Here is a 57671-nt window from a genome sequence, read left to right on the forward strand (position 1 = left end):
GCATTGCTGTTCCATCTGATCAGCCATCTCTATGAAAAAACCTCGCTCATCATTACGACCAATTTGTCATTCGGCGAGTGGGTACAGGTCTTTGGTGATGCAAAAATGACTACCGCTTTGCTTGACCGTGTTACGCACCATTGCGATATCTTGGAAACCGGGAACGATTCTTACCGATTTAAGCACAGCAAAAATCGTTCTGAACAAGCCGATAAAATGGAAAAATTTGGACGCTGACAGGTGGTAAATATTGAACGCTGTTTGACAGTAAAACCCTACAACATCCGCACGACCGTCATTTCGCCGGGGGCGGTTGCCACGGAACTTCCCAATTCGGTAACCGATCCAGTGGTCGCCGAGCGCATTCACAAGTTGTATAAAGAGGTTGCCATCCCTGCTGACTCATTTGCCCGTGTTGTCGCATTCGCGCTTAGTCAACCTGAGGACGTAGACATCAACGAAATTTTATTCAGACCAACATTGCAAGCTTATTAAGCTGACTCTAGCGCTAACTCAAGGAATCTCAAAATGGACATCAAGCGTTGTGGTAGTCAAGCGTCAATCAAGGGACCTGCCGAATTTTTTACTGGTAATGTCAGGATTGATCCTCTCTTTAACTTACCCGAGCCAGCTCGCATGTTGGGTGCCAGTGTTAGCTTCGAACCCGGCGCCAGAACCGCATGGCATACGCATCCTCTGGGTCAAGTCTTGCTCGTCACTGCTGGCTGCGGCTGGACACAATGCTGGGGCGGGCCGATCAAAGTAATACGACAAGGCGACGTCATCTGGTGTCCGCCTGGCCACAAACATTGGCATGGTGCGACTAAGGATAACGCTATGACGCACACCGCAATTGTCGAGCAACTCGACGGTAAGGGCGTCGATTGGTTAGAACAAGTCAGCGATGAACAATATCTGGCTGGTGTAGGCGTGGAAGCGGAATCTGCTTGAGCCAGATTCAAAGTAGTCAACTTAAATAATTTATTGAAAAATGGACATTAGAGAAATGGACATCAAAATGACTGACGTTATTGTCGTGATCGGATCGGGATCAATTGGTCAGGCTATTGCCCGGCGGGTAAGCACAGGAAAGCATATATTGCTAGATGATCTGCGTGAAGAGAACGCTAATGCCGCTGCAAAGACCCTCAGCGAAGCTGGATTTGAGGTCAGTACTGCCGTGGTGGACGTGACTTCTCGCGCGTCAGTCCATGCTCTGGTCGAGACCGCGATATCCCTGGGCTCAGTCACGGGTTTGATCCATGCTGCAGGTGTCTCGCCAACGCAGGCATCACCCGCCACCATACTCAACGTTGACTTATATGGCACCGCACTTGTGCTAGAAGAATTTGGCAACGTGATGGCTCGTGGCGGCGCTGGCGTAGTGATTGCTTCGCAGTCAGGACACCGTCTTCCTGCGCTAACTCCAGAGCAAAACAAGGCATTGGCCACTACACCGACGGAAGAGCTATTGGCGCTGCCCATGCTACAAGCAGACCAAGTGGCCGACTCTCTGCATGCCTACCAAATTTCTAAGCGAGGCAACGCGCTACGCGTCATGGCCGAGGCGGTACGGTGGGGCAAACGCGGCGCACGGATCAATACCATTAGTCCCGGCATCATCATCACGCCTCTCGCCAAGGATGAACTATCCGGCCCGCGTGGCGACGGATACCGGCGCATGATAGGACTATCCCCAGCTGGTCGCGCCGGAACTCCCGATGAAGTTGGCAACGTCGGTGCTTTGCTGATGGGGTCCGATGGCGCATTTATCACTGGCAGTGATTTTCTGATGGATGGCGGGGTCACTGCTTCTTATTGGTATGGCGAACTGGCGCCGACTTGATCAGGTTGGCGTTTAGCGACGTACGATCGCGCGTGAGCTATCGGCCACACTCAAATCGTAAATGCTATATTTCTGCTAAATGTCGCGCCAAGAGAACACGATTAAATTGCATACTCCTACATAGTATATATTTATGTCCATATGATTTATGGTCATCAAGCCATATTTATAAAAAATTGGGGGGAGTATATTGAAATATCCAAGGAAAATAACGAATGCTACAAAGTTTTCCTTTAAGCATAAGGTGTTCCCCTTTTTTTCTACGTCGTTGTGTTGAATGCTTTATGTGGCATTAACACTGCACAAGTCCAGCCTCAAGCATTATTAAGAATTAGCTGGCGCAAGCTCCAGCCGCTTGGTATGCCTTGATGTGCGGCGGATTTTGTAGCGGCTGTGTCGTTCCGGGTAGTATTCATGGCGATCTTGTCAGCCTCTTGCTGAGTACCTGTATGAGACGCCATGATGGACTTTAACAAGCGATGCAATTGCATGGTGTCTGGCAGCATGGTGCCAAAAAAATGCACTGTGTCTTGATGTTGTATCAAGATGGTAGGGAAGTTTTCAATATCGATTTCGTCCACTAAGTGCGCCTGATCTTCTATGTCTATCCAGGCGAAACAGACATCGGGATGCTGTTCGGCTAATTGATCGAATGCGATCCGATAAGCTGTGCAGGTGTCGCACCAGGCTGCGCATAAGCAGGCTACTAGCCATTGTTTGCTTGTTAATTGGCTTTTGATGAGTGCCAAGTCTTCAGTGTTCGTTGCTAAGTTCATGCCTGACATTTTAACCGAACTGATGTTATTCCGGCTTGGCGCGCTTGATTCATGCGGATTCAAAGATCAGAGTTTGGGATTGCCTTCGCGCCCTGTAAAATACGGGCATGACAACACTTCTTGCTATTGAAACTTCGACAGAACTTGCTTCTGCTGCTTTACTGATAGGCGATACCCTGATCAGTCGTGAACTGACGGGGGTACAGACCCATTCCCAAGGTATTTTGCCTGCCATACAATCCTTATTGCTGGAGGCAGGTTTGTCGCTAAAACAATGTGATGCGATTGCTTTTGGTTGTGGTCCCGGGGCTTTTACCGGTGTGCGAACTGCATGTGGGATCGTGCAAGGCTTGGCTTTTGGCACCAACTTGCCGATATTGCCCGTCGTGAGTTTGCAGGCGATGGCAGAATCTGCGCGCCAGCAACATGTCTTATCAAATGATGTCGTTGATTATATTGCGGTACTTGATGCACGCATGGGCGAAGTGTATTGGGCGCAATATCGCTATCTAAACAGCGTATGGCAGGTGATGGTAGCGCCGACTTTATCAAAAGCGGAGGAGGTCAGGGCTGTCGTTGATAGCGACTTATCAGATAGTAGCTCGCTGGTATTTGCGCTTGGGCAAGGCGTTGTGCTGCCTGAAAATGTCAGCATGGCTGAATCGTTTTCGGCACATCTACACATAGCTTGCATGCCGCATGCAAGGCAAATAGCACAACTCGCTTTACCTGATTACCTTGCGGGACGCGGTCTGGATGCATCGCAAGCGCAGCCGCTGTACTTGCGTAACAAAATCGCACTGACTACCGCAGAGCGCATGCAATTGAAAGCGGCGAGCTAATGCAAGGCAACTTGATTTTTAGCCGGCTTGGTTTTGAGGATATCGATGATGTCTTAGCGATAGAAAATCAGGTCTACTCACATCCCTGGTCGCGCGGCAATTTTTTAGATTCTTTGTATAGCGCTTATCATTTGACCGGTTTGCGTGATCCGTCGCAAAAACTGATCGGCTATTTTTTATTAATGCCTGTCGTCGATGAGATGCATTTGCTAAATCTTGCCGTAAGTGCCGAGCATCAGGGTTTGGGTTATGCTCGTTTGATGTTGGACAATATGGTAGCAATGGCACGGGAGAAGCAGTGTCTGGCGATTTTGCTAGAAGTGCGAATCAGTAATCAGCGCGCGATTGAGGTGTATCAGCGGTATGGCTTTAAAGAAATCGGGCGTCGAAAAGCCTACTATCCCGCCCACGACAATCTGCGTGAAGATGCGATTGTGATGCGAATAGAGTTGTAAATCTCGTTATTTTAAATTGTAGTGAATTATGATACTGGTGATGAGTATAGTTAAGTTTTCCAGAGAATTATTGGACAATAAGGCATTTTTAGTAAAAATAATGGGGAGTATATTTAATATTGGGGCAGGATTTCGCAATATCCCAAACGCCGCTGCTATTTTTTATCATAAATTTGACTTGTTTCAACTTTATTCAATCTTATCTAATTAGCTATCAACTAAGCCGTCAACTGAGCCATCATGAACACCCCAGAACATAACAATCCAAAGCAACACGATGCAATGCTGGCAGAGCTGGGTATCGGACCTGTCTGGAAATTGCGTGAAACTAACGTCGATGCTGATGCCCGTTCTGGCGTTGACGCTGCGCAGGCAGGTGCCATCATATCGCCGGAAATCATTACCCGCGCTGGTCGCGAGTCTGATCTATCGTCTGAGCAATCACATGCGCAATTTCATGAGCAATCCCCAGATCAAGCACACCAGCCATTAACAGCAATCCCAGTCAACCCATCAACGCCCACTGCCGAACTAGATTGGGGCGCATTAGAAGCCAGAGTTTCTAACTGCCGTGCCTGTCATTTGTGCGAAGGTCGCGCCAAGACGGTGTTCGGTGTCGGTGATCAACATGCGAAGTGGTTGTTTGTTGGTGAAGGGCCAGGCTATAACGAGAATTTACAAGGGCTACCTTTTGTCGGACCCGCCGGGCAGCTACTAGACAACATCCTGCGCGCTTTGGGTATGCAACGTGGCGCCAATACTTATATCGCCAATATCGTCAAGTGTCGTCCGACCGATGCCCAGGGCAAGGACCGAGCGCCCGCACCCGAAGAAGTCGCTGCCTGCTTGCCGTATTTAAAGCGCCAAATCGCATTGATACAGCCAGAAATTATCATTGCGCTGGGTAAGACGGCAGCGATTTCATTGCTGGATTTAAATCCTGAAACTCCCGTCGGAAAGTTGCGCGGCTCGATTCATCATTATCAGGATTTACCTTTGGTCGTGACTTACCATCCAGCGTATTTACTACGTAAGCCAACTGAGAAAAGTAAAACCTGGGAAGACCTTTGTCTGGCGCTACAGGCAATCGCACAGACCACTGCGGTGGCATCGTCGACTATGTTGGCATCGACCTGAAGCTATCAATTTTTGGAACTGAGTTTTTTTGAAACTGAGCTTGGATGCAAACCTACCAGAAACAGTTTCATCAACAATGGCAGCATCTGCAAGACCCGCATGTGCGCGCGCTGGTATGGATGCTGACCTCGCCCAACTTGCTGGCGAGCGATACCGCTGAATACGCAACACCAGATTCAACCGATCCAACAGGTTCAATCAGCGCATCCCGCTGGCATGGACAGATTGCCCGCATTGCGCTGCCTGATCGACAACAATTATTAAGCTGGATTAATCAGCTTGATCAATATCCCCAGGTTTTGCATGACGCTTTGGCGGTACACAAGCATCGCAGGCTAGGACATTATGCTGAAAACTTACTGGCATTTTTTCTGAATCATCAAAGTTTGTCTGGGCTACAAAATTTACTCTTTGCCCAAAATCTGCAAGTACAAGGTGCTAAGCAAGTGACATTGGGTGAGTTTGATTTTTTATTAAATGACGCCCAGGGATTCGTTCATTGGGAGCTGGCCACCAAGATGTATTTGTTCGTCGGTGATCTGGATCAGACCCATAGCAAGTTTGCACTAGACGACTATATTGGCCCCAATCAGCTTGATACCTTTGCCAAAAAAGCGGACAAACTTTTTAATCAACAATTGCTGTTATCTCACCACGCTGCTGCGCAAGCTTTATTGCAGCGAGCCGTGATTAGCACGCAGGCATTGATGAAGGGCTGGTTATTCTATCGTCAACCGATTGCCTCTGCTAATGCGCCGCCAGAGATCGCGCCTGAGCACTGCCGTGGTTATTGGTGGACGCTACAAGATATGGCGGCTATGGCGATAGAGCATGGCGTGATTTTGGAGCGTATGTCATGGCTGGCACCAGCGCAAACCAAGCCGGAGCAGGTGCTGAATCAGGCAATGTTGATGGATGAAATACAGCGCCGCTTTCAATTGCAAAACACGCCGGTGATGTTGGCAATCATGCGTGAAAACGGCGATCTGATGCAGGAAACGTATCGCGGCATGGTGGTACCGGAGCAGTGGTTAGATCTTGCGCAGGAAAGATATAAGTGATCACATTTAAGTGATTAGCGTTACTTGTGCTTGACAATATCTATCTTGAAAAATGGGATTTTTTAAGGCGTTGGCTGACAAGGGTGCTTATGCTCACCAATCAAAGCAACTGAATCAAATTCCAGTTGGTTCAACTGATGTTTGCGCATCACTAAATACATCGTGCTGGCCATAAACAGACCAAACAGGATGATCACAAAATAAATACTGACGTTGAGAGAAATCAGCAGGGCATACAGTCCTAGCATAGTCAGTACGGAGAGGTTCTCATTAAAGTTTTGTACCGCGATGGAATGTCCTGCGCTCATCAACACATGTCCGCGATGCTGCAATAAAGCATTCATCGGAACCACAAAGTAACCGGCCAGTGCGCCAATTACGATGAGCAATGGATAAGCCACCCACACATTGGTGACTAAGGTCATGCTCATTACCGTCAATCCCATCGCAATACCTAATGGCATTACCGTCAATGATTTTTTTAACGGAACAAATCGCGCTGCTGCTACTGCGCCTAATGCAATCCCGACTGCGACTACGCCTTGTAATGCTGCGGCTTTGTCTAATGGCATTTTCAACGCACTTTGCGCCCATTTCAAAACGATAAATTGCAGAGTCGCACCGGCACCCCAAAATAAAGTCGTGATGGCTAAAGAAATTTGGCCCAATTTATCTTTCCATAAATTGACGAAGCAATTAGCAAAATCTTCTACCAATTTTGCCGGATTACGTTCTTGATGTACGTAACAGACCCCAGTATCAGGTATCCGTAAATTGAATAAAGCGGCCAGAGCATAGCAGGCGGTAATCACACAAATCGCCGCTTGCGTCGCTGTAGAAATATTGAAATCGATGAAGGGGAAATCTAAGTTCAGTAACATCGCAGCATTGTGCGGATTGACTAGCGCACCACCTAATACCGTGCCAAGGATGATAGAGGATACGGTTAAGCCTTCAATCCATCCATTGGCGGCAACTAATTTCTCTGGGGGTAATAATTCGGTCAAGATGCCGTATTTAGCTGGGGAGTAGGCCGCGGCGCCAAACCCGACCACCGCATAAGCCAGTAGAGGATGGACTCGGCAATACATTAAGCCGCAACCAAATACTTTGATCAGGTTGGTAAAGAACATGACTTTGCCTTTGGGGAGCGAATCTGCAAAAGCGCCGACAAAAGGTGCCAACAGCACATACGACAAGACAAAGAAGAGTTTGAGGAAGGGAGGCATCCATTCGGGTGACTCCATGGACACCAACAAAGCGATGGCTGCAATTAATAAAGCGTTATCTGCGAGCGACGAAAAAAACTGCGCCGCCATGATCGTATAAAAACCGCGTTTCATTCTTTTTATATGCCTGTTACGTAATGTCACCGACTCGCTTTATACCATGAAAAACCAAGAATATTTGTGATTTACATGGGGCAAGTTTTACAATACTGGTTAAACTATCAGTAGTTTTGCCAATATACCAAACTAGCTTTGGTAAGATTTAGTTTGCGATTGATTGGCAATTTATTAGCAAGCAGATTTATTGTTGCGACGCACCAAATTTAGATTGTATTGACGCTGTAGTTAGAGCTTATTTTTTAAAGCGTATTTTTTAAAGTTTATTTTTGAAGCTTATTGTTAAAGTCGACATCCACGTTTTTTGATGAATTTATTTGTTTAGACCATGGCCAAACCAAAAACCAATTACACCTGTACCGAATGCGGTGGCATCGTCAATAAATGGGCAGGGCAATGCCCTTCCTGCCAGCAATGGAATACCTTGGTAGAGACCATTATCGAAACTAGCGTCAATCGCTATTCTGCCAAACCACAAAGTCTGGCGCAGACTGCGCCTGTACTGAATCTGTCTGAAATCGATGCAGAAGAAATTCCGCGTTTTGGTACCGGTATTGATGAATTTGACAGGGTGCTGGGCGGTGGTCTGGTTGCCGGCGGAGTAGTGCTGATCGGTGGCGATCCGGGGATTGGTAAGTCGACCTTGCTGCTACAAGCACTCGCCAATTTATCTAAGGTCAAAAAAGTGCTGTACGTCAGCGGTGAGGAATCCGGCTCCCAGATCGCCTTGCGTGCCAAGCGTCTGGCGGTTGATGCCCGTGATTTAAAGTTACAGGCAGAGATTCAGCTAGAAAAAATCCTCAACACGCTGGCAGACCACAAACCGCAGGTGGTGGTGATTGACTCCATTCAAACCATGTATTCGGATGCTTTAAGCTCCGCACCCGGATCGGTAGCGCAAGTCAGAGAGTGCGCAGCGCAACTGACGCGGATTGCCAAGACCATGGATATCACGATGATTCTGGTCGGCCATGTCACCAAAGAGGGCGCACTGGCGGGACCGCGCGTGCTGGAGCATATTGTGGACACCGTGCTGTATTTTGAAGGCGATACCCATTCCAGTTTCCGTCTGGTGCGCGCGATCAAAAACCGCTTCGGTGCGGTCAATGAGCTGGGCGTTTTTGCCATGACTGAACGTGGCTTGAAAGGTGTTTCCAACCCGTCCGCTCTGTTTTTGTCGCAGCACGACACGCAGGTTGCGGGTTCTTGCGTGATGGTGACGCAAGAAGGTACCCGTCCTTTGCTCGTTGAGATACAGGCCTTGGTCGACAGTTCTCACGCGCCCAATGCCAAACGTTTGTCAGTCGGCCTGGAGCAAAACCGGTTGGCAATGTTGCTGGCCGTCTTGCATCGTCACGCAGGTGTTGCAGTGTTTGATCAGGATGTGTTTATCAATGCGGTTGGCGGCGTCAAAATTACCGAACCCGCCGCCGATCTGGCGGTGTTGCTGGCAGTCAATTCCTCGATGCGCAACAAGCCATTGCCTCGAGGTTTAGTCGTGTTTGGTGAAGTCGGCTTAGCGGGTGAAATTCGTCCGGCACCGCGCGGACAAGAGCGTCTACGAGAGGCTGCCAAGCTCGGATTCTCGATTGCGATGATCCCCAAATCCAATGCGCCCAAGCAGCCGATTGAAGGTTTGACCTTAATACCCGTCGACAGGATAGAAGAGGCATTGAATAAAATACGGGATGTCGATAGTTATGTAAAAGATTAGGGTAAAAGATCATGGAATATCGATCATTCTCATAACGAGTACGCCATGCTTGGCATGTCTGTGAGAATATCGATTTCCATATACTCCCCCAATTTTTTATGAAATATGCCTTATTGTCTAAGGATTACATGGACAATTTAAATATACTTGTTGGGAGTATATTTTATGGTGCTGTCTTTATATCGCCTTAAGACTTCGCTTGCAAACACAACTTCGCCGCTGCAACACCGCTACGTACCGCGGCCTCCAGCGTCGCCGGATAATCGCCCTTGGTGTAATCGCCAGCGATAAAACAGTTGCTCAGACCAAGATTATTATCCGGTCTGTCTAATGCGGGTGTGCAAGAAAACGTGGCGCGTTTTTCTGAAATAATTTGATGCCATAGTGGGTTTGCCAGCTGCGGCAGTTGGAATACCTGTGCCAGTTGTTGAGCAATAGCCGTCGCTAAGGCCGAATTGCCCAGGGCAATCGCCTGTTCAGACGCGCTGACAACCACCGCTAATAAACCGGCTTGCGAGGGATGTAACTGGCCTCGATCAAAAACAAACTGTCCCCAGTGCTGGCGCTCTGGTTGATCCCGCAGCGCGAAAAAAGTCCGTGAAAGTTGCAGCTTGGTGTCGTATTGAAGATAACAAGTGGTGATAGCCTCATAGCCAAAACCGGAAAGCTGGCGGGTAGTTTCTTCCCTCAGATTGCCCCCCAAAAGACGCGTCGCTTGCTCAGGATTTGTCGCTACGATTAGTGCATCAAACTCTTGCTGATGGCTGGTATCCGCACTTGTAAAATCTAATTGCCAGCCGTGCTGTGCGGTGGGCGTGATGTGCTTCACGGTGGTACCTAAGTGCACATTGCCACCCGCCGCTTCAATCCATTGTCTGGCTTGTTCAGGGAAGAGGGCGGACAAGTCTAGTTTGGGCAGCAGCATGTCGGATGCCGCTCGTTTTGCTCCCAGACTATCGCGTAAAACATTTAAAAATACTTGTGCCGAGGCACGTTCTGGTGGGGTATTTAAGGCAGCAATACACAAGGGATTCCACATTAGCTGACATAGCCGGTCAGTCTGATCAAAGCGCTCCAGCAGCTCGGTCACGCTGCAATCTTGATTCAGTTGCCATCCCATCCAGCGCGCTGTCGTTGAGAATCTGGCCAGCGCGAGTTTGTCTTGCTTATCCAGTCCTTTAGCACGCAACAGCGCCAGAAGCAAATGCAAAGGCGCAGGCAGTTTGGGCGCGATAAATTGCATGCCATCGATGTGGTTTGGATAAACCATCTGCAAGGGCAAGCGCAAAAGCGCCGCGTCCAGATCAATCCCGACTTTGCGCATGATCGCCAGGCTGGCGCTGTAAGCACCTAGCAAAATATGCTGGCCGTTATCCAGCGCATGTCCATGCAAATCCACCCGCCGCGCCCGACCACCCAAGGTGCGTGCCGCTTCAAACAAGCTCACTGTCGCGCCTCGGCTGGCAAGCTCAGTGGCTGCTGCGCAGCCTGCCCAGCCAGCACCGATTACGGCAATGTGTCGAGCAATTCGTGGATTTTGTTTGCGGTTGATCTGATCGAACTTAGCCACGGATGTAAGTTTTCCAGGCTAGCCAGAGTTTGCGGATGGGTGTCAGCGAGACGCGCTGTGTCAACACTTTAAAGTGATCGTCTTTAATTTCTACCAGCAAGGCGCGATAAATGGCGGCCATAATCAGACCGGTGCGCTGCGCTTTACGATCTTCCGCAGGCAGCAGTGCAAAGGCGTCGTCATAGAGTTGCTGCGCCCGATCGTACTGGAACTGCATGAGCGCTTCAAATTCTGGGCTGTGGCGCGCATTCAGAATGTCGGCGGCGGTGACTTTGTGTTGCTGTAACTCATTGACTGGCAAATAAATCCGGCCTTTACGTGCATCTTCACCGACATCGCGAATGATGTTGGTCATCTGGAAAGCCAGCCCTAATTTTTCAGCAAATTGTTTGGTTTGCGGATTTTTGATGCCAAAAATACTGGCGGACAAAATACCGACGACGCCAGCCACATGCCAGCAATATTTTTGCAGACCGATAAAATCGAGATAGCGTGTCTGGTTTAAGTCCATCTCCATGCCATCAATGATCGCCAGCAAATGTGCTCCATCCAAAGCATAGGTTGCCATGTGCGGCAATAAGGCTTTGGTGACGGGATGGGTGGGGTGATTATTCACCATGGCTTGGATTTCACCACGCCACCAGCTGAGTTTGCTGCGGGCAATGCCATCGTCTGTGCTCTCATCAACGACATCATCGACCTCGCGACAAAACGCGTATAGCGCCGTGATGGCTAAGCGTCTTTCATTCGGTAGAAATAAAAAACTGTAATAAAAACTGGAGCCGCTTTGAGCAGCTTTTTGTTGGCAATATTCGTCTGGTGACATGCTAAGTGAGTGAAATTATCTGTAGAGAACTAGTAGTCCGCTGTTAGCTGCGTGCAATGCAGCAATAAGTCCGTATGTTATCCGAAGTGACAGAGACTACAAATAGACAAGGCAGAATTAGAAGGTGGGGCGTTACTTTAATCTGTTTTGCGATGCGCTTTTAGTAAAGTAATCGGATGTTTTGACCTAGAAATACATGTAATGCTTTGTAATCTGATACGTTTTTTGTATCCGGCGCACGCTTTTTTCGTCAAGCTCATATACCATTACGCAATTACTCAAATTAAGCAGTGTATATATTGCAATAGTATTGGGTTTGATTGATTTTGACCAAATGGAATAGCGAATGAAAATGATGAAAAAAACGAGCCTGGTTCTTTTAGCGAGCAGCTTGCTGCTGGTCTTGGTAGCGTGCGGCGGCTTTGTCTACACGACGGTCGGCGGCACAGTTACTGGTCTTGGCAATAGCACCACCTCTGGCGGCACCTTGGTGTTGAGGAATGAAGGTAATTTTGTTCAGCAATTGACATTAGATGGTCCTTTCTCCTTTAAAGTCGCAAGTAATGCTAGCTATACCATCAGTGTTGCGACACAGCCCGCCCAAGTTAATTGTGCGGTAGCCAATGGTACAGGCACCATGACCAGCGATGCCGCAGTAACTAATATTGCGGTGACATGCGTACCTAAGGTGCCTGTGATTGCAACTGTTTCGGGATTAACTGCGGGCTCATTACTCTTGTATAACAATGCGAACGTTAATCTTGATGCCTTGACCTTCACTACCAATATTGCAGGAACTTTTTCTTATTACATTCCAAATGGTTCCGCTTATGCGGTGACTATTGGTTTGCAACCGGCAGCACAGACTTGTACTGTACAAAATGGTAGTGGCACAGCGAGTACTACTAATCCGCAACTAGCTGCCAATGTGCTCGTTAACTGTGTGCCAAGTGTTCCGGTTTCTGTGATTATTACTGGTTTAGGTAGTGGCAAATCAGTGGTGCTGGCCAATGGTGCGGATAGTTTGACTGAAGGTGCAAATGGCACCTTTACTTTCGCTAATTCAGTCTTAGATGGTCAGCCATATGCTGTAACAGTGACGACACAACCGGTTGGACAAACTTGTACCGTGGTTGGTGGTTCGGGTACGGCACGACTAAGTAATCCGACTGGCGCAAGCAATATCCAGGTTAATTGTATATAAGCTCTGATTTAAGCTTGTATAGAATTTAGTAGATGGTTTCTATATAAGTTCCGTTTCTATATAAGTTCTATAACTGAGTTCTATAAATAAGTTTTCCAAAGAAGCCCAGCAAAAGTAAAAAGCCGATCTTTGTAAAGATATCGGCTTTTTACTTTATGAAGCAGGTTAGCTTTTATACGCTTTCGAGTGCGCCATCCTGATTGAAGAAAAACATATCCTCATGTTTAAATCCCCAGCGCCCACCTTTAAGCCTGACAAAAGGCTCGAAGGTAAAAAATGGCACATCTCCCAAACACAAAGTATTACTGGTCTGGATATATTGTCGTTCATCCCGATTAGTGGCAACGCTGTGGCCTACATTGCCGCGGTAATCTAAGTTCACAAAACCACTCTCGCGTATGCGCACGTTGGCCCATTCAAACAACTGTTCAAACGTGGTATCCGGTTTTACGAAGCGTGGCATTTGCTGGTGTAGCTGGTGCAAAAAATGTAAGCCATTTTTAAATTCGAGCTGCTTAGGTTTTTCGCTGAGTTTGCCATCTTCGATGACAAATGAGCGAGCGTAATCTCCCCAGCAATTATCTTTGATCGGACTGAGGTCTATCGTAATCAGGTTGGACATGCCAACCGCTTCCTCACTGGCGCTGTAGTTGTTGCCAGCAATAGATACGCAACTTCTGGACCCCAATAACACCAGGGCAGGGCATTGGTAATACCAGGTTTCCGGGTAACCAGATTCAGATAACAGGGCGTGTGCTTTTGCCGCAAGACTCTGCTCGGTATCTTCTGGCGTAATTAAGGACCCCAAACGCGCCAAAGCGAACTTAGCCGCATGTTGCGCTTTACGGTGCTCTGCAATTTGCAGTTCGGTTGGCATGAGCTAGCTCTTAATGATGTTGAGTTGCGGGTTGATGTACCTAGTGACGTGCCAGATGGTGTATTGGCCGGATAGTGTGATGCGTCAGCAGATTAAAAACAGAATCTGATTTGCCCTACTTATTTTTTACCGCTGCCTGTCACCGCGTGTACCCCAGCCGCCGTTACATCAACCGCAGTACCCACCACCGCACTACCTACTTTGACCGTTGTAGATACCGCCGCGTCTGCAATTGCGATTACGGTGCATCCACTGGCACTCAGACTGCCAAGCAACATGCTGAGGCAACATAATAAGCGGGAGGAAAAAAGAGGAAAAGAATTTCGCATCATTATGCCCGAAAAGAAAATTGCATCGTATTGATCATTGGTGTACGACATGGTATCCGCATAGTAAGGTGCTGTACGCGGCAAAGCTATAATAATTTTGCAACAGCCTGTAATTTATTTGTACTACTCACGCGTACAGAGTTTGTGTTTTTACCCCGACGCTTACATCCAGATTGCGCGCCAGGCAATCACCAACCAATCACTTTTTCCTATGGATGGACGGTGCCTAAAAACATCGCCATGAACAGCGTCAATTTTTTCCAAGATACGTAATCCACCTTGTACAACAAGACGTAATTCCCAACCTATCCTACCTTTTAAACGTTTACATAGTGGGCTTCCGCTTAACAGCATCGTACGTGCTCTGTCGGTTTGAAATCGCATCATTTGCTGCCAATTTTCATTCACTTGCTTATTTGCTATTTGTTGTTCAGTAATACCAAATTGCGTCAGGTCGTCTAAGGGGAGATAGATTCTTTGTTTATGCCAATCGACAGCGACATCTTGCCAAAAATTGATCAGTTGCAGCGCAGAGCAAATTACTGCGGAGTCTTTTAGATTGTCCGGTGTTGTCGCCTTATAGAGATGCAACATGAGCGTTCCGACAGGATTGGCAGAGCGTCTGCAATAATCTAATAATTCAGTAAAGCTTTGATAGCGGGTAATCACCACATCTTGTTTAAATGCGGACAGCAAGTCCCGAAAGGCTTGTAAAGGCAGGCGATATTGCGCAATATAATAATTAAGCTTTTGAAACAAGCCAATGTCACTTATTTCATTTAATTCTATTTTGGTCAATTCCGTTTCATATTGGTTAAGCGCAAACAAACGTTGTTCTGCGGTTGCATCACCTTCATCTGCAATGTCGTCCGCCGTTCTGGCAAAAGCATAAATAGATTCAACTGCTGGACGTAAGTGTTCGGGCAGCAAAATTGAGGCTACAGGGAAGTTTTCGTAATGATCTATTGACATAGCATTGGTTGAAATTGCAATAAAAAATAAATGACTCTAAAGTCATTGGCAAAAAAATGTTGCGCAACTATAATTACTAACCGTTTAGTCAGTAACTGATTGAGTCACTTGAAATGATATTCAAATGGTCTACCCAAAGTATTTTGTCTATCCGTTAGCAGTCAGTAAGTGTTTTGTCATTCATTCCGTTAGAACGTTTAAAAAAAGCTGGGATAAGATTTGAGCAAGACGTAAATAAGATTTAAGCAAGATTTAAGCAAAACTTAAAAGTAATAAATTTTGATTGCCATCCGGCAAACGCATATTCTTGGTATTTACAGCCAGCATAGTAAAGGAAACCCCACGTGCCAACCGTACAAAAAAACTATTTCAGTGAGTTCACTGATGCAAACAAAGCATCTGGCATACGTTTATCTATTGCAAAACATACTCTTGTACTCGGTGTGAGTACCGTACTGTTGCTAACTGCATGCTCAAAGCCAGCAGAAAAAGTAGAAGATATTCGTCCAGTACGAGTCGTCAAAGCTAGTGCAAATAGCGCTGACTCGGCTACGGAATTTTCTGGCGAGGTGCGCCCACGGATAGAGTCACGCCTTGGTTTTAGAGTGGCAGGTAAAATCGTTCTCCGCAAAGTTGATGTGGGTAACTTGGTAAAACGTGGTCAGGTATTGATGCAGCTTGATCCGCAAGACCTGGCGTTAGCGCAAACGCAGGCAAAAGCTGGATTAATGGCGGCGGAGAGCAATCGTGATTTGGCCAGAGCAGAACTCAAGCGTTATCAAGAATTGCGACAAAAGAATTTTGTCGCTGCTACTGTATTAGAGTCCAAAGAAACTACTTATAAAGCGGCTCAAGCGAGTTATGAGCAGGCGCAGGCATCATATAAAAATCAGGTCAATCAATCTGGTTACACGACCCTAATTTCTGACGTAGATGGCGTGGTTACCGGGATTGACGCGGAGGTAGGGCAGGTCGTTGCAGCAGGTACACCGGTAGTGCGCGTCGCGCAATCCGGTGAGATGGATGTGGTTGTAGGTATTCCTGAGGATAAAGTAAATACGATACGCCAAATTTCTGATATCCGGGTACGTTTGTGGGCGAATCAAGGCGAAGTGTTAGAGGCGAAGCTACGTGAATTATCGCCAATTGCTGATGCGGTGACTCGCACTTATACAGCCAAAGTCGCTCTTCCAGCTAATTCTAAAGATGTCAGATTAGGCATGACTGCTTACGTCACTTTCTCTGCTAAAACGCCTAATGCAATGATACGTCTGCCGATGACGGCATTATTTAATGATAAAAATATGACTTCGGTATGGGTCGTTGAGGGTGGTGCTGTTAAATTAGTTCCAGTCATCATTGCGGGTTCTGCCGGACAAGATATATTGGTTGCCAAGGGTGTTGTAGCAGGACAAATGGTGGTGACAGCTGGTGTGAATTTATTAAAAGTCGGACAAAAAGTATCGATTCTTGGAGGCGAGCTTGCGAGTGCCAGTCCAACTACTGATTCCGTTAAAGCAGCTAGCGATGTAGCAGGAGTGGCTAAATGAGCGATTCCTCCCGAGGTTTTAATTTATCGCGGTGGGCTCTGGAACACATTCCATTAACCCGTTACTTAATTGTGGTGCTGTTATTAGGCGGCATTTTGAGCTATGGACGGCTGGGGCAAGATGAAGATCCTCCATTCACTTTCCGTAATATGGTGGTTAGGGCCGTTTGGCCTGGTGCAACTGCTTTGCAGATGGCGGAGCAAGTAACCGATAAACTTGAGAAGAAACTACAAGAGACGCCGTATATAGACAAAATACGCAGCTACTCCAAGCCTGGTGAGACCCTCATCATTTTGCAATTACGCGAATCGACTCCACCAAAAGAGACCGCACAATCCTGGTATCAAGTCCGTAAAAAAATTGGAGATATCAGCAGCACTTTGCCATCTGGTGTGCTCGGTCCATTTTTTAATGATGAATTTGGTGATACCTACGGATCTATCTTTGCTCTGTCTGGCGATGGATTTACCTATGAGCAGGTCAAAGAATATGCGGACTTTGTACGTCAGCAATTTTTGCGCATACCGACAGTTGCTAAGGTTGAGTTGTTTGGCGTGCAAGATGAGAAAATCAATATTGAATTTTCTCAAAAAAAGTTTTCTCAGTTAGGAGTTTCTTTTGACACGATTGTTAGTCAAATTAATTCCCAAAATACGATTAATGCCACAGGTATTCTAACGACCGCAGCAGATAATTTACAGGTCAGGATTTCTGGTGCGTTAGTGACAGTAAAAGATCTAGAAAATCTGCAATTACGCGCCAATGGAACCACTTTTCGTTTAGGTGATTTTGCGACAGTTAAGCGAGAGTATAAAAATCCTCCGCAGGATAAAATGCGCTTCAACGGTAAAGAAGTAATTGGTCTTGGTATTTCCATGGAGCGAGGCGGGAATATTATTGACCTAGGTAAAAATCTCGAAAAAGCGACAGCCGAGGTTAAGAGCAAATTACCTGTTGGTATTCAGATTGAACGCGTTTCTGATCAACCTAAAATGGTTGCGTCTTCTGTTGGCGAGTTTGTCCATACTTTAATTGAGGCCGTGGTTATTGTCTTGGCGGTGAGTTTTCTCGCTTTGGGTTTGCATACTAAACCATTCCGTTTAGATGTATGGCCTGGCTTAGTCGTCGGCTTGACTATTCCTTTGGTGCTGGCAGTGACGTTTTTGTTTATGCGGATATTTGATATTGACCTGCATAAAATTTCTCTAGGTGCCCTGATTATTGCACTTGGACTGTTAGTCGACGACGCCATTATTGCCGTTGAGATGATGGTGCGCAAAATGGAAGAGGGCTTCTCTCGTTTTGATGCCGCGACTTTTGCTTACACGTCAACCGCGATGCCGATGTTGACGGGGACCTTGATTACAGCGGCAGGATTTTTGCCGATTGGTTTAGCTAAATCTGCCGCGGGGGAATACACATTTTCGATGTTCTCAGTAAACACGTTAGCTTTGATTATCTCTTGGTTGGCGGCGGTGTTATTTACTCCTTACCTTGGTTACTTGCTACTCAAGGTGAAGCCATCCTCTAATGCTGACGGTCATCATGAATTATTTGACACACCATTTTATTCACGTTTCCGTAAGCTGGTTACCTGGTGTGTTGAATGGCGAAAAACTACCATCCTCATTACGCTTGGTGTCTTTGGCTTAGGTATTTTCGGTTTTAAATTTATTGAGCAGCAATTTTTCCCTGATTCTAGTCGCCCTGAACTGATGGTGGAGTTGTGGTTGCCAGAAGGAAGTTCCTTCGGGGCGACCGAGGCACAGGCTAAAAAGTTTGAGCAGTTCATTCAAAAACAAGAAGGTGTTGAGAGCGTGACCAGCTATGTTGGTACTGGCAGTCCACGTTTTTATTTGCCGCTAGATCAAATCTTCCCTCAGACGAATGTGGCGCAAATCGTTGTGTTGCCAAAAGATCTTGAGGCTAGAAACGCGCTACGTTTAAAAATCGTCAATGTGTTTAAAGTTGATTTTCCTGAAGTACGTGGACGCGTTAAGGTGTTGCCTAGTGGTCCACCTGTTCCTTATCCTGTGCAGTTCCGCGTGACAGGTTTAGAAGTCGCCAAGGTTCGTGAGGTGGCAGATCGGGTTAAAGATGTCATGCGTGCCAATCCTAATGCTATTGGCGTCAATGATAATTGGAATGAGTCAGTGAAGGTTGTGCGTATCGATTTGGATCAAGATAAATTGCGTGCCTTAGGTGTTACTTCGCAATCAGTAATGCGGGCGGCGAATACTATTTTGACAGGTTCAACTGTTGGACAATTTAGGGATGGCAATAAGCTCATTGATATCGTGGTTCGGCAACCTGTTGATGAGCGATCAACCATCAATGCGTTAGGCGATGCAAATATTCCTACGGCAAGTGGTAAGTCTGTTCCCTTATCTCAAGTAGCAAGAATTAATCTGGTTTGGGAGCCTGGTGTAGTCTGGCGCGAGGGACGGGAGTGGGCAGTTACGGTTCAGTGTGACGTTGTCGATGGCATACAGGGTCCGACGGTTTCCAGCCAGATTTCGCCTAAGTTAGAGAAAATTCGCTCTGAGTTATTACCTGGCTACAAAATTGAATTGGCTGGTGCAGCGGCAGATAGTGGGAAAGCGCAAGAATCAATATCGGCAAATGTACCTTTAGTGATATTCATTATTTTTACTTTATTGATGTTGCAATTGCATAGCTTCTCACGTTCTTTATTGGTATTTTTGACTGGGCCACTTGGTATTGCCGGCGCAGCGATGGCTTTATTACTATTGCATAGACCGTTCGGCTTTGTTGCGCAGCTAGGAGTGATTGCCTTGTTTGGAATGATTATTCGCAATTCGATTATTTTGATTGATCAGATTGAGCAAGATATTCAAGCAGGCGCTTCCGCTTGGGACGCGATTGTGGAGTCGGCTGTGAGGCGTTTCCGTCCAATTATTTTGACAGCCGCCGCAGCAGTTTTAGCGATGATTCCGTTGTCCCGATCAGTTTTTTGGGGGCCAATGGCAGTCGCGATCATGGGTGGATTGATCATTGCGACAGCTTTAACTTTGCTATTTTTACCTGCTTTATATGCTGCATGGTTTAGGGTGAAAAGACCAGTTTGATAGGCTCTGATTGTGAGTGCGAGTCGGGCTTGCTACTGTTTATATAGTGAGCCTGACTAAATAATTGCAAAGCAAACTCTAAAAAAGAGCCACATCGGATTAAAATCCAGTAGAATATGTGGCTGGAGTTGAAATGCCACATGCAATAGTCTTGGGCGACACTTGAATTTCGGGTCGCCCTTTGCTTTTGTGCCAGTTTTTAATTTTGGCAAGTGTTCTCATCCCGCGAGGATGGCGAAATTGGTAGACGCACCAGGTTTAGGTCCTGACGCCAGTAATGGTGTGGGGGTTCGAGTCCCCCTCCTCGCACCACAGAATTTTTTTTATTTGGACGATTTTCATGGCAACTGCAGTCGATACTTTAGATAAATTGGAACGCCGTCTTACTATTTCTTTTCCGATCGCCGATGTGCAATCTGAAGTGGAAAAGCGTTTGAAATTGCGCGCACGCACAGCGAAAGCCCCTGGCTTCCGCCCTGGAAAAGTGCCGATGAAAATGGTCGCCGCGCAGCACGGTTATCAAGTCGAAAATGAAGTCTTAAATGATAAAGTTGGCCAGGCATTTAATGTCGCTGCTAACGAGAATAAATTGCGCGTCGCTGGATATCCACGCATTGAACCAAAATCTGGTGAAGGCGTAGCCGAAGGTAGTTTAGCCTTCGACGCAACGTTTGAAATATATCCAGATGTTGTAGTTGGTGATTTGTCTTCTGCAGAAGTAGAACAAGTTAAAGCTGAAGTATCCGATGCGGAAATTGATAAAACTATCGATATTTTACGCAAGCAACGCGTTCACTTTCATGCCAAAGGTGAGCAAGGTGCTCATGGAGACGGTGGTGACTTATCGGCAAAAAATGGTGATCGTGCGACTTTAGACTTCGTTGGTAAAATTGATGGTGTAGAGTTTGCTGGCGGCAAAGCTGAAGATTTTGCTTTTGTGCTAGGCGAGGGTCGTATGTTGCCTGAATTTGAAGCTGCTACGTTAGGCTTGAAATCTGGCGAGAGCAAAACATTCCCATTGTCGTTTCCATCAGATTATCACGGTAAAGATGTAGCTGGTAAAACTGCAGAGTTCACTGTCACTCTGAAAAAACTAGAGTGGGCACATCTTCCTGATGTTGACGCTGAATTTGCAAAAAGTCTAGGTGTAGACGATGGTGATTTAGTCAAAATGCGCGCTGATATCAAAGAAAATCTTGAGCGTGAAGTTAAAGGTCGCGTTAAAGCTAAAACTAAAGATAGTGTAATGGATGCTTTAGTTAAAGCCGTAGAATTTGATGTGCCAAAATCCTTGGTAGAGCAAGACGGTCAACGCTTGGCAGAGATGACTCGTCAAGACATGGCTCAGCGCGGTATGAATGTTGCAGATGTTCCATTCCCACCAGAATTGTTTACGGCGCAAGCGGAACGCCGTGTTCGTTTAGGATTGATATTGGCTGAGTTAGTAAAAGCTAATAATTTGCAAGCAACTGCTGAGCAGATTAAAGCGCAAGTCGAAGATTTCGCTCAGAGCTATGAAGATCCTCAGCAGGTCGTTAAATATTATTTTAGTGACCGTAATCGCTTAGCTGAAGTTGAAGCCCTTGTATTAGAAGAAAACGTCGTTAACTATGTCTTAGGTAAGTCAAAAGTCACTGACAAGGTGTTACCTTTTGATGAATTAATGGGTAACAACGCGCAATAACTAAAGGGAAATCCAATGACAGGCATTATTCGTGGTTCAGCATTAGATACCAACATGCTCGGTATGGTGCCTATGGTTATAGAGCAAAGTGGTCGCGGCGAACGTGCTTACGACATTTACTCTCGCTTGTTAAAAGAGCGTGTGATCTTTCTAGTTGGGCCAGTAAATGATCAAGCTGCAAATTTAATCGTAGCTCAGTTATTGTTTTTGGAAAGTGAAAATCCTGATAAGGATATTTCGCTTTACATTAATTCTCCGGGTGGCTCTGTATCAGCTGGTATGGCGATTTATGATACCATGCAATTTATTAAGCCTGATATATCCACTTTGTGTACAGGTTTGGCCGCGTCAATGGGTGCATTTTTATTGGCTGCTGGTGCGAAAGGCAAACGTTTCTCACTGCCAAATTCTCGTATTATGATTCACCAACCTTTGGGTGGTGCTCAAGGTCAAGCCTCTGACATAGAAATACAGGCGCGTGAAATTTTGTACCTGCGTGAACGTTTGAATGGAATCCTAGCTGACAAAACTGGCCAGACAGTTGAGCAAATTGCGAAAGATACTGATCGTGACAACTTTATGTCGGCCGAATCTGCAGCGGAGTATGGTTTAATCGATAAAGTCTTAACGCATCGCGCCTGATATACTAAAAATATTGAGTAATTAGAAGACGTCCGCGCTTATTAAGTGCGGACGTTTTTTATTGTGCTCTATAATTAAATTGCTAGCGGGTTTTATATTGATTTGTTATCTTCGTATTTTCGTGTCCTTCTTCAATGACATATATCGGATTTACGGTTAATATCAAAATTATTCTCGCTTAATTTTTGCTTAATTCCTGTTAAAGATATACGTACTATGCCTGATAAAAAATCCTCCACTGGCGAAAAGCTTTTATATTGTTCTTTTTGTGGCAAAAGCCAACATGAGGTTAAAAAACTAATTGCAGGTCCGTCTGTTTTCATTTGCGATGAATGCATCGATCTGTGTAACGATATTATTCGTGACGAAGTTGGCAACTTGGAATCTATTTCCAGTGCAAAAACTGATCTGCCAACACCTTTAGAAATTACAGCTTTGCTTGATCAATATGTAATTGGTCAAGTAACAGCAAAACGTATTCTTGCTGTAGCTGTTTATAATCATTACAAGCGCTTAAAGCATCTTGGTAAAAAAGATGGTATTGAGCTATCTAAGAGCAATATCCTTTTGGTCGGCCCAACTGGGTCAGGTAAGACCTTACTTGCACAAACTTTAGCACGTATGCTCAATGTGCCGTTTGTAATTGCTGATGCGACAACTTTGACTGAGGCTGGCTATGTAGGCGAAGACGTTGAAAATATTATTCAAAAGCTGCTTCAAAACTGCAACTATGAAGTTGAGCGAGCCCAAAAAGGGATCGTTTATATTGATGAAATCGATAAAATATCTCGTAAGTCAGATAATCCTTCAATTACCCGCGATGTTTCTGGAGAAGGCGTACAGCAAGCATTATTGAAATTGATTGAGGGTACGATGGCATCCGTGCCACCGCAGGGAGGGCGCAAACACCCTAATCAAGATTTCATTCAGATCGATACCACAAATATTATGTTTATTTGTGGCGGTGCATTTGATGGTTTGGCTAAGATTATTTCTGACCGCTCTGAACGCAGCGGCATAGGATTTTCTGCTAGCGTGAAAAGTCAGGCAGAGAAGAGTGCTAGCCAGGTTATGCAAGATGCAGAACCGCAAGATTTGATTCGTTTTGGTTTGATCCCTGAGCTTGTCGGTCGTTTGCCTGTGATTGCAACTCTCAACGAGCTTGATGAGACGGCATTAATTCAAATCTTGGTCGAGCCGAAGAATGCGCTGATCAAGCAATATTCTAAATTGCTTGAAATGGAGGGTGCTGAGCTTGAAATCAGGCCAGCAGCTTTGCAAGCAATTGCAAAAAAAGCAATCGCACGTAAAACAGGTGCACGAGGCTTAAGATCTATTCTTGAGCACGCGTTGCTAGATGTTATGTATGATTTGCCTAGCGAGCAAAATGTTTCTAAAGTGGTTATTGATGAAAATACTATTACCAATGGCGCAAAACCTTTGTTGATTTACGACGAGCAACCGAAGGTGTCAGGTATAAAATCTTAATCCTTTAAAATTGTGGGTGAATGTCATAATTGATCCACGGTATTTGGAATAAGCAGTACAATTAATTACACAATAAAATTGAGCTTCAATCGAAAAGCTACCCGGAGTTTCTCTCTGAGTGGCTTTTTTTATTGTTTTTCGGATGACGGGCTTGAGATTTAGCCTAGTGCGCCAATCTATATACTAGAAATTTTGAATAAGGTGCGCCATGACAACTTCTATAATTACTGAACAAACCGAATTGCCTTTATTGCCACTGCGCGATGTGGTTGTGTTTCCACACATGGTTATTCCTTTATTTGTGGGGCGTCCAAAGTCCATTAAAGCTTTGGAAGCAGCAATGGAGCAGGGCAAGAGCATCATGTTGGCGGCACAAAAAGCTGCAGCAAAAGATGAGCCATCTGCTGACGATATTTACGAAATCGGCTGCATTGCCAATATTTTACAAATGTTGAAATTGCCAGACGGCACTGTTAAGGTGCTGGTCGAGGGTGCGCAGCGTGCACGTATCCACAAGATTACTGAAACAGAGTCTCACTTCACAGCAGAGCTCACTCCTGTTGCGCTGGAAGAGGGTGATGACTCTGAAGTAGAGGCAATGCGCCGTGCAATCGTTCAGCAATTTGATCAATATGTAAAACTGAATAAAAAAATCCCACCTGAAATTTTGGCATCACTTTCCGGAATTGATGATGCGGGTCGGTTAGCCGATACGATTGCTGCACATTTGCCTTTGAAGCTAGAGCAAAAGCAAGTCATTCTGGAAATTTTTAGCGTTGCCAAACGTTTAGAACATTTGCTTGGTCAATTGGAGGGTGAGCTTGACATTCTGCAAGTAGAAAAGCGTATCCGTGGCCGTGTTAAGCGTCAGATGGAAAAATCTCAGCGTGAATACTATTTGAATGAGCAAGTAAAAGCGATTCAAAAAGAACTCGGTGAAGGTGATGAAGGTGCTGACATCGATGAGTTAGAAAAGAAAATTCTAGCCGCAAAGATGCCGAAAGAAGCGCATAACAAAGCGATGAATGAGTTGAAAAAGCTTAAAATGATGTCGCCTATGTCTGCTGAGGCAACTGTTGTTCGCAACTATATAGACACGATCGTTAATTTACCTTGGAAGAAAAAATCCAAGGTAAACAATGATTTAACTAACGCTGAAAAAGTGTTGGAAGATGATCACTTTGGTTTAGATAAGGTCAAAGAGCGTATTCTGGAATATCTTGCCGTACAACAGCGCGTTGATAAACTGAAAGCGCCAATATTGTGTTTGGTCGGCCCCCCAGGTGTGGGTAAGACCTCCCTTGGTCAATCTATAGCACGTGCTACTAATCGTAAGTTTGTACGTATGGCGCTGGGCGGTGTTCGTGACGAGGCGGAGATCCGCGGTCATCGACGCACTTATATTGGCTCTATGCCCGGTAAGATATTGCAAAGCTTATCGAAAGTAGGCGTGCGTAATCCATTATTTTTACTGGATGAAGTAGATAAAATGGGGGCGGATTTCCGTGGCGACCCGTCTTCTGCGTTACTTGAGGTGCTAGATCCTGAACAAAACCATACTTTTTCTGATCATTACATCGAAGTTGATTTCGATTTATCAGATGTTATGTTTGTAGCGACCTCTAATTCATACAACATTCCGCCAGCTTTGTTGGATCGTATGGAGGTTATTCGTTTGTCGGGTTATACCGAAGACGAAAAAGCTAGCATTGCCCAGCGTTACTTACTTCCTAAACAAATTAAAAATAATGGTTTGAAGGATGGTGAAATCAGTGTTGCTGAAAGTGCTATTCGAGACATTATTCGTTATTACACTAGAGAAGCAGGGGTACGTTCCTTAGAGCGTGAGTTATCAAAAATTTGTCGCAAAGTCGTTAAAATGCTCTTACTTAAAAAGAGTGAAAAGAAAGCAACGATTACATCAAAAAATCTTGATAAGTTTTTGGGTGTTCGTCGTTACGATTTTGGTGTGGCGGTCAAAGATAACCAGGTTGGACAAGTCGTTGGTCTTGCGTGGACTGAAGTCGGCGGCGATTTATTGACAATTGAAGCAGTTGCAATGCCTGGTAAAGGTGGCGTGATACGTACCGGTACTTTAGGCGATGTGATGAAGGAGTCGATTGAAGCTGCTCGCACCGTAGTTCGCAGTCGTGCGAAGCGCTTGGGTATTAAGCCAGATGTGTTTGAAAAAAGTGATATTCATATTCACGTTCCAGAGGGGGCAACGCCAAAAGATGGTCCTTCCGCTGGTATTGCTATGACGACAGCTCTGGTATCTGTTTTTACCGGGATACCGGTACGTGCAGATGTAGCGATGACTGGTGAGATTACCTTGCGTGGTGAAGTATTGCCTATCGGTGGTCTAAAAGAGAAATTATTGGCCGCTCATCGAGGCGGAATTAAGACGGTTTTAATTCCTGAAGAGAATGCTAAAGATTTAACTGAGATTCCTGATAACGTCAAAAATAAGCTAGAAATCATTCCAGTGCGTTGGATAGATAAAGTCTTAGAAATTGCTTTAGAACGTCAGCCAGTTGCTTTGACTGATGAAGAAGTTTTAGTAGCTGCTACGGCCACTAAAGTTGAAGGTGGCGTTGATGTTGGTGGTGTTGTAAAGCATTGAGCCTGATCCGAAATTTGGTTTTAATCAGATAGTTTTCTCTGATTAAAAACTAAAGAAATTAAAATGGCCGCTAGTTACCTAGTGGCCATTTTTTATTCATAATTGATTTTCTGGGTTATCTAATCTTTAAATCATTGTCTAAATAGTAAATTAAATTGACCGATAATTTAACTTTTGTCGAGACGATGAAAGTAGGCTCGAAACATAAAATTTTATGCATTTAATCGGAGTTATTGCATACTATGGGTGAGTATATTTTAATTGTCTATGCACCAATTGAGTAAAATCATGTTTTTCAAAAAGATTGTGGGGAGTATATTGATTGAGTTGGGACGTGACAGATGGAATTTTTTTAATTTCCTGATATTGCCAATACCTAGTAATACATAACTTAAGTCCAGGTTCTGAGCAGCCCAACGGCTAAACCTTCAAGTGAAAAGTCTTGATCAAGTTCATTAATCTTGATATTGGGATAATCAGGATTTTCTGCCAATAGCTCGATCATATCCCCTGATTTTTTATAGCGTTTAACCGTAACATCATCCCCCATACGGGCAATCACGATTTGTCCATTTTTTGCTTCGTTAGATTTTTTTACTGCGAGCAAATCACCATCAAAAATACCGGCATCACGCATAGACATACCACGCACTTTGAGCAGATAGTCTGGAATAGCTGAAAATAAGGCTGGATCAACTTGATAGGTCGTATCCACATGCTCTTGCGCAAGAATGGGAGATCCTGCTGCTACTCTGCCAACTAGCGGCAAACTAAGTTGCATTAGTGATGGATGAGGTAGCGCTAATTGAGCACTATAGTTAGGCCTAGCCTTGGTGCTTCCACTGCTTAGTATGGAATCGAGCAATCGTATGCCGCGTGAGGTACCCGGAGCAATTTCAATAACTCCTTTGCGTGCTAGTGCTTGCAAATGCTCTTCCGCTGCATTGGTGGAGCGAAAACCTAATTCATTCGCAATTTCTGCTCTTGTTGGCGGAAATCCAGTATTTTGGATCGCGTCCTTAATTAAATTTAAAATCTGTTCTTGGCGAGCGGTGAGTTTTAGCATGATCGAATTCCAATCGTGTAGTTGTGAGACTGGGTTTATATGCAGCCTGTATTTTTGTACAGTATAAACCTAAAATCTTTTTCATCTCAAAATTTTTTTAAGTCCTCTCAATGGGTGTGTTACACATAAATTGGTAGCAGTAAATGTAATAAGCTATTGAAACTATTGAGTAAATTGTCAAAATGCAGTATAGTTATGGGCTTTCCTCTTCCCGCACTCGTCTTGACGCCGAGGCGGGCTATTCAATTGTCCACAAGGAGAATATATGCGTCATTATGAAATCGTATTTATCGTACATCCGGATCAAAGCGAGCAAGTGCCTGCAATGATCGAACGTTACAAAGCCACAGTTGTTGCACGTAGTGGTCAAGTACACCGTATTGAAGATTGGGGCCGTCGTCAATTGGCTTACATGATTCAAAAACTGGCAAAAGCACATTATGTTTGCATGAACATTGAGTGCGATGCTGAGACTCTGATTGAGTTGGAAACCGCATTCAAATTCAATGATGCAGTTCTGCGCCACCTCACAGTCAAAATGAAGAAAGCTGAAACAGCGCCATCTCCAATGATGAAATCTGTTCAGAAAGAAGATGCTGCTAAAACGCAACGCGTAGAAGCGCCAGCAGCATAATTGACACGTTAGAGGACGCTACATAAATCAGTGAATCAGCTTAAAGTCGTTGCCAGCATTGTAGAAAAATCGGCGCTGCGTTTTACACCAGCCGGAATTCCGATAGCCTCTGCGGTACTGATACATAGCTCTAAGCAAACGCAAGCAAATGCCCAACGTGTAGTCGATTTTGAAATCAATGCGCTAGCCGCAGGAGAAATTTCAAAGCGATTTATGGAAATAGAGTTAGGTGTTGTAATGCAATTCACAGGTTTTTTGTCGCGCAAGAACCGTAACAGCAAAAGTCTCGTATTTCACATTACTGAATTCGAGACAAATTTACTAGATTAGGAGCCACAAATGGCATTCGGTAAAAAATTTGACAAAAGCAAACTGAAAAATAAGCGCCCACAACAAAATCCATTGTTCAAGCGTAAAAAATTCTGCCGCTTTACAGCCGCACATGTAGCGCAAGTTGACTACAAAGACGTCGATACATTGAAAGATTTCGTGCAAGAAAACGGCAAAATCATGCCAGCACGTTTGACAGGTACTAAAGCTTTGTACCAACGTCAAGTCGACACAGCGATCAAACGCGCACGCTACTTAGCGTTGCTGCCGTACACTGATTTGCACACAGCGTAATTGACGACAAGGTACTAGGAGAAAAATATGCAAGTTATTCTGATTGATAAAGTCGTTAATCTCGGCAATCTGGGCGATGTAGTTAAAGTTAAAGATGGTTACGCACGTAACTTCTTGATCCCACAACGTATGGCTCGCCGTGCTACAACTTCAGCGATTGCTGAATTCGAAGCAAAACGCGCAGAGTTGGAAAAAGCAGCAGCAGCACGTTTGGCTGCAGCACAAGCTCAAGGCGAAAAATTGTCTGGTTTGACTGTGCAAATCTCGCAAAAGTCTGGTGTTGATGGTCGTTTGTTTGGTTCCGTAACCAACTTCGACATCGCTGAAGCATTGACCAAGCAAGGTTTTGCTGTTGAAAAAGCGCAGATTCGTTTGCCACAAGGTCCGTTAAAGATCGTTGGCGATCACTCTGTTGCCGTTGCTTTGCACACAGACGTAGTTGTTGATGTGACCGTTGCTATCTTGGGCGAGCACGCTTAAGTTTTAGTCGCATAGTATTTAAAAAAGCCGGGTTCGCCCGGCTTTTTAACGTTTACGTCGTTAAGATTGAGCGATCAATTAGTCTTGGCAGTCAGGTATTGATTTAATTAATTTGTTATTTTAAAGCTTGCAGCATAAATGGTATTTAGTATTTTTTAATAGCGGCTGTGCCTGTTATCTTAGTAATAAATGGTCAGATTTATGTATTTCATTAAGGCATGTTCTGTTGATTTCGATATTGAATAAAAAGGTATAATGCGCGCCATGAAAGCACCTTCCGATCCGCAATTAGATTCCATTCGCGTCCCGCCACATTCCATCGAAGCTGAGCAATCTGTTTTGGGCGGCTTACTATTAGATAATGCTGCGTGGGATAGAATCGCCGACTTTATCCGCGAGGATGATTTCTATCGATATGACCATAGGATTATTTTTCAGGCAATTGTTAAGCTGATTAATGCGACTAAGCCAGCCGACGTTATTACCGTTTACGAGGCACTGACTGGCCTGAATAAAGCAGACGACGCTGGTGGTTTGACGTATTTAAATGCGCTGGCACAAAATACTCCCTCCGCCGCAAATATTCGTCGTTATGCCGAAATTGTGCGTGACCGAGGTGTATTGCGCAAATTGATTTCAGTCTCTGACGAAATCGCTGGAAATGCCTTTAATCCGCAAGGTAAAGAAGTAAAGCAAATGCTGGATGAGGCAGAGTCAAAAATCTTTGCGATTGCAGAAGAGGGCTCCCGTGGCGCTCAAGGCTTCACTGCTATTCAACCTTTGCTTACACAAGTGGTTGAGCGAATTGATGAGTTGTATAACCGCGATCACACGAGCGATATCACCGGCGTACCAACGGGCTTTACGGATCTGGATCGGATGACTTCCGGTTTGCAACCTGGCGATTTGATCATTGTTGCAGGTCGCCCATCAATGGGTAAAACGGCGTTCTCTATCAATATCGGTGAAAACGTCGCAATTGAAAGTGGTTTGCCAGTCGCTGTGTTTTCGATGGAAATGGGTGGCGCTCAATTAGCCATGCGTATGCTTGGCTCTGTCGGTCGCTTGGACCAACACCGACTGCGTACAGGTCGGTTGGTCGATGAAGATTGGCCGCGTCTGACCCATGCGATTCAAAAAATGAACGACGCGCAGTTATATATTGATGAGACGCCTGCGCTGAGTTCAATTGAATTGCGCGCTCGCTCGCGTCGTTTGTCACGTCAATGTGGCAAACTGGGTTTGATTATTATCGATTACTTGCAACTGATGTCAGGTAACACTGCAGGTGAAAACCGTGCGACAGAAATATCCGAAATTTCCCGCAGCTTAAAAGGTTTAGCAAAAGAGTTGCAGTGCCCAGTAATCGCACTCTCTCAGCTCAATCGTTCGTTGGAGCAAAGGCCGAATAAACGTCCGGTAATGTCCGATTTGCGGGAGTCTGGCGCGATTGAGCAAGATGCTGACGTCATTCTATTTATCTACCGTGATCAGGTTTATAACCCGGACTCTCCAGATAAAGGTACCGCCGAAATCATTATTGGTAAGCAGCGTAACGGTCCTATTGGTAGCGTACGTTTAACCTTTTTGGGTGAATACACCAAGTTCGATAATTACACAGGCTCACTGTCTATTTACGGTGACAACGAATAGTCGTACGACTATTTAGCAGTATCCAGATTATTCAAATGCTTCTTTTTGATCTGGAGCGATTTCAGTATTTTTACTTCTAGCGAGAACAATATGTTTGGACGATTGATGCCCACTGAGGGTAAATTTTTTGAGCTCTTTAACCAGCATGCAGAATTATGCGTTAAAGGTGCCAAAGAAATGGTCGCCTTGATGACCAATTTTGATGACCTTGAGCACCGTGTACATGCAATTGAAGGTATAGAAAAACAGGCCGATACAGTTACCTACAACACGATAGAGTTATTGCACAAAACCTTCATCACGCCGCTGGACCGTGACGATATCCACCAGCTGATTACCCGCATGGATGATATTTTGGATTTGCTGGAAGATGCTGGACAAACAATCTCTTTGTATGACGTCCGTGAGATTACACCAGAGGCTAAACGTTTGGCTGAGTTATGTCTGGCCTGCGCAGAAAAGGTAAAGGCTGCGGTTGGACTCTTAAATAACATGAAAAACTCCCGCGAGATTTTGTTGATCTGCGAAGAGATTGATCGCTTGGAATCGGATGCGGATCACGTCATGCGTGCAGCGATGTCTAAATTGTTTCGTGATGAACCGGATGTCCGTAACCTGATTAAATTGAAAGCGATTTACGAGATTCTGGAAACCGTGACAGATCGTTGCGAAGACGTCGCCAATATTATTGAAGGCATTATTGTCGAAAACGCGTAACGATGAAACTGGCAAGACATTGCTCTGCTAGTTCAGATGCTACAAGTATGTGTACCGGCAGTATCTAAGCATCTAACTTGCCTGTCGTTTTATTTAGTATTAACTCTCAGCTCCGAGAGTGCTTAAAAGAGAAGTGATTCCCATGCAAACCTTCCATATGAGCCTGTACCTCATCATATTTCTGGTGGTGCTAGCTCTGTTATTTGATTTTATGAATGGCTTTCATGATGCAGCGAATGCTATTGCTACCGTTGTTTCTACCGGCGTATTAAAGCCTCAGCAAGCAGTCGCGATGGCGGCATTTTTTAATGTGCTCGCCATTGTAGTTTTTCCATTGACTGTTGCAACCACGATCGGTAAAGGTACGATCGATCCCAGTGTAGTTGATCATTATGTGATTTTTGGCGCATTAGTTGGGGCGATTTTTTGGAATTTTGTGACCTGGTATTTTGGTATTCCATCGTCCTCATCGCATGCATTAATTGGTGGTATGGTTGGTGCGGCGGTAGCTAAAGCAGGCACTGGCGCATTGATTTCTGCTGGCTTGATCAAGACGATCGTGTTTATCGTTGTGTCTCCTCTGTTGGGGTTTTTTCTCGGTTCTTTAATGATGTTATTGGTGTCGTGGTTGTTCGTTAAATCGACGCCGATGAAGGTTGATAAATGGTTTCGTCGTTTGCAGCTTTTATCCGCTTCCATGTTTAGCCTGGGGCATGGCGGTAACGACGCTCAAAAAACCATGGGGATCATCTGGATGCTGCTGATCTCTGCCGGTTATTCTGCACAAGCAGATACTTCGCCACCGCTCTGGGTGATTATCTGTTGTTATACCGCGATCGGTATGGGGACTTTGTTTGGCGGATGGCGCATTGTCAAAACTATGGGACAAAAAATTACAAAGTTAAAACCTGTAGGCGGTTTTTGTGCAGAGACAGCAGGCGCTGCGACCTTATTTTTTGCCACCGCCATGGGCATTCCTGTCTCCACGACACACACTGTTACTGGTGCGATTGTGGGCGTGGGTTCTGCCCAAAAGATGTCTGCAGTGCGTTGGGGTGTTGCTAGTAATATTGTCTGGGCCTGGATTTTGACTATACCTGCCTCTGCCTTTGTCGCCGCGATTGCATGGTGGGTCGGACGGCACATATTATAAATACTCCCCCTGTTTTTTGGTAAATATGCCTTATCGTCCATATTTTCTCTGGACGATTTAATATACATAGGGGCAGTATATTAAAAAGCCTGACAAGCATCACGTTTATCAGGCTTTTTTCAACTGCGTACCGTTTGTTGATCTGATCGCCGCTATTCGCTTACATTTGTTTAAACAGATGCACAAAGCTACGACTGACTTCCAGCTTCTCTGTTAGTCCTTTGACTTGCACTAGATGCCGTCCCCGCATGTCGCGCACTACGCCAGAAATCGCTTTGGCATTGACCAGGGTTGCCCGATGAATTTGCCAAAACAGGGCAGGGTCCAGCTCTTCCGCCAGATCGCGCACGGGCTTCCGGATCAATGCCTCGTAGCTTGCTGTTTGTACCCGGGTGTATTTTTCGTCTGATTGAAAAAACAAAATTTCTTCGACCGGGATCAAACGTAATTCTTGACCAATAGATGCTTGTATCCATTGCAAATAACTTTGTTTGCCGATTCCCATCTGCTTGGCTAATTGCGCCAGCATATTGCTCATGTCATTAGGCTCGGCTTGGCTATGTAGTCGCGTTTTTAACCGCTCTACGGTACGCGTCAGTCGCTCCACATCTGCTGGCTTCAGCACATAATCGACTGCGCCATGATCAAACGCCTCTATTGCATATTGATCATAGGCAGTGATAAACACGATATGCGCTTTGTTGCCAATTTCCTTGGCGGCTTCTAAGCCTGTTTTGGCAGGCATGCGAATATCGAGAAAGGCAAAGTCAGGCTGTAATGTTTCTACTAACTGCACAGCTTCTTCGCCATTTTTGGCTTCATCGAGAATCTGCAATTCTGGCCAGACTTGTTCCAGGCGTGACCTTAACTGGTCGCGCATCAGTCTTTCATCATCGGCGATTATGGCGGTTGGCATATCGGTTGGCATAGTTCGTCAATTCCGTTTAGTTGGCTAACTCATAAGGGATTTCTATAGTAACGCAAACGCCTGTCGGTTGATTGGGTGTAATGACCATTTGCCCTTTTTCTTTGTAAATAAGTTTCAGCCGTTCACGAATATTTTGCAAACCTAAGCCCGTGCCGTTACTCGGCATTGCACCAAAGCCTAATCCGTTATCTGATACCGATACCCGCAATTTGTTGTGCGCTACTTCTGCATGGAAGCGAATCGTGCCACCTTCGGCTTTGACCTCTAACCCATGCTTAATCGCATTCTCAACCAGCGACTGCAACATCATCGGAGGGAAAGAGGCGCTGCGCAATCCTTCTGGCATGATGAAGTCAACCTCTAATCGTTCTTCCATCCGCATTTTTAATAGATCCAGATAAGACCTGACCATATCCGCCTCGCGTCCCAAATTGGTTGTTGCGGCGTTTTCGCGCATTTGTGGCAAGACAGCGCGCAAGTAAGAGATCAAGTTGCGTTGCATCGCTGCTGCGCGAGGCGGGTCGGTTTCAATCAAATATTCTACCGATGCCAGCGTGTTAAATAAGAAGTGCGGTTCGACTTGCGCTTGCATCATTTGCATCTGTGCCTCGCTGACTTGACGCAGCAATGATTCACGCTCAGCAGAGGCATTGGCTTGTTTGGCCTTTTCTTCCGCTCGGACTTTCCCACCCATTAACGCCTTCATACCAAGCAGGCCAAAAATCAATAACATCACAAAGTTGATAAACCATTTGGATGATTTTTTCTGGTAACTCTTTACCTCTTCATCCGCAGCGTCGGCAACGGCATCTTCAATATCATTGCTGATTTCCTGTGCGACCTCTGGCGGTAGCTTGATGTGAATATCATCTTGCCCATTTTTACTGATGACTGGTGCTGCAGGCGCAGCAGGTGCTGCGGCTGAGGCTTCAGACGCGGCACTTGCTGGTGCGACCGGCGCAGCAGGTTCTGTTGGTGTGCTGCTATTGCCGTTTAAAACGCGAATGCCATTCTCATCGATCTCAATTTGTTTGCCATCACCATCGGTTTTGTTTTTGCGGATATGGATACCAGTCCCATCAATCTCAATATTGGTATCGCCGTCGCTAATTGCTTTGGATTTACTCGCTTTTTTCGCTGCTTTTTTCTTAGTGACGACAACACTCTCTTCAGAACTAAAAAGATTATCTTGAAGGATCGCACCCGCGATCATTGTGACTATGGCGAATAAGAAAAACTTCCACCAGGACAATTGCGTTACCCAAGCGGCAGTTTTGTCAAAAGCCTTGCTGAGCCAGCGTAAAAAACTAGTAGCAAACTCTTTACTTGTTTGAAGTGTATTCGGGTTCATGATGAATTTCTCTCTAAGTTATCTTATTTCTACTAACTGATATTGGCTGATTAGCTTGGTAGCAAAGATAATGTTTTATATGGCATGTTGTGACTTTAGAGAAATGCTGGAGCGATCGCTACAGGCTTGCGACAGTCTGCAAATAAACTGGGACAGAATCAGTAAAAGTGAGCTTAGTGTGCAGGAGCAACAGTATGTTTTTCAAGATATAGCGAAAAAATGATGTCTTACCTGCTATGAAGATTGTTGATGAAGCTCATTGCTGTTCGTGATCATAAGAGTGATGTAAGTTTTTATTTAGATAATAAAAGTAATGAGCAGCATTTTAAAATGATCATGATGGTCGGTAAAAATCAATGAAGTAATTAAATAAGTAATTAAATAAGAAAGTGGCACATATCAGTGATCTGTCTGATCACCTGACTGCGCCACTATTGAAATAATTTGATATCAGCAGACCTAGTAAACGGAACTAAGTATTTTTTACTAATTGCTTTTGATTTTCTAACCAAGGATGTAAATCCTGCTTGGTCATAGGTTTTGCATAGTAATAACCCTGCGCCAAATGACAGCCAAACGACATTAATGTTTGTGCTTGCATTTCGCTTTCTACACCCTCGGCGATGATAGAAAGCTCCAGACTTTGCCCTAATTGCACGACCATCTTGGCGATACTGCCATCACCAGAATTTTCTTGTATTTCGTTGACGAAGGCGCGATCGATCTTCAGTTTGTCTACATCAAGTTTTTGTAAGTGACTTAAAGATGAGAATCCCGTGCCGAAATCGTCAATCGATACTTTGATGCCTAACTGTTTGATTTGATACAGCGTTTTGATCAGCAGTTCAGGGTCTTTCATCGCCATGGATTCGGTGATTTCTAGTTCTATTCTCTCTGGCGGCGCTTTGGTATCAGCCAATGCATTGTGCAAGGACTGCATAAACAGCGGGTGAGAAAACTGTGCTTGAGATACGTTAATCGCCATTTGGAAATCTTCGTAACCTAGACTGCGCAGATGGACGAGTTCGTGGCACGCCGTACGCAAAACCCATTCACCAATATCAACGATCAAGCCAGAATATTCGGCAATCGGAATAAATTGATCGGGAGGGATAAATTTGCCCTCATCCGTCTTCCAGCGTAGCAGAGCTTCCGCGCCAACTACCCGACCATTACGCATATCGACTTGCGGTTGGAATACCAAGAATAGTTTTTCGCTCTCAAACGCAGAGCGTAAAGCATGCATCAGACGAACACGTTCGCGGATCTCTACTCCCATATCTCTGGTGAAATAGACAAACCCACCGCGTTGATGTGATTTGGCACGTTTTAACGCAATGTTAGTATCTTTTAGTGCCTCTGATCCGTCGCCATCGTAATCGCCAAGGGCGACTAAACCAATTGTTGCTGACAACTGTACATCTTGACGGTCAACTTGGACAGGAGGGTGGAAGAGCGCCAAAATCGCATCAGGGCAGACCATTTCTTCATCACCTAGTAGCGCAAAAGTATCGCTGCCTACGCGTGCTAGCTGACAATCGTTGCCAAAATGTTTTGTCAGCCGTTGCGCGACAGCGCATAGCAACATGTCGCCAAACTGGTGACCAAGCGCATCATTGGTTTCTGCAAAATGGTCAATGTCAATTAAGGACAATGCACTTTGTTTTTTGAGTGGCGATTGCAAGGTTTCATTCAACGTTTGCAGTAACTTTAAGCGATTGGCTAAGCCAGTCAGAGGATCGTAAAACGCATAGCTGTGCAAGCGCGAGGTCAGCATGACATTATCTAGGCCAACGGAGACGTTGCTGCAGAACACTTCCAGCAGCCGTTTATCCATGTCATTAAGATCAAGACCATTATTCAGGTAGACAGTCAGATCCCGATCCGCGACATTACTAAAATAAAGTGTGGTCGATTCAGGTTCATACAGATTGCTACGTCCTTGCATAGAACGCTGCACAATGGCATGCACACTTTCTTGGGCGACGTCACCTAGGGGGCGATCAATCCATTCGTTAAAAGAAAAGGTTGTTGCAATAACGAGTAATTCATTTTCAGGATTGCCACCCTGTTGAGCGCAAACAAAGCCCTCAGGATGTCCACCTAGCAAACCAGATATTTGCGTTAAAACCCCAAGGGCGAAATTTTGTAAGCCCTGCAACGCCATTAACTCCGTACTGGCATTAATGATGAGTTCTAATCCTCGGCGGCTGGAGCTGATGGCACAGATTTGTTCATAGGAACGAATTGCTGATGTAACGGCAGTGTATAGCTTGGTGCGTGTCAGCTCTGATTTGGTTTTGTAATCATTGATGTCGTAGTCGCGGATCGCATCAATCTCAGGTGCGTAACCAGGTTGTCCGGTGCGTAAGATAATCCGCACGTCGGATAAGCCTAAGGTTTTTCTGATATGACTAACGAGTTGCAGGCCGGCGTCTTCTTGTTCCATTACGACATCAAGCAGAATAATCGCTATATCAGTTTCGCTCTGGAGAATGTCACGTGCCTCTGCAGCCGAGTATGCATGTAAGAAACTAAGCGGCCGGTGCTGAATCTCCAGGCTGCCGAGCGCAAATGTCGTCGCTGAATGGACATCAGGATCATCATCGATGATCATAATGCGCCATGTTGGGTGAAGCTTGCTCACTGCCGAAGCATCACTAGCCTCTGGTTCATCCAGAAAAACCAGATCATCTTCGGAAGAGTGGATCATTGCATTCATCTGAGGTGCGACTCCAAGAAAGGATTTATATATTGCTACGTGTATTACTTTCTTTGATTGTAACTTTACGTGAACTATCGCATTAAATGATCAAACAGCCAAGTCGGATTTGTTGTATTGAGTCAGTATAAAACAAGAAGTACAAATATTTCTCGACTTATGTGGACAAAATTCATAAAACCAAATTTTGTGTCGAGATTTACGTACTTTTCCTCGCGAATACCTTACCCGAAAGCGACTCTTACGCCGTCATCGCTGTTAAAATCAAGGCAATTTCGAAACAAATCCTGCAAATATTATGTCTGGTAATACATTTGGAACACTGTTCACCGTGACGACTTTTGGTGAGTCGCATGGCCCTGCAATCGGTTGTGTAATTGATGGTTGCCCTCCGGGGCTTGAATTGTCAGAGCTGGATATACAGCCTGAATTAGATCGTCGCAAACCGGGTACATCGCGCCATGTCACGCAACGGCAGGAGCCAGATACGGTAGAAATTTTGTCTGGTGTGTATCAAGGTAAAACGACAGGTACACCGATCGGTCTATTGATCCGCAACCAAGACCAGCGCAGCAAGGATTACGGCAACATTACCGAGACTTTTCGCCCCGGACACGCCGACTTTACCTACTGGAATAAATACGGCATCCGCGATCCACGCGGTGGCGGTCGTTCTTCTGCACGTTTGACCGCGCCAGTGGTTGGTGCCGCAGCGATTGCCAAAAAGTGGCTTTTTCAACAGTATGGTACGACCTTTAAAGGCGGAATGAGCCAATTGGGCGATATCGTGATCCCGTTTGAATCGTGGGCGCATGTGTCTGATAACCCCTTCTTTGCCCCCAACAATAATCCTGCTTTGATTACACAGCTAGAGGATTACATGGACGCCCTACGTAAAGACGGTGATTCGATCGGTGCGCGGATTGATGTGGTAGCGAGCGGCGTCCCGATTGGATTGGGTGAACCGATTTACGATAAATTGGACGCAGAAATCGCTTACGCAATGATGGGGATTAATGCAGTTAAGGGCGTAGAGATTGGTGCTGGTTTTAAGTGCGTTGCCCAGCGTGGTTCCGAGCATGGCGACGAGCTGACACCCGAGGGATTTGTCGGCAATAACGCCGGTGGTGTTTTAGGGGGGATTTCAACCGGGCAAGATATTACGGTTTCGATTGCAATTAAGCCCACATCGTCTATTCGTACACCACGTCGTTCGATTGATAAGGACGGCAACCCAGTCATGGTGGAAACTTTTGGCCGGCATGATCCCTGTGTTGGTATCCGTGCCACACCGATTGCTGAGGCGATGCTGGCGCTGGTATTGATGGATCATGCTTTAAGACATCGTGCACAATGCGCTGATGTTAGGCATTCATAAATATTGCTATGATGTGATTTGATACGACTCTACAGTTTTATGGGGAGTATAGCCACTAATGATGGTTATTGACCAGATAATCTATGGACGGTTAATTTTACTGGGTAGGAGTATTGCAAATATTCTATAGATGTTTTGTGGTGATGCCGGTAGATTTTCACGAATCGGGTCAACAGAATAAAAAATGGAAATTTCTTTATTTCTCTCCGATTATCCGGTGAAAGTTTGGCTTTAATTCAATATTTTCTATTTTTCTATGGAAAAACGTATGCCTTAAATTGATGCGCAGTATGGTTTTGCGTTGCACAATTGTGGCATAATCTGAAGCAAATCTTGCATAAGAGTCTCTCCGATTTCACCTGAGTCGACTGCAAATCACCTGAGTAGTGCATATTGCACCGGTTTCCTGTCAATTGTTGTGTCGTTGAACTGGCCAGACCGCACGAAACTTCGTATTTCCCTGCTCCTTTGATTTGCGCTAATCCCAAAAGGATTATCCGGCTTCTTACGCGCGTTGCAGGCTCACGTATCTCATATCAGGTTTCAACATCATGCTTAAAACGCTTTACGACAAACTTTGGGAATCCCATATCGTCAATGAGGACGATGATGGCACCGCAATTTTGTATATTGACCGCCATTTACTTCACGAAGTCACCAGCCCGCAAGCTTTTGAAGGGCTAAAAATCGCTGGGCGTCAGCCTTGGCGATTGTCCGCGAATCTGGTAGTCGCGGATCACAACGTGCCAACCACTAACCGCATCAATGGCATTGATGACCCGACTTCTCGCCTGCAAGTAGAAACGCTGGATGCCAACGCAAAGCAATACGGCTTGACGTATTTTGGTATGAATGACAAGCGTCAAGGGATCGTGCATGTGATCGGTCCAGAGCAAGGTGCGACTTTGCCAGGTATGACGGTGGTGTGTGGTGATTCTCATACATCGACCCACGGCGCATTTGCTTGCCTTGCGCACGGCATTGGCACCTCAGAAGTTGAGCATGTGTTAGCCACACAAACACTCATCGCTAAAAAATCCAAAGCCATGCTGGTGCAAGTCGATGGTGCGATGCCGGCTGGCGTGACCGCAAAAGATATTGTCCTCGCCATCATTGGCAAAATTGGTACGGCCGGAGGTACTGGTTATGCGATTGAGTTTGCTGGCTCAACAATCCGTAGTTTGTCGATGGAAGGTCGCATGACCGTCTGTAATATGGCGATTGAAGCTGGCGCCCGCGCTGGCATGATTGCCGTTGATCAAACCACGATTGATTATGTCAAAGGTCGTCCGTTTTCTCCTGCAGGTCCGCATTGGGATAGTGCAGTTGAATACTGGCGTACTCTGCATACCGATGCTGGTGCAAAGTTTGACATGGTCGTTACCTTAAATGCGGCAGAGATTAAGCCACAAGTTACTTGGGGAACTTCGCCAGAAATGGTTGTCGCTGTCGATGGTCGCGTCCCAGATCCAGATCAGGAAAAAGACGCTGTAAAACGCGATGCGATGGAAAAAGCGCTGATTTACATGGCCTTGAAGCCAAACACCGCGATTGAAGATATCCGCATCGACAAAGTATTTATTGGCTCTTGCACTAACTCTCGCATTGAAGATTTACGTGCCGCTGCCGCTATAGTGCGTGGAAAATTCCGTGCATCCAATGTAAAGTTGGCGATGGTTGTTCCGGGCTCTGGTCTAGTCAAGGATCAGGCAGAACGAGAAGGCCTGGATAAGATTTTTCGTGACGCTGGTTTTGAATGGCGTGAGCCTGGATGCTCTATGTGTCTTGCGATGAACGCTGATCGTTTAGAGCCGGGTGAACGTTGTGCTTCGACATCGAATCGTAATTTTGAAGGCCGCCAGGGGCAGGGTGGTCGTACTCATTTGGTCTCTCCTGCAATGGCGGCTGCCGCCGGTATTGCAGGTCATTTTGTTGATGTCCGCGCTTTGCGCTAATTTTATTTCTGAGGAACGTACATGAAAAAATTATTCACTCTCGCCATTTGCGTAGTCGTTTTAGCTGCTTGCAATACCGTCCAAGGTATTGGTAAAGATGTAAAAAAAGCAGGTGAAGTCGTTGAGGATGCTGGCAGAAAATAATGATGGAAAAATTTACCGTGCTTGATGGTCTTGTCGCGCCGATGGACAGAGCGAATGTCGATACTGATGCCATTATTCCAAAGCAGTTTTTGAAGTCAATTCAGCGTAGTGGTTTTGGCCCTAATCTGTTTGACGAATGGCGCTATCTGGATCATGGTGAGCCTGGTATGGACAACAGCAAGCGTCCGCTCAATCCAGATTTCGTATTGAATCAAGCGCGCTATCAAGGTGCATCGATTTTGTTGACGCGCAAAAATTTTGGTTGCGGTTCTTCGCGTGAGCATGCACCGTGGGCCTTAGATCAATACGGTTTTCGTGCAGTGATAGCGCCAAGTTTTGCCGATATTTTCTTTAATAACTGCTTTAAAAATGGTTTGCTTCCAATCGTTTTGAGTGAGCAGCAAGTTGATCAGTTATTTAATGAAGTCAAAGCTTTTCCTGGCTTTCGGTTGATCGTTGACCTTGAGAAGCAGGTTGTGACAACGTCTAATGGCATTGTCAGCTATCCATTTGAAGTCGATACTTTCCGCAAATATTGTTTGTTGAACGGGCTTGACGACATCGGATTGACTTTGCGCCAGGCGGACAAAATTCGTGCATTTGAAGAGCGGCATATCGCGATGCAGCCTTGGTTAGCGAATACGATCTAATCGAATCGTAATGCGACGATTTATTGAAATGAATAGAACATGAAAATAGCAATTTTGCCAGGTGATGGCATCGGTCCTGAGATAGTCGAGCAAGCAGTCAGAGTTTTAAATGTGTTGGGTGAATCATTTGAAATGGAAACTGCATCAGTCGGTGGCGCCGGCTTTGAGGCAAGCGGGCATCCTTTACCAGAGGCTACGCTCAAACTGGCATTGGAAGCTGATGCGGTGTTGTTTGGCGCAGTAGGTGACTGGAAATACGATACTTTAGAGCGCGCTTTGCGTCCTGAGCAGGCAATTCTTGGTTTGCGTAAAAATCTCGGTCTGTTTGCAAATCTGAGACCGGCAATTTTATATCCTGAATTAGCGGGAGCTTCTACTCTAAAGCCTGAAATAGTTTCGGGTCTGGATATTCTGATTATTCGGGAATTGACTGGCGACATTTACTTTGGACAGCCTCGTGGTATGCGGGAATGTCCAGATGGTCCTTTCAAAGGCCAGCGCGAAGGTTTCGATACGATGCGCTATGCCGAGGGAGAAATCCGCCGCATTGCTCATGTCGCTTTTCAAGCCGCGCAAAAGCGTTCAAAACGTTTGACCAGCGTGGATAAGGCAAATGTGCTTGAGACGTTCCAGTTCTGGAAAGACATCGTCACGGATGTTCATAAAGAATATCCAGACGTCGCGCTAGATCATATGTATGTCGATAACGCGGCAATGCAATTAGTACGCGCACCGAAAAAATTTGATGTGATCGTTACAGGCAACATGTTTGGCGACATTTTGTCCGATGCAGCGGCAATGTTGACTGGCTCAATCGGAATGTTGCCTTCCGCATCGTTGGATGCAAATAACAAAGGCTTGTATGAGCCATCGCATGGCTCTGCACCTGATATCGCGGGCAAAGGTGTTGCCAATCCTTTAGCGACTATTTTGTCTGCTGCGATGATGTTACGTTTCTCATTTGGCAAAGCCGATCAGGCGGATCGTATTGAGAGTGCGGTTAAGAATGTCTTATCTCAAGGTCTGAGAACTCCAGATATTTATGAGTCAGGAACGACGAAAGTTGGAACGGTCGAGATGGGTAATGCAGTAGTTAAAGCATTGGAATAATTGCAGTAGGTATGTCAATCAGCAGGCGTTGCCTGCAAATTTTAGGGAAAGATGATGAAACTAGTTGGTCTGGTGGGTTGGCGTGGAATGGTGGGTTCGGTCTTAATGCAGCGTATGCAGGAAGAGGGCGATTTCGCTCATATCGAACCAGTGTTTTTTTCAACTTCCAACACAGGTGGCACGGCTCCTGTAATGGCAAAGAACGAAAAGACATTAAAAGACGCAAATGATATTGATGCATTGAAGAAGTGCGACATTATTATTACCTGCCAGGGTGGCGAGTATACGACGGAAGTTTTCCCTAAGTTGCGTGCAGCTGGCTGGAATGGTTATTGGATTGATGCCGCCTCTAGCTTGCGCATGGAGGAGAATGCTGTGATCGTACTGGATCCAGTCAATCTGGACGTGATTAAGTCTGCATTGAGCCGAGGAGTCAAAAACTACATTGGTGGTAACTGCACCGTGTCTTGTATGTTGATGGGCTTGGGTGGCCTGTTTCAGCATGATTTGGTCGATTGGATGTCCTCAATGACTTATCAGGCAGCCTCTGGTGGCGGTGCGCAGCACATGCGTGAGCTCTTGACTCAGTTTGGCAGTATTAACGCTGAAGTAAAGGCGTTGCTAGATAATCCCGCAGCAGCAATTTTAGAAATTGACCGAAAAGTTCTCGCTAAACAGCACTCTTTTACTGATGATGAAACGAAGCAATTTGGCGTTCCCTTAGCTGGTAATTTGATTCCTTGGATTGATAAAGATCTGGGGAATGGCGTTTCTAAAGAAGAGTGGAAAGCAGGCGCAGAAACTAACAAGATTTTAGGTAAGGGGGCAGCTTTTGGTTCGGCACCAATTCCAGTTGATGGTCTGTGTATTCGTGTTGGTGCAATGCGTTGTCATTCGCAAGCCTTGACAATCAAGTTGAAGAAAGATGTGCCGCTGGATGAAATCAACGACATCATTGCCCAGAATAATCAGTGGGTTAAAGTTGTCCCTAATGAACGTGTTGCTTCTATGCGTGATTTAACACCTGCCGCTGTTACTGGTAGTCTGACAATTCCGGTCGGGCGTTTACGCAAAATGCAAATGGGCGGTGAGTATTTATCGGCGTTTACAGTCGGCGATCAATTATTGTGGGGTGCGGCAGAACCTTTGCGCCGCATGCTACGTATTTTGATTGCCGATTAACTCAACAGTTTTCATTGTCGTTGTTAAAAAAGGAATGATTTCTCATTCCTTTTTGTTTTTGTCCTCATATTTAGTGCTTTTATGACTTGATTGTCAAACTGCAACAACGATTTATCCAAATTGGAAATGGTTTGGCTTCTTAATGTATTTACCATAGTTGCAAATCGAGTTAAGCTTATAGCGCTAATTTTGTAATGTTATCTTGAGACAATATGATGCATTCATCCAAAATTTATTACGATTGCTATCGCTAACTGGATCTGTCAAATTTCCCAAATATGTCCTATAAAATGCATAACCATAAACGCTTACCGATGATCTCTCTCGGACGCAAAGTGCTGGGTACAGCGGTAGCCTCAACTTTGTTCATGTTCTCCAGCGCAAACGCTACAGGTCTTGGCAAGTTGACGGTGTTATCTGCTCTGGGGCAGCCACTACGTGCTGAGATCGAATTAACATCACCGAACAAAGATGAAATTGGTTCGCTAGTGCCGAAGTTAGCTTCTGCTGATGCATTTCGCCAAGCAAGCATTGATTTAAACCCGGCATTATTATCTCTGCGCTTTAGCGTTGAGCAACGTGGATCGGGATATGTCATCCGTGTTAGCTCAAATCAGGCCATGAATGAACCGTTTGTGGATATGTTGTTAGAACTAAACTCTAGCAATGGTAAGTTGTTGCGTGAATACACATTTTTGTTGGATCCTGCAGAATTGAGAAATAGTCAGTCAGCTCAGGTTGCCAATCCGGTCAACGTGCCAGGTGCTACACAATCTAGCTCCAATCAAACATCCGTGCAAAGTAAGGCTGATACTGGTTCGATAAACACCGCGCGAGCGAGAGATAAGAAAGTAACCGGACTAAAAAATGAATCGAGTGTTCCCGCTAAATCGTCTGGTGACTATCAAGTCAAAATGGGAGACACATTAAGCAAAATAGCAGGCGCATATAAGAGTGATGGCGTTTCGCTAGATCAGATGCTTGTTAGCTTGTATAAGGCAAATCCACAAGCGTTTGCGGGGAACAACATGAACCGCCTGAAGTCCGGGCAAATTCTGTCTATTCCTGATGTAGATGCAAGCCGCTCTATTTCCTCCGGCGATGCACACTCTACGGTTATGGCACATGCTGCTGATTTTAGTGCTTATAGAAACAAGTTGGCTGGTCAAGTAGAAAGAGCACCTGCTGAAAAAGTAGTTGCGCCGAAGCAAACAGCCAGCGGAGTGATTACGGCTAAAGTAAAAGAGGTGCCGACCGCTACCAATGAAGCATTAGATAAATTGAAATTATCTAAAGCTACTCCAAGCGCGTCAGCTAAATCTACGACTGGTAAAGTACTAGCAGAGGAAGATAAACTCGCCAAAGATAAAGCAATTGCAGACGCGAATGCACGGGTCAAAGAGTTGGAGAAAAACGTCGAAGGCTTGCAAAAAATACTACAAATAAAAGACAAGGATTTGAGTGACAAACAGGCCGCCGCGAAAAAGATGGCTGCTTCTACTTCTGCCCCAGTGGCACCAATTAATTCCCCCGCTGTTGACAGTGTTGCAGCCAGTACTGTAGCTGCTTTAGTACCAGCATCGTCAACTGCTGCAACTCCAACTCCAGCTCCCAAACGTAAAATTGCGCCTCCGCCACCTCCACCACCTGAGCCAGGGATCTTTGATGGAATTATGAGCAGTGGGTTTGTATATCCCATCGCTGCTATCCTTGCACTATTAGGCGGATACGGCTTTTACTCTAACCGCCGCAAGAAAAGCCTACAGCAATTTGAAGATAGCATCTTGACCGGTTCGAGTATGAAGGCTAATTCTATGTTCGGATCGACCGGCGGCCAGAGTGTTGATACAAATAATAGTGTATTTAACTCTAACTTTGCGCCATCTGCTAGCCAATTGGATGCAAATGAGGTTGATCCGGTCGCTGAAGCTGATGTGTATATCGCCTACGGACGTGACTCCCAGGCCGAAGAGATTTTAAAAGAAGCACTACGTACTCAGCCCGACAGACATGCGGTCAGAGTTAAATTGCTCGAAATTTATTTCACTCGTAAAGATGTGAAATCATTTGAGCGTTTGGCTGGCGAATTGTATGGAATGACAAGCGGTGATGGTGATGATTGGGCGCAAGCTGCATCTATGGGAATTGTATTAGACCCTCATAATCCGTTATACGCAGGTGGAAAAGCTCAGGTTGATTCTAATGCAACAGGCTTGGGTTCTGGCACCCAGCCATTAGAAGATTTGGATCCAGACGCGTTACTGGCAAATTCTTTGTCCCACGATATGTTGGAGTCGATCAGCATTATAGATACAGCTGCTGGTCTGCATAGTGAGCCTGTCGCTCCTGCTTTAGATCAAACAAGCATGAGCTTTAATATGGTTGATACCAAAGATGCAATGGTGCCTTTGGATTTTGATTTGGACACGCCAGAATCAGAGCCGAAACATGAATTTGATGCACCTCAGTTACCTATGAGTACAAAGGGCAACGCAGATAAAATTAAGAGTGATTTTCCTGAAGACCAAGAAGTAGTTGATTTTGCTTCAATTGATTTTGATCTTGGTAATGATTTAGAAGAGGAAATCGTAGCGGATACACCCAAGATAGTTGATCCGAATGAAAAGCAAGATGCTGATAATAAGACAGATCCTTTGGATTTAGACATCAATCCAGTTGAGCAAAATCCAAAGCAGCATGACAACATTGTTTCTTTTGATTCAATGTCATTAACTGCCAGTGATAATACAGTTGAAACTCACGAGGAAACGGTTTCTCAAGTCAGTACTGGTGATGTGGTCGAAACAACCAGTACTTCTCCTGCTGCTTTTGAGTTTGATTTATCAGGAATTGATTTTGATCTCGACAATGAGTCATCTAAACCGGATACACATGACGTGATCGTCGCGGAGACGCCATCTTACAATGCAGAAATGGCAACTAAGCTTGATCTTGCCGTTGCCTACCATGAGATCGGCGATAAAGACGGAGCGCGCGAATTATTGGATGAAGTAATAAAAGGTGGTACACGAGACCAAATTGCTAAAGCACAGGAAATGCTAACGCATTTATCTTGATTTAATTGGTACTTCCCGGCGGGCGCAACTTTTGGTTGGCGCCCGTTTTCGTTTTGATGATTGAAAGGATAAAGTAGAATTTCTGGTCTGATGTCGCTAGCTTGTATAGTTTCCTAGTATACTCCTGGTGAGTATAATTATTCGTCTATATATTAATTGGGTAAGCAGGGATTTTTTGAGAAAAGTATAGGTAGTATATTGAAGTTGTTAATGCTAATAATTACTTTTTCGTTCTTTAATAGTTTGCTTACATTTTATCTAAACCTTGATGTTTTCTTTAAATAATTGAATTTGTGAGTTTGAATTGAAACGTCTTGTTCTTGGTGTGCAGTATGATGGTAGCCGATGGCATGGTTGGCAAACTCAGCCATCCGGTCAGACGGTGCAGGACGCGCTGGAGAAGGCTCTATTTGCTTTTGCTAAAGCGCCTCTCAAGACGACTTGCGCTGGGCGTACTGACGCAGGTGTTCATGCTCTTGAACAAGTAATTCACTTTGATACCGAGTTAGATCGAAGTATGTATTCTTGGATGAATGGGGTGAATGCATTTTTGCCAGATTCAATTGCTGTTCTTTGGGCAACTGAAGTGCTATTTGATGACCCTGATGCCCAAGATAATTTTCATGCTCGGTTTAGTGCTTACGCAAGGACTTACCATTACGTTCTTTACAATAATCCTGTGCGTTCCCCACTTTGGGCGCAGCGAGCTGGCTGGGTATTTCGTCCGCTCGATGTGAGTAAGATGCGCGAGGCAACTTCTTATCTGCTTGGCGAACATGATTTTACGGTCTTCCGTGCTGCCGCATGTCAGGCTAAATCACCAATAAAGCATATGTATGACGTGCAAATACGCCAGCAAGGTGATTTGCTTATCTTTACCTTGCGCGCCAGTGCGTTTTTACATCACATGGTACGCAATATTATTGGTTCCTTACTTTTTGTAGGCATTGGTAAAAAAGAGCCTGATTGGATAAAGCATTTGTTGATGAGTCGTGATCGTAGTTTGTCCGCACCAACTTTTATGCCGGATGGTTTATACCTTGCAAAAATTGATTACGATAAAAAATGGAATTTATCACAAAATAAAAACGATAATTTCTTAGGATCGTTACCGTTTAAAGATTCTCAGTTAGATAGTTAAAGGCGGAAATATATGTGCTGACTGTTAATTTTTTAATGTATTTTTGGCCTTTGCTTTCTTGCCTGAACATGATTTTTGGGCTTTCCCTTACAAAATCCGGTAAAATGTAGCTTTGCATAACCCAAAATTGAGGCGCTCGCCTGGGGACCATTGCCCGGCTCAGAGCGCCTTTTTTTTAACAGGCCTTTCCTCTCCCTAATGAATAACATCCGCAATTTTTCAATTATTGCCCATATTGATCATGGCAAATCAACACTTGCTGATCGAATTATCCAGTTGTGTGGTGGTTTGTCTGACCGTGAAATGGAAGCGCAAGTTCTTGATTCTATGGATATAGAACGTGAGCGCGGTATTACCATCAAGGCTCAGACAGCAGCATTGCAGTACAAGTCTCTTGACGGAAAAATATACAATTTAAATCTGATCGACACCCCCGGACACGTAGATTTTAGTTACGAAGTAAGTCGTTCTTTGTCGGCTTGCGAGGGTGCTCTATTAGTCGTAGACGCATCGCAAGGGGTGGAAGCTCAAACAGTAGCAAATTGCTATACCGCGATCGAATTAGGTGTAGAGGTTGTGCCAGTCCTGAATAAGATTGATTTGCCGTCAGCAGACCCAGACAATGCGATTAATGAAATTGAAGAAGTCATAGGGATTGATGCCAGCGACGCAGTTCACTGCTCGGCAAAAACAGGCTTGGGCGTTCAGGCTGTTTTAGAATCTTTAATTATTAAAGTTCCCCCGCCAAAGGGAGATCCAGATGCCCCTTTGCAAGCCTTGATTGTCGATTCCTGGTTTGACAACTACGTTGGTGTCGTGATGTTGGTACGTATAGTTAATGGTACTTTACGACCAAAAGATAAAATTTTATTCATGGCTACAGAGGCGCAACATCTAGTCGAAAGTGTCGGAGTTTTTACGCCGAAATCTTTGTCCCGCACTGAGTTGTCGGCTGGGCAAGTTGGTTTTATTATCGCTGGTATTAAAGAGCTTAAGTCAGCCAAGGTTGGCGACACCATTACGATTGTAGGCAAAGCTGCTAAAGAGCCTTTGCCAGGCTTTAAAGAAGTACAGCCACAAGTGTTTGCGGGTTTATTTCCAGTGGAGGCAAATCAATATGATGCATTGCGTGACTCTCTAGAGAAGTTAAAGCTCAATGACTCAGCCTTAATGTATGAGCCAGAAGTTTCTCAGGCGCTTGGATTTGGATTTCGTTGCGGATTTTTAGGTTTGTTGCACATGGAGATTGTGCAAGAGCGTTTGGAGCGCGAGTTCGACATGGACTTGATCACCACCGCCCCGACCGTTATTTATGAGGTCGTAATGGCAGATGGTAGTATTTTGATGGTAGATAATCCGTCAAAAATGCCCGAGCCTTCAAGAACTGAAGAAATACGCGAACCTATCGTCACCGTCAATCTTTATATGCCGCAAGAGTATGTCGGTGCAGTAATTACTTTGTGCACGTCAAAACGTGGCGTGCAACTTGACATGAACTATCACGGCAGGCAAGTCAAATTGACATACGAAATGCCCATGGCAGAGATTGTGCTGGACTTCTTTGATAGACTGAAATCAACATCCCGTGGTTATGCCTCTATGGATTACGAGTTTAAAGAATACCGTGCGGCAGATGTTGTTAAAGTGGATATGTTGATTAATAGCGAGAAAGTAGATGCGCTAGCAATTATTGTTCATAGGGCGAACAGTCAGTATCGTGGTCGGGCGGTCGCTGCCAAAATGCGTGAACTTATCCCAAGGCAAATGTTTGACGTAGCTATTCAAGCTGCCATTGGCGCTAACATCATTTCACGTGAAAACGTTAAAGCCTTACGTAAAAACGTTTTGGCCAAATGTTACGGTGGCGATATCAGTCGTAAGCGGAAATTATTAGAAAAGCAAAAAGCGGGCAAAAAGCGAATGAAACAAGTCGGCTCTGTGGAAATCCCACAAGAAGCATTTTTGGCAATTTTACAAGTGGAAGATAAATGAGTTTTCAATCAATTTTAGGTAACTTTGCATTAATTCTTTTTGTATTGATGATAACAACCGGAATCATCTGGTTTCTCGACATGTTTGTGTGGGCTAAGCAACGACGATTGAAGGCAGATCAAGCTTTGGCGAGTTTTGATGCGCGTAATGCAAAACTGACTGCAGATGGGATTCGCTTGCAAGAGGGTGGACGCTTAGAACTAGAGTCGACTTTGCTAAAGCAGCCTACTTGGGTGGAATACTCTGGTAGTTTTTTTCCAGTGATCGCGCTTGTGTTTTTTTTACGCTCTTTTTTGTATGAACCTTTCAAAATACCATCGGGATCAATGTTGCCGACATTATTTGTTGGCGATTTGATTTTGGTTAATAAATATACTTATGGGATTCGTTTACCTATCATTGATAAGAAAATATTAAATATCAATGATCCTAAACGTGGGGACATTATGGTGTTTAAATATCCAAAAGATACCAGCCTAAATTATATTAAACGTGTAGTTGGCGTACCCGGCGATAGAATAGTGTATAAAAACAAGCGTTTATTAATTAACGGTAAAGCATTATCGTACGAGGCTATGCCAGATTTTTTAGACGATACACTTACGTATTCTAAGCAATTTAGTGAGAATTTGACCGGCGTACAACATAGCATTTTGAATGATGATCAGAAACCAGTTTTTGTGGATAGCCCTGACCAATTTCCAAAGCATGAGTCATGCTCGTACGATAGTTTCGGTTTTGCGTGTACGGTACCTGAAAATCAGTATTTTATGATGGGTGATAATCGAGACAACAGCGCTGACAGTCGTTATTGGGGATTTGTTCCAGATCAAAATATTGTTGGTAAAGCATTTGTAATTTGGATGAACTTTAGTCATCCAAAAAGAATCGGCAGTTTTTAATAACTTGTGGAGTTGCATACTTATGCAAAATATAAAAAATCAGCGCTTTGGCCGACAGCTAGGTATTACGTTTATTAGTTTGATATTTATGCTGGTTATCGTTGGGATGATTGCAATGATAGGGATAAAAATTTCCCCAACGGTGATTGAATTTATGTCTATCAAAAAAGCTATACAGTCAGCAAAACAGTCAGGTGCGACAGTACGTGAAATACAGATTGCATTTGATAAACAAGCAGAGATTGGATATTTTGATGCGGTTGCAGGTAAGGATCTTTCCATTGTAAAAACTAGTGATGGCAGTATGGATGTTAGCTTTGCTTATACAAAAAAAATTCCTTTATTTGGACCAGCTAGTTTATTACTGGAGTATGAAGGTACAACGGCAAAAAATGGGACAGTCCCCAAAAAGCAGGAATAAGCAGATCTCGTATGAATGAACAATTATTGCAAAAGAGATTGGGGCATCAATTCAAGAATGCAGCTTTATTGCAGCAAGCTTTAACGCACCGTAGCCACAGTGTTTTGCATAATGAGCGCTTGGAATTTTTAGGTGACTCTATTTTAAATTGTGTGGTTGCTTCGCTTTTATTCGATAGCTTCGCCAATATTGATGAGGGTGATTTATCTCGAGTTAGAGCAAATTTGGTAAAACAGCAATCTTTGTATGAGATAGCGCAAAGAATTGAGTTGTCTCAGTTTTTACGCCTGGGCGAGGGGGAGTTGAAATCTGGTGGCTTCCGTAGGCCATCTATTTTGGCGGATACCTTAGAAGCCTTGTTTGGGGCGATTTTTTTAGATGCGGGATTTGATGCCGCACGTGAAGTGATTAAGTCTCTATACTCACTAGTCCTGGTTACAATAGATCCAACTACTTTAGGCAAAGATGCTAAAACATTGCTGCAAGAATTTTTGCAGAGTAAAAAAATAGCCTTGCCTCAATATAACGTTGTTGCTACACATGGTGCTGCTCATAATCAGGAATTCGAAATTGAGTGCCTGGTTCCAAAATTAGAGATACAAGTATTTGGCGCTGGCGGTAGTCGCCGTGCCGGTGAGCAAGCAGCAGCAAAGCTGGCTCTGGAAACTGCTTTAAATTTACTTGCTAAAACTCCAGCATCTCGCAAAAAGAAACCCCGGACGTCACAACTTAAACTAGCTGGAATAGCAACGGTACAATCAGATGCGCTAGCTAACGCATCGGCTGATGATAATAAATCTAACGGTTCGACACAGAAATCTTTGTTAGACATATCTAGTAATCAGCCCGCTGCAAAAACTGACGTTCTAACGCATCAATCTCAACCTAAGATCGCATGACCGATATCATTAATAACGCAGACTTTCGCTGCGGCTATATAGCCATTGTTGGCCGTCCTAATGTAGGGAAATCTACATTGATGAACGCCTTGATTGGCGCTAAAGTCAGTATAACTTCACGTAAGGCACAGACGACGCGTCACAGAATCACAGGAATTCAGACAAAAGACAGCACTCAATATGTGTACGTTGATACTCCTGGTTTTCAGACCCTTCACTCGAATCCCTTAAATAAGACTTTGAACAGAACTGTCACGACTACTTTGACAGCCTCGGATGTCATTTTATTTATTATAGAGGCAGGTACTTTTGGTGCCGCCGATCAACAAGTAATTGATTTGTTACCAAAAGATGTTCCTTGTATTTTAGTGATCAATAAGTCGGATCGAGTCAAAGATAAAGCAATCATGATGCCGTTTGCGCAAAAAATTATGGCTTTGTATCCTTTTGCTGCAGTGGTGCCTGTGTCGGCTACTTTGAGATTTCAACTGGAAAATCTTGAGGGTGAAATAAAGAAATATCTTCCATTGAATCCTCCTGTTTTTGGCGAGGACGACATTACTGATCGTAGCGAAAAGTTTTTAGCAACTGAGATCGTCAGAGAGAAGTTATTTCGCTTTGTAGGTGATGAGTTACCTTATACAAGCACAGTTTTGATCGAGAAGTTCGAACAAGAAGGTAATTTGCGTCGGGTATTCGTTGCGATTCTTGTGGACAGAAATACTCATAAATCCATGGTGATTGGAAATAAAGGCGCTAGATTAAAAGATATTTCTACTCAATCACGTCAAGATATGGAGAAGCTATTTGGTGGACCTGTTTATTTAGAAATTTGGGTTAAAGTGAAATCTGGCTGGGCCGATAACGAAGCTGGTTTGCGCGCCTACGGCTACGAATAGCGACATCATGAGTGTGCAGGTAATAGATCTGAATGCAGATGTTATATCAATCACAGAGCTTGTGGCTAATGCTTCTGCTGAGCCATCCATAACGGTAAAACCTGCCACAAAATTTCCTCGAAAATCATCTGTAATCTCCAAAGCACCGCGTACTAAACCAATGACCAAAGATGTGCGCATCTTAGGTCAGCCTGGCTTTGTATTACATTCATATCCCTACAAAGAAACTAGCTTAATCATTGATGTATTTACTCGTGATTACGGGCGATTAGCGTTAGTAGCTAAGGGTGCCAAACGACCACATTCTCAGTTGCGTAATATATTGCAAACCTTCCAGCCTTTAACTATGTCGTGGAGCGGTAAATCAGATATTAAAACGCTTAGCGCCGCAGAATGGGTTGGCGGCATGCTCCCGTTAGAAAAATCGGCACTACTGTGTGGATTTTATCTAAATGAATTATTGGTTAAATTTTTGATGCGCGATGAGCCATGCCCATCACTTTTTGATCATTACGTTTCTACCATAAATCAGTTGGCACATCAGGAGCCTGCTTTGATTGTTTTGAGAAAATTTGAGCATGCGTTGCTACGAGAGTCAGGCTTTATAGGCGACTTGACTCGTTGTTACATGACGAAAGCGACTGTGCTGAATCAAGAGCTTTATATAATTGATCCTGAGCTTGGTGCGCGTCCAGCGCGCCCATCAGACACGACTCCCCGCGTCAACGGTAAAACTCTGATTGATATGCATGCCGGAGAATATCAAGATCCCATAACCCAATCTCAAAGTAAAATGTTAATGCGCTTTTTACTGGCTCATCACTTGCATGGCACGCCACTCAACACTCGCCAAATTTTGATTGATTTGCAAAATCTATGAACATACATCAACAAACTCAAACCATTGAACTTGGTATCAATATTGACCATGTCGCTACCTTACGCAATGCACGTGGTACCAATTACCCTGATCCCTTGCAAGCTGCATTAATGGCGGAAGAGGCAGGTGCTGATTGCATTACTTTGCATATGCGTGAGGATCGCCGTCATATCAAAGATGCAGATGTTGAACGTATTCGTCCTCAACTCATTACGCGCATGAACTTAGAGGCTGCAGTAACAAATGAGATGATCGCCTTTGCTTGCAAAATAAAACCTCAAGATGTTTGTTTAGTGCCGGAACGCAGAGAAGAGGTGACTACAGAGGGTGGCTTAGATGTGGTTAAGTATTTTTCTCAAGTGCAGGCGGCGGTACGTCAGTTACAAGCGGAAAGTATTCGCGTCAGTTTATTTATTGACGCCGACGCACAACAAATTCAGGCGGCATCTGAGACAGGTGCAACGGTGATTGAGCTTCACACTGGTCGCTATGCTGATGCGAATGACAATACACAGCAAGCAGCAGAATTACTCCGAATTAAACAAGGAGCTTTGGAAGGTATAAAGCGAGGATTGAAGGTCAATGCGGGACATGGTTTGCATTTTACGAACGTGCAGACAATTGCGGCAATACCTGACATTTCTGAACTCAATATAGGCCATGCTATTGTTGCTCAAGCGGTTTTTGTTGGTTGGAAAAAAGCGGTGAGTGATATGAAAGCGATTATGAGTCAAGCTCGTTCACATGCGCTTTGATTGAATCAGTAATGATCTACGGAATTGGTACCGATATTGTTCAAACAAGTCGCATAGAATCATCTGTGAAACGACATGGTGACCGCTTTGCAGAAAAAATTCTCGGTGTCGACGAACTGACGATATATCATCAACGCAAAGCTAGTACAGAAGTTCGTGGTTTGCAATTTTTAGCTACACGTTTTGCGGCCAAAGAGGCATTTTCCAAAGCAATCGGGCTGGGAATAACCGAGCCGATGAATTGGTCTTCTGTACAAATACTAAACCTAAGTAGTGGCCAGCCTATCATATCGACCATTAACGATTTATCTGACTGGATGAAAGCGCGCGGCCTTACTGCACGTGTATCTATTTCAGATGAAACTGATTACGTAGTTGCTTTTGTCATCGTAGAGAAAAATAGTGACTCTGATGTCTGACGATCAATCAAAAAAATCAGTAGATAATGCTAGCGATATTGTTATTGATACTGTTGCTAAGCTACCTAATTTGCCTGGCGTTTATCGCTATTTTGATTCGCAAGATCAAGTTCTCTATGTCGGTAAGGCACGTGACTTAAAAAAGCGTGTTTCAAGTTATTTTCAAAAAACTGCAAGTAGTCCACGCATTGCAATGATGGTGGAGAAAATTGCACGGCTTGAAACCACAGTCACGCGAAGCGAGGCTGAAGCTTTGATTTTAGAAAATAATCTGATCAAAGCTTTACGTCCGCGATATAACATTCTTTTTCGTGACGATAAATCTTATCCCTATTTAAAAATCACAAATCAAACTTCTCCGCGTATGACTTATTATCGCGGTGCTGTCGATAAAAAACACCAATATTTTGGACCATTTCCATCAGGATGGGCGGTCAAAGAATCAATGCAGATTCTTCAGAAAGTATTTTTGCTGCGTAGCTGTGAAGACAGCGTTTTTTCAAACCGCACACGTCCTTGTTTGTTACACCAGATTCATCGCTGCAGCGCTCCCTGTGTTGACATTATCTCGAACCAAGACTATCTAGTTGATGTGGAAAACGCGTCCAAATTTTTGCGTGGACGGCAATCTGAAGTAATGCAGGACTTAGAAAAGAAAATGCTTGCGTACTCGCAAGAACTTAAGTTTGAACAAGCGGCATTGGTTAGAAATCAAATGTCGGCTTTGTCAAAAGTGTTACATCAGCAAAGCATGGAAACTACCGGCGATGCTGACATCGATATCATCGCAGTGGTCGTTGAAGGTGGCCGTGCTTGCGTCAATCTGGCAATGGTGCGTGGTGGACGTCATCTTGGTGACCGTGCTTATTTCCCGTCTCATGTTGATGATGCGCAGTTTGCTGCGGAAGATTCTATTGAGGACGAAGTCCTTTCAGCATTTTTAGCTCAGCATTATGTCGATCAATTTATTCCTTCCACCTTGGTTTTGAACATGGTGTTGGACGCACCCGATTTAATGATGGCGCTGGCAGAGCAATGCGGACATCGTATCCATCTTTCGTTTCAGCCCCAAGAACAGCGTCGTGCTTGGCTTGAGATGGCGGTAAAAGGCGCGCAACTGGCTTTGGCGCGTATGTTATCCGAACAAGGCTCGCAGCAAGCGCGGACACGTACCTTAGTCAATGTTTTGGAGTTGGAAGTCCAAGACATTGAAACCTTACGAGTAGAGTGCTTTGATATTAGTCACACTCAAGGCGAAGCTACGCAAGCGTCTTGCGTCGTATTTCATCATCATGCGATGCAAAATGGAGAATATCGCCGTTATAACATTAGCGATATCACGCCTGGAGATGATTACGCTGCTATGCGGCAAGTGCTGACCCGACGTTATGAAAAAGTTGCGAATGGTGATGGTGTAATGCCTGACGTCGTATTGATCGATGGAGGCAAGGGACAAGTTGAGATCGCGCGTCAGGTCTTCGTTGAACTTGCGCTCGATATTAGTTTGATTGTTGGTGTCGCCAAAGGGGAGGGACGCAAGGTCGGTTTGGAGACACTGGTGTTTGTCGATGGCAGAGCACAAAAACAGTTGGGAAAAGAATCTGCTGCCTTGATGCTGATTGCACAGATTCGGGATGAGGCGCATCGCTTTGCGATTACTGGAATGCGTGCAAAGCGAGCCAAGGCTAGACAAAGCTCACAGTTAGAGGAAATAGAGGGTATAGGTCCTAAGCGCCGTCAACGCTTGCTGGTGAGGTTTGGTGGCTTAAAAGGTGTTTCCGATGCGAGTGTTGATGATTTGGCTTCTGTGGGGGGTATTTCTCGTCAGTTAGCTGAAGAAATTTACAAGCGATTGCGTTAGCCAAATATAATACGAAGAATAATATGATGATTCACAGGTATATACTTTTTCGATAATTACAGATGCCATTCAACATTCCTATATTGCTTACTTGGTTGCGCGTGGCACTGATTCCTTTGGTCGTTGGTGTTTTTTATTTGCCAAATACATGGCTCAGTTCATTTGACCGAAGCTTAGCATCAACCTTAGTATTTATCGTTGCCGCTGTGACTGATTGGTTCGATGGATTTTTAGCTCGTCGCTGGAATCAAACCTCCGCTTTTGGTGCTTTCCTCGACCCGGTTGCAGATAAGCTAATGGTCGCTGGCGCTCTTTTAGTTTTGGTTCAATTAGATCGGGTGAACGCAGTAATCGCCTTCGTCATTATCGGTCGTGAAATTACGATCTCTGCATTGCGTGAATGGATGGCACAGATCGGAGCATCAAAATCTGTTGCAGTGAGCTCATTAGGTAAGATAAAAACTACTGCACAAATGGTCGCGATCCCGATGTTGCTCTATTACGATAATTTATTTGGCGTGATTGATACGGCATATTGGGGTGCCTGGTTATTATTGATTGCTGCAGTTTTAACCGTGTGGTCTATGTTCTATTATTTGCGCCGTGCATGGCCTTTGATCAAAGAGTCCACGGACAAAATGTCTTGA

General features: G+C 44.8%; 51 protein-coding genes, 1 tRNA gene and 1 pseudogene. 42 read left to right on the plus strand and 11 right to left on the minus strand.

The window, feature by feature from the left end:
- The 4 genes and pseudogenes from QN395_RS14760 to QN395_RS14775 form a co-directional block, all read left to right on the plus strand.
- Nucleotides 1-237 (plus strand): ATP-binding protein (locus tag QN395_RS14760; protein ID WP_323492365.1); only part of this gene is annotated, 237 nt, incomplete at its 5' end.
- A 30-nt stretch (nt 238-267) separates the two neighbouring features.
- Nucleotides 268-495, plus strand: a pseudogene (locus QN395_RS14765) (oxidoreductase); the annotation flags it as partial.
- Nucleotides 496-528: 33 nt separating this feature from the next.
- On the plus strand, nt 529-951 hold the full coding sequence (locus QN395_RS14770) for a cupin domain-containing protein (protein ID WP_323492366.1): 423 nt from the start codon (nt 529-531) through the stop codon (nt 949-951).
- A 67-nt stretch (nt 952-1018) separates the two neighbouring features.
- Nucleotides 1019-1846 carry an SDR family oxidoreductase gene (locus QN395_RS14775; RefSeq protein WP_323492367.1) on the plus strand — a complete coding sequence of 276 codons (828 nt, stop codon included), beginning with the start codon at nt 1019-1021 and terminating at the stop codon, nt 1844-1846.
- 314 nt (nt 1847-2160) lie between these two features.
- On the opposite strand, the gene QN395_RS14780 is transcribed toward QN395_RS14775, so the two are convergent.
- On the minus strand, nt 2161-2622 hold the full coding sequence (locus tag QN395_RS14780; RefSeq protein WP_323492368.1) for a thioredoxin family protein: 462 nt from the start codon (nt 2620-2622) through the stop codon (nt 2161-2163).
- A gap of 107 nt (nt 2623-2729) precedes the next feature.
- Here QN395_RS14780 and tsaB point away from each other — a divergent pair, with 107 nt between their 5' ends.
- The 4 genes from tsaB to QN395_RS14800 all read left to right on the plus strand — a co-directional run bounded on the left by tsaB (nt 2730) and on the right by QN395_RS14800 (nt 6117).
- Entirely contained in the window at nt 2730-3464 is a 735-nt protein-coding gene (tsaB, locus tag QN395_RS14785) for a tRNA (adenosine(37)-N6)-threonylcarbamoyltransferase complex dimerization subunit type 1 TsaB (protein WP_323492369.1), read from the plus strand.
- Nucleotides 3464-3919 carry a ribosomal protein S18-alanine N-acetyltransferase gene (rimI, locus tag QN395_RS14790; protein ID WP_322118540.1) on the plus strand — a complete coding sequence of 152 codons (456 nt, stop codon included), beginning with the start codon at nt 3464-3466 and terminating at the stop codon, nt 3917-3919. Before tsaB ends, rimI begins: the two co-directional genes overlap by 1 nt.
- A 240-nt stretch (nt 3920-4159) precedes the next feature.
- Nucleotides 4160-5056: a uracil-DNA glycosylase gene (locus tag QN395_RS14795; protein WP_323492370.1), complete on the plus strand. Its 897-nt coding sequence runs from the start codon at nt 4160-4162 to the stop codon at nt 5054-5056.
- A 44-nt stretch (nt 5057-5100) separates the two neighbouring features.
- The gene (locus QN395_RS14800; protein WP_323492371.1) at nt 5101-6117 is read left to right on the plus strand and encodes a DUF1853 family protein; all 1017 of its coding nucleotides are present in this window, start codon (nt 5101-5103) and stop codon (nt 6115-6117) included.
- Nucleotides 6118-6179: 62 nt separating this feature from the next.
- Here QN395_RS14800 and lplT read toward each other — a convergent pair whose 3' ends face one another.
- Complete coding sequence (gene lplT / locus QN395_RS14805) at nt 6180-7460, minus strand: lysophospholipid transporter LplT (protein ID WP_322118543.1); 1281 nt, start codon at nt 7458-7460, stop codon at nt 6180-6182.
- Nucleotides 7461-7791: 331 nt separating this feature from the next.
- Here lplT and radA point away from each other — a divergent pair, with 331 nt between their 5' ends.
- Nucleotides 7792-9177: a DNA repair protein RadA gene (gene radA / locus QN395_RS14810; protein ID WP_323492372.1), complete on the plus strand. Its 1386-nt coding sequence runs from the start codon at nt 7792-7794 to the stop codon at nt 9175-9177.
- A 187-nt stretch (nt 9178-9364) separates the two neighbouring features.
- Here radA and hpnE read toward each other — a convergent pair whose 3' ends face one another.
- Both hpnE and hpnD read right to left on the minus strand, forming a co-directional pair.
- Entirely contained in the window at nt 9365-10747 is a 1383-nt protein-coding gene (gene hpnE / locus QN395_RS14815; protein WP_323492373.1) for a hydroxysqualene dehydroxylase HpnE, read from the minus strand.
- The gene (gene hpnD, locus QN395_RS14820) at nt 10740-11573 is read right to left on the minus strand and encodes a presqualene diphosphate synthase HpnD (RefSeq protein WP_323492374.1); all 834 of its coding nucleotides are present in this window, start codon (nt 11571-11573) and stop codon (nt 10740-10742) included. Before hpnD ends, hpnE begins: the two co-directional genes overlap by 8 nt.
- 352 nt (nt 11574-11925) lie before the next feature.
- Here hpnD and QN395_RS14825 point away from each other — a divergent pair, with 352 nt between their 5' ends.
- Nucleotides 11926-12777 (plus strand): hypothetical protein, encoded by an 852-nt coding sequence (locus tag QN395_RS14825; protein WP_323493110.1) that lies wholly within the window; start codon nt 11926-11928, stop codon nt 12775-12777.
- 172 nt (nt 12778-12949) lie between these two features.
- Here QN395_RS14825 and QN395_RS14830 read toward each other — a convergent pair whose 3' ends face one another.
- The 3 genes from QN395_RS14830 to hpnC form a co-directional block, all read right to left on the minus strand.
- Nucleotides 12950-13654, minus strand: a complete 705-nt coding sequence (locus QN395_RS14830) for a M24 family metallopeptidase (protein WP_322118548.1) — start codon at nt 13652-13654, stop codon at nt 12950-12952.
- Nucleotides 13655-13773: 119 nt separating this feature from the next.
- On the minus strand, nt 13774-14034 hold the full coding sequence (locus tag QN395_RS14835) for a hypothetical protein (RefSeq protein ID WP_323492376.1): 261 nt from the start codon (nt 14032-14034) through the stop codon (nt 13774-13776).
- 111 nt (nt 14035-14145) lie between these two features.
- Nucleotides 14146-14955, minus strand: coding sequence for a squalene synthase HpnC (gene hpnC / locus QN395_RS14840; RefSeq protein ID WP_322118550.1), 810 nt, complete (start codon nt 14953-14955; stop codon nt 14146-14148).
- Between the two features lie 344 nt (nt 14956-15299).
- Here hpnC and QN395_RS14845 point away from each other — a divergent pair, with 344 nt between their 5' ends.
- The 7 genes from QN395_RS14845 to lon all read left to right on the plus strand — a co-directional run bounded on the left by QN395_RS14845 (nt 15300) and on the right by lon (nt 26031).
- Nucleotides 15300-16505 carry an efflux RND transporter periplasmic adaptor subunit gene (locus QN395_RS14845; protein ID WP_322118551.1) on the plus strand — a complete coding sequence of 402 codons (1206 nt, stop codon included), beginning with the start codon at nt 15300-15302 and terminating at the stop codon, nt 16503-16505.
- Nucleotides 16502-19594 carry an efflux RND transporter permease subunit gene (locus QN395_RS14850; protein ID WP_322118552.1) on the plus strand — a complete coding sequence of 1031 codons (3093 nt, stop codon included), beginning with the start codon at nt 16502-16504 and terminating at the stop codon, nt 19592-19594. Before QN395_RS14845 ends, QN395_RS14850 begins: the two co-directional genes overlap by 4 nt.
- Nucleotides 19595-19819: 225 nt before the next feature.
- Nucleotides 19820-19906, plus strand: a tRNA-Leu gene (locus tag QN395_RS14855).
- Nucleotides 19907-19934: 28 nt separating this feature from the next.
- Nucleotides 19935-21278: a trigger factor gene (gene tig / locus QN395_RS14860; RefSeq protein WP_323492377.1), complete on the plus strand. Its 1344-nt coding sequence runs from the start codon at nt 19935-19937 to the stop codon at nt 21276-21278.
- Nucleotides 21279-21293: 15 nt separating this feature from the next.
- Nucleotides 21294-21920, plus strand: a complete 627-nt coding sequence (clpP, locus tag QN395_RS14865) for an ATP-dependent Clp endopeptidase proteolytic subunit ClpP (RefSeq protein ID WP_322118554.1) — start codon at nt 21294-21296, stop codon at nt 21918-21920.
- A gap of 216 nt (nt 21921-22136) precedes the next feature.
- A complete protein-coding gene (clpX, locus tag QN395_RS14870) occupies nt 22137-23408 on the plus strand; it encodes an ATP-dependent Clp protease ATP-binding subunit ClpX (protein WP_323492378.1) in 1272 nt (423 codons plus the stop codon).
- A gap of 208 nt (nt 23409-23616) precedes the next feature.
- Nucleotides 23617-26031, plus strand: a complete 2415-nt coding sequence (gene lon / locus QN395_RS14875) for an endopeptidase La (protein WP_322118556.1) — start codon at nt 23617-23619, stop codon at nt 26029-26031.
- Between the two features lie 391 nt (nt 26032-26422).
- On the opposite strand, the gene lexA is transcribed toward lon, so the two are convergent.
- Nucleotides 26423-27097, minus strand: coding sequence for a transcriptional repressor LexA (lexA, locus tag QN395_RS14880; protein WP_322118557.1), 675 nt, complete (start codon nt 27095-27097; stop codon nt 26423-26425).
- Between the two features lie 265 nt (nt 27098-27362).
- Between lexA and rpsF the strand changes: the two genes are divergently transcribed.
- From rpsF to QN395_RS14915, 7 genes are all read left to right on the plus strand, one after another.
- On the plus strand, nt 27363-27731 hold the full coding sequence (rpsF, locus tag QN395_RS14885; protein WP_322118558.1) for a 30S ribosomal protein S6: 369 nt from the start codon (nt 27363-27365) through the stop codon (nt 27729-27731).
- Between the two features lie 30 nt (nt 27732-27761).
- On the plus strand, nt 27762-28061 hold the full coding sequence (gene priB, locus QN395_RS14890) for a primosomal replication protein N (RefSeq protein ID WP_323492379.1): 300 nt from the start codon (nt 27762-27764) through the stop codon (nt 28059-28061).
- Nucleotides 28062-28070: 9 nt separating this feature from the next.
- Complete coding sequence (rpsR, locus tag QN395_RS14895; RefSeq protein ID WP_322118560.1) at nt 28071-28355, plus strand: 30S ribosomal protein S18; 285 nt, start codon at nt 28071-28073, stop codon at nt 28353-28355.
- A gap of 27 nt (nt 28356-28382) precedes the next feature.
- On the plus strand, nt 28383-28835 hold the full coding sequence (gene rplI, locus QN395_RS14900; RefSeq protein ID WP_322118561.1) for a 50S ribosomal protein L9: 453 nt from the start codon (nt 28383-28385) through the stop codon (nt 28833-28835).
- Nucleotides 28836-29099: 264 nt separating this feature from the next.
- The gene (locus QN395_RS14905; protein ID WP_322118562.1) at nt 29100-30488 is read left to right on the plus strand and encodes a replicative DNA helicase; all 1389 of its coding nucleotides are present in this window, start codon (nt 29100-29102) and stop codon (nt 30486-30488) included.
- A 90-nt stretch (nt 30489-30578) separates the two neighbouring features.
- Nucleotides 30579-31205 carry a DUF47 domain-containing protein gene (locus QN395_RS14910; protein ID WP_322118563.1) on the plus strand — a complete coding sequence of 209 codons (627 nt, stop codon included), beginning with the start codon at nt 30579-30581 and terminating at the stop codon, nt 31203-31205.
- A gap of 142 nt (nt 31206-31347) precedes the next feature.
- Nucleotides 31348-32358, plus strand: a complete 1011-nt coding sequence (locus QN395_RS14915; protein WP_322118564.1) for an inorganic phosphate transporter — start codon at nt 31348-31350, stop codon at nt 32356-32358.
- A 160-nt stretch (nt 32359-32518) separates the two neighbouring features.
- Here the strand turns inward: QN395_RS14915 and QN395_RS14920 are convergent, their stop codons facing one another.
- The 3 genes from QN395_RS14920 to QN395_RS14930 form a co-directional block, all read right to left on the minus strand.
- Nucleotides 32519-33274, minus strand: coding sequence for a LytTR family DNA-binding domain-containing protein (locus QN395_RS14920; RefSeq protein WP_322118565.1), 756 nt, complete (start codon nt 33272-33274; stop codon nt 32519-32521).
- Nucleotides 33275-33302: 28 nt separating this feature from the next.
- A complete protein-coding gene (locus tag QN395_RS14925) occupies nt 33303-34637 on the minus strand; it encodes a sensor histidine kinase (protein WP_323492380.1) in 1335 nt (444 codons plus the stop codon).
- A gap of 472 nt (nt 34638-35109) precedes the next feature.
- A complete protein-coding gene (locus QN395_RS14930) occupies nt 35110-37350 on the minus strand; it encodes an EAL domain-containing protein (protein ID WP_323492381.1) in 2241 nt (746 codons plus the stop codon).
- Nucleotides 37351-37657: 307 nt separating this feature from the next.
- Between QN395_RS14930 and aroC the strand changes: the two genes are divergently transcribed.
- From aroC to pgsA, 18 genes are all read left to right on the plus strand, one after another.
- Nucleotides 37658-38737, plus strand: a complete 1080-nt coding sequence (gene aroC / locus QN395_RS14935) for a chorismate synthase (protein WP_323492382.1) — start codon at nt 37658-37660, stop codon at nt 38735-38737.
- 551 nt (nt 38738-39288) lie between these two features.
- Nucleotides 39289-40692 carry a 3-isopropylmalate dehydratase large subunit gene (leuC, locus tag QN395_RS14940; protein ID WP_323492383.1) on the plus strand — a complete coding sequence of 468 codons (1404 nt, stop codon included), beginning with the start codon at nt 39289-39291 and terminating at the stop codon, nt 40690-40692.
- 21 nt (nt 40693-40713) lie between these two features.
- The gene (locus tag QN395_RS14945) at nt 40714-40836 is read left to right on the plus strand and encodes an entericidin A/B family lipoprotein (RefSeq protein ID WP_322118570.1); all 123 of its coding nucleotides are present in this window, start codon (nt 40714-40716) and stop codon (nt 40834-40836) included.
- A gap of 2 nt (nt 40837-40838) precedes the next feature.
- A complete protein-coding gene (gene leuD / locus QN395_RS14950; protein WP_323492386.1) occupies nt 40839-41486 on the plus strand; it encodes a 3-isopropylmalate dehydratase small subunit in 648 nt (215 codons plus the stop codon).
- Nucleotides 41487-41525: 39 nt separating this feature from the next.
- Nucleotides 41526-42596 carry a 3-isopropylmalate dehydrogenase gene (leuB, locus tag QN395_RS14955; RefSeq protein WP_323492384.1) on the plus strand — a complete coding sequence of 357 codons (1071 nt, stop codon included), beginning with the start codon at nt 41526-41528 and terminating at the stop codon, nt 42594-42596.
- Nucleotides 42597-42650: 54 nt separating this feature from the next.
- A complete protein-coding gene (gene asd, locus QN395_RS14960) occupies nt 42651-43778 on the plus strand; it encodes an aspartate-semialdehyde dehydrogenase (RefSeq protein ID WP_323492387.1) in 1128 nt (375 codons plus the stop codon).
- Nucleotides 43779-44146: 368 nt separating this feature from the next.
- Nucleotides 44147-46855: a FimV/HubP family polar landmark protein gene (locus QN395_RS14965; protein ID WP_322121563.1), complete on the plus strand. Its 2709-nt coding sequence runs from the start codon at nt 44147-44149 to the stop codon at nt 46853-46855.
- A 304-nt stretch (nt 46856-47159) separates the two neighbouring features.
- Nucleotides 47160-47996 carry a tRNA pseudouridine(38-40) synthase TruA gene (gene truA, locus QN395_RS14970; RefSeq protein WP_322118574.1) on the plus strand — a complete coding sequence of 279 codons (837 nt, stop codon included), beginning with the start codon at nt 47160-47162 and terminating at the stop codon, nt 47994-47996.
- Nucleotides 47997-48194: 198 nt separating this feature from the next.
- Nucleotides 48195-49988: a translation elongation factor 4 gene (gene lepA, locus QN395_RS14975; RefSeq protein WP_322118575.1), complete on the plus strand. Its 1794-nt coding sequence runs from the start codon at nt 48195-48197 to the stop codon at nt 49986-49988.
- Nucleotides 49985-50890, plus strand: coding sequence for a signal peptidase I (lepB, locus tag QN395_RS14980; RefSeq protein ID WP_322118576.1), 906 nt, complete (start codon nt 49985-49987; stop codon nt 50888-50890). The genes lepA and lepB overlap by 4 nt, the downstream gene beginning before the upstream one ends.
- Nucleotides 50891-50912: 22 nt before the next feature.
- Entirely contained in the window at nt 50913-51311 is a 399-nt protein-coding gene (locus tag QN395_RS14985; RefSeq protein WP_322118577.1) for a DUF4845 domain-containing protein, read from the plus strand.
- Nucleotides 51312-51322: 11 nt separating this feature from the next.
- Nucleotides 51323-52210: a ribonuclease III gene (gene rnc, locus QN395_RS14990; protein ID WP_322118578.1), complete on the plus strand. Its 888-nt coding sequence runs from the start codon at nt 51323-51325 to the stop codon at nt 52208-52210.
- Nucleotides 52207-53109, plus strand: a complete 903-nt coding sequence (era, locus tag QN395_RS14995) for a GTPase Era (RefSeq protein WP_322118579.1) — start codon at nt 52207-52209, stop codon at nt 53107-53109. Before rnc ends, era begins: the two co-directional genes overlap by 4 nt.
- A 7-nt stretch (nt 53110-53116) precedes the next feature.
- A complete protein-coding gene (gene recO, locus QN395_RS15000; protein WP_322118580.1) occupies nt 53117-53989 on the plus strand; it encodes a DNA repair protein RecO in 873 nt (290 codons plus the stop codon).
- Nucleotides 53986-54744, plus strand: a complete 759-nt coding sequence (pdxJ, locus tag QN395_RS15005) for a pyridoxine 5'-phosphate synthase (protein ID WP_322118581.1) — start codon at nt 53986-53988, stop codon at nt 54742-54744. The genes recO and pdxJ overlap by 4 nt, the downstream gene beginning before the upstream one ends.
- A gap of 11 nt (nt 54745-54755) precedes the next feature.
- Entirely contained in the window at nt 54756-55163 is a 408-nt protein-coding gene (gene acpS / locus QN395_RS15010; RefSeq protein ID WP_322118582.1) for a holo-ACP synthase, read from the plus strand.
- Nucleotides 55156-57024: an excinuclease ABC subunit UvrC gene (gene uvrC, locus QN395_RS15015; protein ID WP_322118583.1), complete on the plus strand. Its 1869-nt coding sequence runs from the start codon at nt 55156-55158 to the stop codon at nt 57022-57024. The genes acpS and uvrC overlap by 8 nt, the downstream gene beginning before the upstream one ends.
- 62 nt (nt 57025-57086) lie before the next feature.
- Nucleotides 57087-57671: a CDP-diacylglycerol--glycerol-3-phosphate 3-phosphatidyltransferase gene (pgsA, locus tag QN395_RS15020; protein WP_322118584.1), complete on the plus strand. Its 585-nt coding sequence runs from the start codon at nt 57087-57089 to the stop codon at nt 57669-57671.

Origin of the sequence: Undibacterium sp. RTI2.2, assembly GCF_035018705.1 — a bacterium.
In the GTDB taxonomy this organism is placed as follows: Bacteria; Pseudomonadota; Gammaproteobacteria; order Burkholderiales; family Burkholderiaceae_D; genus Undibacterium.

Bases quoted from the DNA above. Each gene is read 5' to 3' on its own strand.
- rplI (WP_322118561.1), top strand. From the start codon at position 28,383: ATGCAAGTTATTCTGATTGATAAAGTCGTTAATCTCGGCAATCTGGGC.
- hpnD (WP_323492374.1), bottom strand. From the start codon at position 11,573: ATGTCACCAGACGAATATTGCCAACAAAAAGCTGCTCAAAGCGGCTCC.
- rpsF (WP_322118558.1), top strand. From the start codon at position 27,363: ATGCGTCATTATGAAATCGTATTTATCGTACATCCGGATCAAAGCGAG.
- lexA (WP_322118557.1), bottom strand. From the start codon at position 27,097: ATGCTAAAACTCACCGCTCGCCAAGAACAGATTTTAAATTTAATTAAG.
- leuB (WP_323492384.1), top strand. From the start codon at position 41,526: ATGAAAATAGCAATTTTGCCAGGTGATGGCATCGGTCCTGAGATAGTC.
- lepA (WP_322118575.1), top strand. From the start codon at position 48,195: ATGAATAACATCCGCAATTTTTCAATTATTGCCCATATTGATCATGGC.
- QN395_RS14925 (WP_323492380.1), bottom strand. From the start codon at position 34,637: ATGAACCCGAATACACTTCAAACAAGTAAAGAGTTTGCTACTAGTTTT.
- rimI (WP_322118540.1), top strand. From the start codon at position 3,464: ATGCAAGGCAACTTGATTTTTAGCCGGCTTGGTTTTGAGGATATCGAT.
- QN395_RS14795 (WP_323492370.1), top strand. From the start codon at position 4,160: ATGAACACCCCAGAACATAACAATCCAAAGCAACACGATGCAATGCTG.
- hpnC (WP_322118550.1), bottom strand. From the start codon at position 14,955: ATGTCAATAGATCATTACGAAAACTTCCCTGTAGCCTCAATTTTGCTG.
- lplT (WP_322118543.1), bottom strand. From the start codon at position 7,460: ATGAAACGCGGTTTTTATACGATCATGGCGGCGCAGTTTTTTTCGTCG.
- QN395_RS14830 (WP_322118548.1), bottom strand. From the start codon at position 13,654: ATGCCAACCGAACTGCAAATTGCAGAGCACCGTAAAGCGCAACATGCG.
- recO (WP_322118580.1), top strand. From the start codon at position 53,117: ATGAGTGTGCAGGTAATAGATCTGAATGCAGATGTTATATCAATCACA.
- QN395_RS14945 (WP_322118570.1), top strand. From the start codon at position 40,714: ATGAAAAAATTATTCACTCTCGCCATTTGCGTAGTCGTTTTAGCTGCT.
- leuC (WP_323492383.1), top strand. From the start codon at position 39,289: ATGCTTAAAACGCTTTACGACAAACTTTGGGAATCCCATATCGTCAAT.
- QN395_RS14965 (WP_322121563.1), top strand. From the start codon at position 44,147: ATGTTCTCCAGCGCAAACGCTACAGGTCTTGGCAAGTTGACGGTGTTA.
- era (WP_322118579.1), top strand. From the start codon at position 52,207: ATGACCGATATCATTAATAACGCAGACTTTCGCTGCGGCTATATAGCC.
- asd (WP_323492387.1), top strand. From the start codon at position 42,651: ATGAAACTAGTTGGTCTGGTGGGTTGGCGTGGAATGGTGGGTTCGGTC.
- QN395_RS14850 (WP_322118552.1), top strand. From the start codon at position 16,502: ATGAGCGATTCCTCCCGAGGTTTTAATTTATCGCGGTGGGCTCTGGAA.
- QN395_RS14800 (WP_323492371.1), top strand. From the start codon at position 5,101: ATGCAAACCTACCAGAAACAGTTTCATCAACAATGGCAGCATCTGCAA.
- rpsR (WP_322118560.1), top strand. From the start codon at position 28,071: ATGGCATTCGGTAAAAAATTTGACAAAAGCAAACTGAAAAATAAGCGC.
- QN395_RS14985 (WP_322118577.1), top strand. From the start codon at position 50,913: ATGCAAAATATAAAAAATCAGCGCTTTGGCCGACAGCTAGGTATTACG.
- lon (WP_322118556.1), top strand. From the start codon at position 23,617: ATGACAACTTCTATAATTACTGAACAAACCGAATTGCCTTTATTGCCA.
- QN395_RS14825 (WP_323493110.1), top strand. From the start codon at position 11,926: ATGATGAAAAAAACGAGCCTGGTTCTTTTAGCGAGCAGCTTGCTGCTG.
- clpP (WP_322118554.1), top strand. From the start codon at position 21,294: ATGACAGGCATTATTCGTGGTTCAGCATTAGATACCAACATGCTCGGT.
- QN395_RS14915 (WP_322118564.1), top strand. From the start codon at position 31,348: ATGCAAACCTTCCATATGAGCCTGTACCTCATCATATTTCTGGTGGTG.
- QN395_RS14835 (WP_323492376.1), bottom strand. From the start codon at position 14,034: ATGTCGTACACCAATGATCAATACGATGCAATTTTCTTTTCGGGCATA.
- tig (WP_323492377.1), top strand. From the start codon at position 19,935: ATGGCAACTGCAGTCGATACTTTAGATAAATTGGAACGCCGTCTTACT.
- tsaB (WP_323492369.1), top strand. From the start codon at position 2,730: ATGACAACACTTCTTGCTATTGAAACTTCGACAGAACTTGCTTCTGCT.
- QN395_RS14780 (WP_323492368.1), bottom strand. From the start codon at position 2,622: ATGAACTTAGCAACGAACACTGAAGACTTGGCACTCATCAAAAGCCAA.
- uvrC (WP_322118583.1), top strand. From the start codon at position 55,156: ATGTCTGACGATCAATCAAAAAAATCAGTAGATAATGCTAGCGATATT.
- radA (WP_323492372.1), top strand. From the start codon at position 7,792: ATGGCCAAACCAAAAACCAATTACACCTGTACCGAATGCGGTGGCATC.
- lepB (WP_322118576.1), top strand. From the start codon at position 49,985: ATGAGTTTTCAATCAATTTTAGGTAACTTTGCATTAATTCTTTTTGTA.
- rnc (WP_322118578.1), top strand. From the start codon at position 51,323: ATGAATGAACAATTATTGCAAAAGAGATTGGGGCATCAATTCAAGAAT.
- aroC (WP_323492382.1), top strand. From the start codon at position 37,658: ATGTCTGGTAATACATTTGGAACACTGTTCACCGTGACGACTTTTGGT.
- QN395_RS14775 (WP_323492367.1), top strand. From the start codon at position 1,019: ATGACTGACGTTATTGTCGTGATCGGATCGGGATCAATTGGTCAGGCT.
- QN395_RS14905 (WP_322118562.1), top strand. From the start codon at position 29,100: ATGAAAGCACCTTCCGATCCGCAATTAGATTCCATTCGCGTCCCGCCA.
- pgsA (WP_322118584.1), top strand. From the start codon at position 57,087: ATGCCATTCAACATTCCTATATTGCTTACTTGGTTGCGCGTGGCACTG.
- acpS (WP_322118582.1), top strand. From the start codon at position 54,756: ATGATCTACGGAATTGGTACCGATATTGTTCAAACAAGTCGCATAGAA.
- QN395_RS14910 (WP_322118563.1), top strand. From the start codon at position 30,579: ATGTTTGGACGATTGATGCCCACTGAGGGTAAATTTTTTGAGCTCTTT.
- pdxJ (WP_322118581.1), top strand. From the start codon at position 53,986: ATGAACATACATCAACAAACTCAAACCATTGAACTTGGTATCAATATT.
- clpX (WP_323492378.1), top strand. From the start codon at position 22,137: ATGCCTGATAAAAAATCCTCCACTGGCGAAAAGCTTTTATATTGTTCT.
- leuD (WP_323492386.1), top strand. From the start codon at position 40,839: ATGGAAAAATTTACCGTGCTTGATGGTCTTGTCGCGCCGATGGACAGA.
- QN395_RS14930 (WP_323492381.1), bottom strand. From the start codon at position 37,350: ATGATCCACTCTTCCGAAGATGATCTGGTTTTTCTGGATGAACCAGAG.
- QN395_RS14920 (WP_322118565.1), bottom strand. From the start codon at position 33,274: ATGCCAACCGCCATAATCGCCGATGATGAAAGACTGATGCGCGACCAG.
- QN395_RS14770 (WP_323492366.1), top strand. From the start codon at position 529: ATGGACATCAAGCGTTGTGGTAGTCAAGCGTCAATCAAGGGACCTGCC.